This window comes from Rhizobium sp. 01N48 (assembly GCF_056399145.1).
The window spans coordinates 336,170-393,840 of record NZ_JBFTQT010000001.1 but is presented as its reverse complement, the minus strand read 5'-3'; the positions used below and the strand labels follow the sequence as shown (position 1 = coordinate 393,840).

Sequence of the window (57,671 nt, the reverse complement as noted above, 5' to 3'; positions counted from 1 at the left end):
CACCGATGCCGTTGTCCATCGCCATGGCCGCGACATGCTTGTCCGGGCAGATGGCGCCGGCGCGCACGCGGTTTTCGCCCGCGAGTTCAACCGAGCCGAAGCCCTTGGCGGAGAGACGCAGCACCACGCCGGGAATGCCGCCGTCGCGAACCAGAATGTTCGAGCCGACGCCGACCACGGTCATCGGCACGTCCTCGGGCAGGATTTTCAGGAATGCGATCAGATCTTCTTCGTCGTGTGGCTGGAACATCAGTTCCGCAAGGCCACCGGCATGGAACCAAGTGACGCGGTCCATCGGCGCATCCGGTGTAATCCTCCCGCGGATGTCCTTTACACCGTCGCCCAGCGACGCAAGAAGCTTTTGCCCATTCACCTGTTTCATGCGGATCTACCCGAAAGGCCTTCCAGTTGCTTGGGCAGCGCGGCTGCCCAATAAGTGATACTCCCAGCCCCCAACAGAACCACGAAATCGCCTGGCTTTGCAATCTCTGCGACCATTTCAGGCAACAACTCGGGAGAGGCGAGGAAGCGCGCATCGCGATGCCCGCCCGATTTGATCAGCGAAACAAGCGCTTCGGCGTTGGCGCCCTCGATCGGTTCTTCGCCCGCGGCATAGACCGGCGCCAGGAAAATGCTGTCCGCATCGTTGAAGCAGGCTGCGAACTCTTCGAACAGGCTCGCCAGGCGCGAATAGCGGTGCGGCTGGTGCACGGCGATGRCGCGGCCCTTGCACGCCTCGCGCGCGGCCTTCAGCACGGCCTTGATCTCGACCGGATGGTGACCGTAATCGTCGAAGATCTGCACGCCGTTCCATTCGCCGGTCAGCGTGAAGCGGCGCTTGACGCCACCGAAGGAGGCAAGCCCCTTGGCGATATCCTCGCTCGACATGCCCAGGCGATTGGCGACCGCGATCGCGGCGGTCGCATTCGAAACATTGTGGCGGCCGGGCATCGGCAGAACGAGATTGTCGAGCTTGATGACCTGGCCGGTGCGGCGGCGGCGGATCTCGACGTCGAAGGTCGAGCGCGCGCCGTCGATACGCACGTTCATGAAGCGCACGTCGGCCTGCGGGTTCTCGCCATAGGTCACGACCTTGCGGTCCTCGATACGGCCGACCAGCGCCTGCACTTCGGGATGGTCGAGGCACATGACGCCGAAGCCGTAGAACGGCACGTTCTCGACGAACTGGCGGAAGGCGGCGCGCACGGCGTCGAAATTGCCGTAATGGTCGAGATGCTCGGGATCGATATTGGTGACGACGGCGACGTCGGCCGGAAGCTTCAGGAAGGTGCCGTCCGATTCGTCGGCCTCCACCACCATCCACTCGCCCTCGCCCATGCGGGCATTGGTGCCGTAGGCATTGATGATGCCGCCATTGATGACGGTCGGGTCGAGCCCGCCGGCTTCGAGCAGCGTCGCGACCATCGAGGTGGTCGTCGTCTTGCCGTGCGTGCCGCCGATCGCGATCGCATTGCGGAAGCGCATCAGTTCGGCCAGCATTTCGGCGCGGCGCACCACGGGCAGCAGCTTTTCGCGCGCGGCGATGAGCTCCGGGTTGTCCTTCTTGATCGCGGTTGAAACGACGACGACCTCGGCATCGCCAAGGTTCTCGGCCTTGTGGCCGACGAAGACCTCGATGCCCTTGTCGCGCAGGCGCTGGACGTTGGCGCTATCGGCCTGGTCGGATCCCTGGACGCGATGGCCGAGATTGTGCAGCACCTCGGCGATCCCGCTCATGCCGATACCGCCGATGCCGATGAAATGGACGAGGCCGATGGCCTTCGGCATTTTCATGCGCTTTTCCCCTTGAACTCTGCAATTGTACGTCCCGCCGCAATAGCCTCTACCATGTCGGCAAGCAAGTTCGCGGCGTCAGGTTTACCCGCCTGCTTGGCGGCAGCGGCCATACGCGCCAGCTTTTCCGGGTCGTTCATCGTGTGCGTCAGGATCGAGGCGATCTTCTCGGACGAGAGTTCGGCCTGCACGATCACCTTGGCGCCGCCGGTAGCGGCCAGCGACGCGGCATTGGCCGCCTGGTCGTGGTCGAGCGCATGCGGATAAGGCACAAGGATCGCCGGACGGCCGATCACCGAGATCTCGGAAACCGTCGAGGCGCCGGAGCGGCAGATGACAAGATGCGCCTTGGCCAGCCGTTCGGCCATATCGGTAAAGAAGGGCGCGATGTCGGATGCCGCGCCCATCTGAAGCTTGGCGACGCAATCGCCGACCATGCCCATATCCTCGGGACGAACCTGCTGGGTGATCCTGAGCCGCGCGCGCAGATCGTCGTCGAGCAGGCTGATCGCCGTCGGCATCGCCTTGGAGAAATACTGCGCGCCCTGACTGCCGCCGAAGACGACGAGATTGAACGGCTCGCCGGCATACGACGGCGTATAGGGCGTCTTCGCCGCCTCGATGACGGCGGGGCGGACAGGATTGCCCGTCGTCACCGTCTTCTCGGGGAAGGCACCGCCATTCTCAGGCAGGAAGCCACCGGCGATCGCCTTGACGCGATTGGCGAGCGCCTTGTTGGCGCGACCCATCACGGCGTTCTGCTCGTGGATCATCGTCGGCACGCCAAGACGCGTGGCGGCGAGCAGCGGCGGCACCGTCGGATAGCCGCCGAAGCCGACGACCACAACAGGCTTCAACCGCCCGATCAGCCGCTTGGCCGCCCGCATGCCGCTCCACAGCGTCCACAGCGAACGCGCGACCGCAACCGGGTTCTTCGAGGCGATCGTCGCCGACGGCACGACATGGATCTCGTCGGCCGGGAATTTGCCGGCATAGCGCTCCGCCCGGCTGTCCGTCACCAGGTGCACGGAATAGCCGCGTTCCTTCAGCTTGTAGGCCAGGGCCTCCGCCGGAAACACGTGGCCGCCGGTTCCCCCGGCGGCAAGCAGAACGATGCCTTTGCTCATATAGTCTTACTCCGCCGGAATGCCGTGCGCGACGCGAAACAGGCTCCGCTCCTGCGCACGCTTTTCCGGTCTGTGGCGCGTCAGCGCGAGAATGAACCCGGCCGTGACGCAGATGGCGACCATCGACGAACCGCCGTAGGAAATCAGCGGCAGGGTCATGCCCTTCGCCGGCAGCAGCTCGAGATTGACGCCCACGTTGATGATGGATTGTATCCCGATCTGCAGCACGAGGCCAGCGACGGCGAAACGGTTGAAGTCGTTGCGCTCCTTGTAGGCATGCGACAGACCGCGCAGCACCAGCGCCGAAAACAGCAGTACCAGAGCGATGCAGAAGATGATGCCGAACTCCTCGGCCGCGACCGAGAAGATGAAGTCGGTATGCGCGTCCGGGATGATGCGCTTGACGATGCCCTCGCCCGGACCCTGGCCGAACCAGTCGCCACGGATGATCGCTTCGCGCGCCGTATCGATCTGGAACGTATCGCCCTCGCCGGTCATGAACTTGTCGATACGCAGCGCCACGTGCGGGAAGACGTAATAGGCGCTGACGAGACCGCCGACGCCACCGGCGCCGAGCACGATGATCCACAGCCACGGCATTCCGGCCATGAAGAACATGCCGCCCCACACAGCCGTCGTCAGGATGGTCTGACCAAGGTCGGGCTGCGCCACGAGAAGCGCCGCGACCATGCCGAAGAGGATGATGGCGAAGAGATTGCCCGGGATTTCCGGTTGCCGCGCATGCTCTGCAAACAGCCAGGCGCAGACGACCACGAAGGCCGGCTTCATGAATTCCGACGGCTGAATCGAGATGCCGGCAAGCGTCACCCAACGACGCGAACCCTTGACCTCGACACCGAAGAACAGCGCCAAGAGCATCATCGCGATCGCGACGATCAGGAGAAGGATTGCCGTGCGGCGCACCTGCCGCGGCGTCAGGAACGACAAGCCGATCATCACCGCCAGCGACGGGATCATGAAGGCCGCGTGGCGCTTGACGAAGTGGAACGGCTCCAGCCCGATGCGCTCGGCCACCGCCGGCGACGCGGCAAACGACAGCATGAAGCCGATGCCCATCAGGAAGATGAACATCGCCAAGAAGAACCGGTCGATGGTCCAGAACCAATCGGCCAATGCCCCGCGTTCCGCACGACTTACCATGTCACTTCTCTCCTGTTGCCGAACCGATCAGCATGGTGATTCCGTCGAGCGCTGCCACATGGCTCACAAATGCATCGCCCCTGACTTCGAAGTTCTTATATTGATCGAAGCTTGCGCAAGCCGGTGCTAACATGACCGCCAATGGCCCGCTTTCGTCCTTGCCCGCATCCTCGGCTGCATGCGCGACCGCCTGGTCCAGCGTTCCCGAGATCTCGTAGGGCACCGCCTCGCCGAGCGTGGCTGCGAATTCCGCTGCCGCCTCGCCGATCAGATAGGCCTTGGCGATGCGCGGGAAGAACGGCGCAAGCGTCGTGATCCCGCCCGCCTTCGGAAGGCCGCCGGCGATCCAGTAGATGCGGTCGTAGCTCGACAGAGCCGGTGCTGCCGCATCGGCATTGGTTGCCTTGGAATCATTGACGAACACCACATTGCCGCGCCGGCCGACCGGCTGCATGCGGTGCTTCAGGCCCGGGAAGGACGCAAGGCCCGCGCGGATATCCTCGACCGAGACACCGGCCGCAAGGCAGGCCGCAACCGCTGCCGCCGCGTTCTGGGCATTGTGACTGCCGCGCAGCGTCGGGATACCGTCGAGGTCGGCAATCGGAAGTGCCGCACCGGCCTGCGCCTGAATGAGCTTCGTACCCTCGGCGTAGATACCGTCAGCAAGCACATGGCGGCGGGAGATGCGCGTGACCTTGCCGCCTGCCCGCTCGATGCGGTCGGCGATCATTTCGCAATGACTGTCGTCGACGCCGACGATGGCGACGTCGCTGCCGGCAACCAGCCGCTCCTTGACGTCGGCATAATGCTGCATCGTGCCGTGGCGGTCGAGATGATCAGGCGTGAGGTTGAGCAGGATGCCGGCCGATGGGTTGAGCGTCGGCGCGAGATCGATCTGGTAGGACGAGCACTCGACGACGTAGAACCGCCCAGCCTTCGGCGGCTCCAACGTCAGCACCGCCGTGCCGATATTGCCGCCGAGCTGCGTGTCGCGGCCGCTCGACTTCAGGATATGGGCGATCAGCGCCGTGGTGGTCGACTTGCCGTTGGTGCCGGTGATGGCGATGAACGGCGCATCGGGCGCATGCGCCCGGCGCTCGCGCACGAAGAGCTCGACATCGCCGACGATATCGACGCCGGAGGCACGCGCCAGATCGACCGTCCAGTGCGGCTTCGGATGCGTCAAGGGAACGCCCGGCGACAGCACGAACAGCGACTGCGCGTTCCAATCGATCGTCCTCAGATCGGCGGTGTGGATGCCCTCGGCCGCGGCCTTGGTCACGCTATCGGGATTGTCATCCCACGCCGTCACCTCCGCGCCCCCAAGGATCAGGGCGCGCGCCGTGGCGAAGCCGGAACCGCCGAGCCCGAAGAGCGCGACCTTTTTTCCAGAAAGCGTGGTGACCGGGATCATGATCGTCTTACCGCAGCTTCAGCGTCGAGAGGCCGAGCATGGCAAGGCCGACGGCGATGATCCAGAAGCGGATGACCACCTGGCTTTCGGTCCAGCCCTTCTTCTCGAAATGGTGGTGGATCGGCGCCATCAGGAAGACGCGGCGTCCGGTCATCTTGAAGAAGCCGACCTGGATGATGACAGACAGCGTTTCCATGACGAACAGGCCGCCGATGATCGCCATGACGATCTCGTGCTTGGTGGCGACGGCAACCGTGCCGATCGTGCCGCCGAGCGCCAGCGAACCGGTGTCGCCCATGAAGATGGCGGCGGGCGGCGCGTTGAACCACAGGAAGCCGAGGCCGGCGCCGATGACGGCACCAAGAACGACCGACAGCTCGCCGGTGCCGGGCACGAAGTTGATCTGCAGGTAGTTCGCGAAGACGGCATTACCGGCGAGATAGGCGATGACGCCGAAGGAGGCTGCCGCGATCATGACCGGCACGATGGCGAGGCCGTCGAGACCATCGGTGAGGTTCACGGCATTGCCGGCGCCGACGATGACGAAGCCGCCGAAGACCACGAACATGATGCCGAGGTTGATCAGGAAGTCCTTGAAGAATGGGAATGCGATCGAAGAACCGAAGGTGGAACCCGCAGGACCCGACGCCAGCGACGCCCGCATCATGAAATAGACGGCGATGCCGGCGATGACGAACTCGATGCCGAGGCGCGCCTTGCCGGAGAAGCCCTTGTGGCTCTGTTTGCTCACCTTGAGATAGTCGTCATAGAAGCCGATCGCGCCGAAGCCGAGCGTGACGAGCAGCGTCGCCACGACGTAAACATTCGAGAGATCCGCCCACAGAAGCGACGAGCCAACAATGCCGGCCAAGATCATCAGGCCGCCCATGGTCGGCGTACCGGCCTTCTTGAAGTGCGTCTGCGGCCCGTCGGCGCGGATCGGCTGACCCTTGCCCTGTCGGATGCGCAGCGAGTTGATGATCATCGGCCCGAACAGGAAAACGATCAGCGCGGAGGTGAAGAGAGAGGCGCCCGTGCGGAACGTAATGTATCTGAACAGGTTCAGAAATTTCAGGTGTTCCGACAGTTCGACTAGCCAAATCAGCATTCAGGGCCCCTTGTTTACCCGCTCAAAATTCGCGTTGCGTGTCGGCAAATGGCGGGAACTTGTCAAGGAGCGCGGCAATAATCTTGCCGAAACCGATGCCCAATGACGATTTTACCATCAGCACGTCGCCTACCGCGACAGAGTTCAGTACGTGGTCGATGAGTTCGTCGGTCTGCGCGCGATGCACGACCGAAACGCTCTCGGGAAGTGATTCCTTCAGCGCCAGCATCTCGGGGCCGGCGAGCCAGACATGTTCGATGCCGGCGGCAAGCAGCGGCCCGGCGAGATCGGTGTGGACCTTCTGCGAATAGTCGCCCATCTCGAGCATGTCGCCGAGCACGGCGATCCGCCGTCCCGATCCTGTCGGCATGGAGCTCGCGAGCAGCGCGATTGCCGCGCGCATCGAGGTCGGATTGGCATTGTAGCTTTCGTCGATGACGGTGAAGCTGCCATGGCCGATCGAGAGCTTGTGGCGTCGCCCCCTGCCCTTTTCGGCCTGCAGCGTTGCCAGTGCCGAGATCGCTGCCTGCATGTCGGCGCCGACGATCCTGGCGACGCCGAGCGCTGCCAGCGCATTCTCGGCGATGTGCCTGCCGGGCGCGCCGATCGCGACCTCATGGGTTTCGCCGTCGATGGTGATCCACAAGGTCGAGCTCTGGTCGCCGCCGTTGAACTCCGCCATGCGGAAATCGGCCTTGGCGTGCTGCCCGAAGGAATGAATGTGCTGGATGCCGCAGGCCTGCGCCGTGCGGTCGAGGAAATTGAACTGGTCGTTGTCGCGGTTGAGCACGGCATGGCCGCCGGGCACGACACCCTCGAAGATCTCGGCCTTGGCGGTCGCGATTTCCTTGATGCTCTTGAAATTGCCGAGATGCGCCGGCGCGATCGTGGTGATGACCGCGACATGCGGCTCGATCATCTTGACCAGCGGACGGATTTCGTCCGGGTGGTTCATGCCGACTTCGAAGACACCGAAATAGGTGTCGAGCGGCATGCGCGCGAGGGTCAGCGGCACGCCCCAGTGATTGTTGAAGGATGCGACCGACGCATGCACCTTGCCCGATGGCGCCAGAACCCGGCGCAGCATCTCCTTGGTGGTCGTCTTGCCGACGGAGCCGGTGATGGCGATGATCTGGGCACGCGAACGAGCCCGCGCCGCAAGCCCGAGCTTGCCGAGCGCAACCAAGACGTCCTCGACGACAATCATCGGCACGGTCAGGCGCCCCATCGCCGGCAGCCGCGCTTCGCTCACAACGAGCAGCGCCGCGCCATTGGCCATCGCCATCGACGCGTAGTCGTGACCGTCTACCCGATCGCCCTTGATCGCGAAAAAGGCCTCACCCGGCTGGATCGAACGGCTGTCGATCGCGATCCCGGTAATCCCTTCAGGCAAGGTGCCGAACGGGCGCCCGGCCATGGCCGTGATCATGTCCTGCGTTGTCCAAAGCCAATTCACGATTTCAGCTCCTCCAAAGCCTTGCGCAATTCGGCGTGATCCGAAAACGGCAGCGTGACGCCACCGATCGTCTGCCCCTCTTCATGCCCCTTGCCGGCCACGATCAGCGTGTCGCCGGAGTTCAGCATGGCGACCGCCTCACGGATCGCCTGGGCGCGGTCGGGTATCTCGGTGGCGCAAGGGGCCGCGGCCATGATCTCGGCGCGGATCGATGCGGGCTCTTCCGAGCGCGGATTGTCGTCGGTGACGACAACCACATCGGCGAGCCGGCAGGCGATCTCGCCCATGATCGGCCGCTTGCCACGATCGCGATCTCCACCGCAGCCGAAGACGACGATGACGCGGCCCGTCGTGAACGGACGCACGGATTCCAGCACATTCGACAACGCATCCGGCTTATGGGCGTAATCGACATAAGCGAGCGCGCCATCCTTCGTATGGCCGACGAGCTCGAGGCGCCCCGAAGCGCCCTGCAGCTTCTCAAGCGCGGCCATCGCGACCTTGGCTGGAACGCCCGTGGACATGGCAAGGCCGGCGGCGACAAGCGCATTGGCAACCTGGAAATCGCCGGCAAGCGGAATGTCGACCTCGAAGATCTGTCCCTCGGCGTGGATTTCGGCAACCTGCTTGTGGCGGAAATGCTCGACGCGCTTCAGCGTCAGATACTCGCCCTTCCGGCCGACCGTGCGCACCACATGTCCTGAATCGATCGCCGCCTTGATCGCCTGCTCCGACCATGCGTCGTCGGAAAAGATCACGGCGGGATTGCCCTTGGGCAGCAGCGTATCGAAGAGCCGCATCTTGGCGGCCATGTAGTCCTCGATCGTCGGATGATAGTCCATGTGATCGCGGCCGAGATTGGTGAAGGCGGCTGCGGCGAGCTTCACGCCATCGAGACGCGACTGGTCGAGACCATGGCTGGACGCCTCCATCGAGGCATGCGTCACGCCTTCGTCGGTCAGTTCGGCCAGCAGCGCGTGCAGCGAGACCGGATCGGGTGTGGTCAGCGAGCCGTAATCGTTGCGGGTCGGCGAGACGACACCGGTCGTGCCGATCATCGCGGCCGGGTGACCGGCAAAGGCCCAGATCTGGCGGGTGAAGGAGGCGACCGACGTCTTGCCGGCGGTTCCTGTGACCGCGACCATGGTCTCGGGCTGCTTGCCGTAGAAATTCGCGGCTGCGAGCGACAGGAAGCGGCGCGGTTCGCTGACGACGAGAACGGGAATGGAGGCTTGCGTCGGATGCGAGGCAATCGCGACTGCGGCACCGCGCGCGGCAGCGTCGGCGATAAAGCCCGCGCCGTCAGCCTTGGTGCCGGCGACAGCCACGAAGGCCATGCCGGGCGCGATCTTGCGGCTGTCGGCGGAAAGGCCGGAAATCTCCAGCGCGCCCACCGGGCCGTTCAGTTCTTCCTTCAATTCCGGAAACGCATTTCCGGCGATGTCCCTCAGTTTCATCGAACGCACACTTTTCTCTCGAGCCGTCGAGCCCCCATGGCGAATCGGCTGCGACATTCATCCAGACTCAATAAGACACCAACATGGCCGATCCGTCGTCACCGAACTTCGGTTCCACACCGAGGATTGGCGCCGCGCGGGAGATGATGTTCTTGACCATCGGCGCGGCGGTATAAGCCGCGATGTTCTGGCCCTTTTCGCCATTGTGCGGCTCGTCGCAGAAGGTCAGCACGACATACTGCGGGTTCTCGATCGGAAATGCCGCCAGGAAGGCGTTGAAATTGAGGTTGGTGGCGTAGCGGCCGTTGACGACCTTGTCGGCCGTACCGGTCTTGCCGCCGACGTTGAAGCCGGGAACATCGGCGTTGCGGCCGGAGCCCTTCACGCCGTTGACCTTGAAGAGATAGCGCACGTCGTCGCTGGTGCTCTTCTTGACGACCACTTCGGCCACTTCATCGGCCTGGTCGCGATTGCGCGGCAGGAAGGTCGGCTCGATCAGCTTGCCGCCATTGACGAGTGCCGCACCGGCCACAGCCGTCTGCAGCGGCGTCGTCGAGACACCGTGGCCGAAGGAGATGGTCACCGAGTTGATCTTCTTCCAGACCTTCGGCTGGCTCGGCATCTTCACCTCGGGCAACTCGGTCTTCATCTTGGTGAGCAGGCCAAGCTTCGTCAGATAGTCCTTCTGCGCATCGATGCCGACGATGTCGATGATGCGGGCGGTACCGACGTTGGAGGAATACTGGAAGACTTCAGGCAGCGTCAGCCAGCGGCGCTGGCCGTGGAAGTCGTGGATGGTGAAGCCGCCGATGTGCAAGGGCTGCGTCGCGTCGAAGCTGGAGTTGAGGTTGACCTTGCCGGTGTCAAGCGCCATGGCGAGCGAGAAGGTCTTGAAGGTCGAGCCCATCTCGAACGTGCCGTTCGACATGCGGTTCAGCCAGCCTTCCTTGGCGCCTTCGAGCGGGTTGTTCGGATCGAAATCCGGTGCCGATGCCATGGCGAGCACTTCGCCGGTGTGGATGTCGAGGACGACGGCGCCCGCACCCTTGGCCTCGTAATTCTTCACCGCGTTGACGACGATATCGCGCACGATGTTCTGGACGCGGATATCGATCGACAGCTTGACCGGCTCCAGCGGCTGATCGCTGGTCATGCCGACCATGGCGAGATCGGCCAGCCCCTGGTCGTCGATATATTTCTCCATGCCGGCAACGCCGCGATTGTCGATGTTGACGTAGCCGAGGATATGCGCGGCTGTCGCACCACCGGGATAGAAGCGGCGCTTCTCCGGCCGGAAGCCGATGCCGGGAATGCCGAGCGCCAAAATCTGGCTCTGCTGCTTCGGCGACAGCTGGCGGCGCAGCCAGGCAAAGTGCGAATTGCGGTTGGCGAGCTTCTTGTAGGTGCCCTTCATGTCGAGATCGGGCAGCACGGTCGTCAGCTTCTCGACGGCCTCGTCGGCATCGACGATCTTGTTCGGCTCGGCAAACAGCGAGACGGTGCGGATGTCGGTCGCCAGCACTTCGCCGTTGCGGTCGAGAATATCGGGACGCGACGCCAGCAGGCGATCGGGCGGCAGGATGCTGGATACGACGTCGGGGTCACGCACCGCGTATTCGACGAGACGCCCGCCGATGACGCAGTAGACGCAGACGAAGGCGAAGGCCAGAAGGCCGACGCGGCTCTTGGCCTGGCCGCTGCGCTTCTTGCGCGAGCCCTGGATCGACACGTTGCCTGATGGACCACCGAACCGGCTGTAGACGCCGGAAGAAAAGTGAGCCTGGCTCTTGGCAACCATGATGCGTGAAAGAAATGACATCTCTACTCCACAGATCCGGTTGTCATTTCGTCTTCTTCCTCAACAGGCTTCGCCACGACCTTCGGCTTCGGCTTGCCGGTCTTGGCGTCGGCAATCTGCGGCACCGGCACCTGCGCCTTCAGCATCGGCAGCTCCTTGGCATGCACCAGCGAGGTCGAGACGGTCGGCTGCAGCTGCAGCTCGCTATTGTAGTTGTTGACCAGCCGCTCCAGCCGGTTCGGCTGCGATTGCAGCGCCCAGTCGGCCTTCAGAAGATCGATCGTGTCCTTCTCGAGCTTGATCTCCGCTTCGAGGCGGTGAACCTCCTCGAGCTTGAGTTCGGCCCGATGCTTGATCGTATAGGTCACGGCGGCCGCGGCCGTCATGACGCCAACAAGAACGAGGTCGAAGGTTCTCAGCATATCAGGCTCCGAGCTTTCCGAGGCTTGCGAGGTTGGGCAGTCCGAAGATCGACATGTCGGCGGCTTCAGCCGGCGCGGTGGTTCTGAGGCCCGCACGCAGCTTGGCGGAACGCGCGCGCGGATTGATCTCGGCTTCCGCGTCGCTTGCCGACACCATCGGCTTGCCGATCCGGTCGAAGGTCGCGGCACGCTCGTGAGCGATCGGCATATGGCGCGAGCCCGATGCCTTGCCGGCGCGATCGGAGAAGAAGGTCTTGACGATGCGGTCTTCCAGCGAATGGAAGGTGACGACCACGAGACGGCCGCCCGGCTTCAATGCCTGTTCGGCCGCAAACAGCGCCTGCGCGAGTTCGCCGAGCTCGTCGTTGACGAAGATGCGCAGCGCCTGGAACACCCGCGTCGCCGGATGGATCTTGTCCTTCATCTTGCGCGGCGTCACGATCTCTATCAGGCCCGCCAGATCGCGCGTCGTCTCGAAAGGCTTCTCGGCGCGGCGCTTCTCGATCGCATGCGCGATGCGCGGCGACTGGCTCTCTTCACCGAGGAAATGGAAGATGCGGATGAGTTCGGCCACCTTGGCACGATTGACGACGTCTGCGGCGGAAACGCCGGATGCCGACATGCGCATGTCGAGCGGCCCGTTCTTCTGGAACGAGAAACCGCGATCGGCCTCGTCGATCTGCATCGACGACACGCCGATATCGAGCACGACGCCATCGAGGCCACCGGCGGGCGCGTGATCGGCCAGCCGCGAGAATTGCGAGTGAATGAGCTTCAGGCGACCGCCATGCGCCTCGACCAGCGCCTGCCCGCCTGCGATCGCCGTCGGATCGCGATCGAGCGCGATCACCTCGGCACCACCAGACAGGATTGCTGACGTATAGCCGCCTGCGCCAAACGTGCCGTCGAGAATGACCTTGCCGGCAGCAGGCTCAAGCGCCGTCAGCACCTCGTTGAGAAGAACCGGAATGTGGCGAACCGGTCCGCCACCGGCATCAGTTGAACCTTCGCCAGGATTCGCCGCCATTCCGTTCCCTCGTGTTACGAGGAACGCTTGCCCGCCAGCCTGCGCTCCTCTCGTGCCCGTTGCTGCACAGCCTGAAATTCCTTCGGCTGCCAAAGCTGAAAATGATCCGCCCGACCGACGAAGGTCACTTCGTCCGAGATACCGGTGAAGTCGCGAATGAAATCCGTGACCATCAACCGCCCCTCGGCGTCGAGCTTCATGAAGACCCCGCCCCCGTGAATGAGAAGCGACATCTCGTTCGCTTCCGGCGAAAACGGATCCTCCGCAGCGATCTGCCGCTCGAACCTTTCGAGAAGGTCCGAACCGCCGACGCTGATCGCCGGAAACACAAAATCCTGGAAACAGTACAAATCCTGGATGTTGCCCTGCGCCATCACCGATCGAAACGCCGCGGGCACGGAGACCCTGCCCTTGGAATCGATCCTGTTGGTCGCATGTGAAAGGAAGCGGCCCATGACACGAAACATCCGTTCCCGAAAGAGCCCGGACAGCGATTAGGCGCCCCGAACCCCATTTCTCAGACACAGCTTCGCCAGCCGGACGGACGACATTCCATCCAGCGTCTCCGGTGAGGAGTACGCCTTTACTTTGCGATTGGTGGGCACTTGATTGCCCTTGCGCAGTGCAGGAATGGGATAACATGGGACCATATGGGCGTCAATGGGAAACGCCCGTCTCACGATGAGCGCAGTATCGAAAATTTATAAGCTGTTAAGTTTAACAAAGGGTTATGAACGCCCGAATTCTCAGGCTCCGAAGCGCCCCAAAGCGACACCGCAGCGCGTGGCGAAAAACATCCCCGGTTGCGGAAAATGAATTCGAACACGCCGCGCAGGTGAAAATCACAAAACTCAACTTTAAATGCACATCTGGCCATGAGCACCTCAAGCCACCTCCCCGTTCACCCGCATGTGTTCATCCGGCGTCTTATGCCTACTATGTCGTTAACGGAAAATAATGTATTTTAGATATCATGCATACACAAAGACAAAAACATATCCATTTGCAGAACAAACTAAGAAAGCACGGAGAAAATCCATGGCGAGTTTTAGCTTCAAGGGAATGTTGGCTGGAATGAAGTCGCCGAATACTCAGCCTCCACTGAAGAAAGTCGGCATGACTTCTGAAATTCAGTGCGTAAACTGTGGAAAACTACTCAAGAGATGGTCGGCACTTTCGCTGAGCAGCACGGTTTGCGAGGAGTGCCTTCGCCAGCCGCCAACGTCTCACTGAGCCCATAAGGGCCAGTGAAATCGTATGGACGTCGATGAAAAGACAATCGCCAGTTGGCCTGTAAGCCGGGTTCTGTATGGCTCCGGCCGAAACCGGAACGTGGCAGCCATTCCTCTGGGACAACGTTTGCACGTTGCCTCTCGCAACCCACCCGGATGACTGGCCTGGAAACCAGCCGGACGGCTTGCGCCGCCCGCGTCATCCCTATTCGGTCTTGCTCCCGGTGGGGTTTACCTTGCCATCGCCGTTGCCGGAGACGCGGTGGGCTCTTACCCCACCCTTTCACCCTTACCTGCCGAAGCAGGCGGTTTGCTTTCTGTGGCACTTTCCCTGAGGTCGCCCTCGCCGGACGTTATCCGGCACCGTGTTTCCGTGGAGCCCGGACTTTCCTCACCCTACCGTCTTTCGACATTGGTAAAGCGCGGCTGCCCGGCCAACTGGCCCGGCTCCCTTAACCGAGACTGGGAGCGAATGCCAACAAAATATCGCGTCAGGCTTCGCGGAAATACGGTTTGAAATCCGTCGCGTAGCCCTGTCCGTTGATTCGACCTTCGAGCAAGAGCAACGCGCCGAGCCGGCCGATCTCGTCGGAACTCTTGGCAGCCGTGCCGCAACCGCCCGTGAGAACGCCGACGCGGGGCGACGCGGTATAGCCGATCATCGGATGCCCGCTCGGCGTAAACGAGACGACGCAGGAGCCGCTTGACGTGGAGACCGGCCGCAGCTCCGGCACGACCCGCTCGATCAACCGCGTCAGATGCGACTGCACGCTCTCGCGCCCATCGGTCTTGAACCAGTCCCGCAGCTCCGGCTCGCGCTCCAGCCTGACATCATCGGGATCGCCGCCGATCTTCATGTAGACCTTGCCGTCGGGATAGCGGATCGGCGGCAGCATGTAGAAATCGTCAAGACCATCGACGCCGTGCGAGATCAGCGACGGCATGCCGGCAAACCGCGCGGCGGCAGCCTCGTCGACCTCGTAGAAGGCGATGGTGCGCGCATAAACCTTCAGATCAACAGGCTGCGGCAAGAGATTCTCCGCAATGGAAAAACCGCCGGCAGCGAGCAGCACCTTCTCGGCCCAATATGTCTTCCCACCAGCCGTCTCGACGGCAATCAGACCGCCCTCGTCCCGGATCGACACCGCGACCTCGCGGATGATGGAAGCCCCGGCCTTCTCGGCGGCGATCGACTGCGCCCTGACAAGATTGCGCGGGCTGATGTAGCCGGCGCCCGTCTGCTCGTGGACACCCTCGGTTCCGTCGGCAAAGGCAAAGAACGGAAACCGCTCCTTCAGGCCCGCATCGTCGAGCAGCGCCGTCTCGACGCCGAGCGACCTGGCAGCAGCCGATGTCCGCTCGACATAGCCATCCGGGCCGCCGCGCGCCGGGCCGACCACAAGGCAGCCGGCGGGCGTGTAGAAGGAAACGCCGCTCTCCCGCTCGATCTCGGCGTAGCGTCCGATCGAGCGATTGGCGAGAAGCGCCCAGTCGCGGTCGGGATCGATGGTGCGGGTGATGCGCCCCTCGTCGTAGTGGCTGGCGAAGACGCCGTCATGCCGCTTGCGATCCTGAGGCTCGTCCGGGCCGATGACGGCCACGCCATCGGTCGATTTCGCCAGATGCCGGGCGGCGGCAGCGCCCATCATGCCGCGACCGACGATGATATATTTGAAATCCACGCTCATGACCGTCCCGATCTATCGAAAAGAAGGCGTCAGCTGCCGGCCGAAATCGGCCTCGCCGAGCTCGCCTTCCGCAAGCAGCACCGCACCGAGCCGCCCGAGTTCGTCGGACGACTTCGCGGCAACGAAATTGCCGCCGGTCAGCACCGCGATGCGTGGCGAGGAGGTGAAACCGGCATAGGGATAGGCGGTCGGCGTGAAGGTCGCGACGCAGGGCGCCGACGTCACCGGGCAACCGGCAAGATCAGGCATCAACTCCAGCGCTGTCGCCACCAGCAGATCGCGCTCGGCAGGGTCGCCATCCGACCGGAACCAGGCGCCGGCATCCTGAAGCGTGTCGAAGCTGCGCGTCTCGGTATCGCCACCAAGCTTCAGATAGGTCTTGCCGTCGGGATAACGCACCGGTGGGAGAATATAGACGTGGTCCTCGTCGCTGTCGCCAAACACGATGCTCGACGGCATACCGCCGAAGATCGCCTTTTCGCGCTCGCCGAGCTCGTAGAACACAACCGTTCGCGCCGCGACGCGGGTATCCACGGGCGCGGGGAGAAGCTGGTTGAAATTGCTGAAACCGCCGGCCGCGACAAGCACGCGCTCGGCCGTATAGGTGCGGTCGCCGACGCTCACCTCGACATGCGAGCCGGCATCCTGGACACTGGTTACCGTCGCATCGATGATGGTGACGCCACCCACTTCCGCAAGCGCAGTCTGCGCGCGCACCAGGGCGCGCGGATTGACATGGCCGGCCCGGCGCTTCTCGTAATAGCCACTGAAGCTCTCCCTCAGCGTGAACTCGGGAAAACGCTGGCGCAAGGTCGCCGCATCCAGCACCTCATACTCGACGCCGAGCCCGTCGGAGACCTCGATCGCGCGTCCGAGATAGCCCTGCCCCGGTTGCGGCACCGGCCCGGCGAACAGGCATCCGGCTTCGGTGAAGAAGGAGATGCCGCTCTTCGCCTCGATCTCGGCGTAACGGTCGAGCGAACGGGCGGCGAGCGTCGCCCAGACGATATTGTCGTCGAAGGTGCGGGTAATGCGCGCCTCGTCATAGTGGCTCGCGAACACGCCGTGGTGGCTCTTGCGCTCAACAGGCTCGCTCGGGCCGATCAGCGCCACCCCTTCGATCATAGCGCTGAGATGCCGGGCCGCAGCCGCGCCCATCATGCCGCGCCCGATTATGATCGCCTTGAAATCACATGCCATGTCTCACCTCGTTTCAAGGTGAGATAGCACGATCTGCAAGTTGAATCATATTGTTAAGTCATGCCCTCAGGTGATTCAGCCACAAGCGCTTTCGCCCGTGGCTATCCACGCTGGCGATCAGTTGATCATCGCCAGCACCTTGCCGCAATAGGCCTTGGAAACCGGGTTCATGCGGGTCGCCGCGTGGCCGGCATTGTACTTGAGGATGGTATCGCAGGTCTCGCCGCCACCAAGCGTGTGCGCCGCTGCCAGATACTTCATGCCGTACTTGATGTTGGTATCCGGATCGAAGAGACCCTTGCTGGAACCAGAATAACCCATCATGCGAGCCGTCGCCGGCTTGATCTGCATGAGGCCGATTTCGCCGGCGCTGCCGCGAGCATTCGGATTGTAGTTGCTTTCGACACGAACCACGGCATGCGCGAGTTCGACCGGGACGTTGTACTCTTTGGCGTACTTGACGATGATCGCCGCGTACTTGCTACCGGGCATGTCGGGCATCGCAAAACCGGACGTACGGTCGACGGTATTCAGTGCCACGGTCTTCTGGGCCTTATCGGTCTTGGCGACCTTCTGCACCCGCTGGGTCTTGTGAACTTTCGGAGCCTTCTTCGAGGCCACTTCGGCCGTTTTGGCCTTCTCTGTCTTTTGCGTCTTGAGTGTCTGCGTCGTCTCTGTCGCTTGCGCTCTATTGCCCCATTCGCCTGCGTTTGCGCAATTGAATCCCATCAGCAGTGTGCTGGCGCACACCACAGCAGAAAAAATCTTTCTCATGTAGTCCAGATACTCCAAGCAAAAGAAAAGCTGCGTATAAATGAAATCCGAACGCAGCATAAATTCGCATCAATACTCAAAGTATCAGCGATATTTCTTTTCTGTTTCAATTGACGACGGTCGACAACACACAACAAAACAACCGGCGCCGTTTAGCGACTGCGGTTAGACCATCGCATTGAGGAGATAATAGGGAAAACATGTGGCAGCGCAGCAAACCCGTAAAATCTAGGGGTATATGCCGGCAAATCGGCCCGGTCTCAGGCGCCGTAGCGCGGCAGGGCCGATAGCAGGCGATGCAGCGTGTCGATCGTCGAGAAATCGGCGATCCCATCGACCCTCTCGGGACGGAAATGACGCTGGAAGGCTTCGATCTCGCCGGCCACCTTGTCGGAAAATTCGCCTGTGATCTCAGTGCCGTAACCGTAGAGCGACAGCATGGACTGCAGGGCTTCGACCGGCTGCCCCTGGTCGCCGCGCTGAAAGAAGCGTCCGCCGGTGATCGCGGCCGGCGCCACCCAGTGGCCGACGCCCCTGGAGTGCAACAATCCCCAGGGGAAGTTTTCGCCCGGATCAAGCTTGCGCCGAGGGGCGACATCGGAGTGTCCGAGCACCCTTTCCGGCACGATGGACCAACGTTCGCCGCAGTCGCGACACAATTCGATCACCGCATCGAGCTGCGCCTGCGGATACTCGGGGCAACCGCCCGGATGCCCTGCATTGGCGATCTCGATACCGATCGACGACGAGTTGATATCGGTCTCGCCCTGCCAGATGCTCTTGCCGGCGTGCCAGGCGCGCCGTGCCTCCGGAACGAGCTGCACGACGTCGCCATTCTCATGCACGAAGTAATGGCACGAGACCTGGCTCTCTTCGCGACAGAGCCAGTCGAGCGCTCCGTCCGCGGTCGGCATGCCGGTATAATGGAGAATGATCATATCGGGCTTTCGCCCATCGACGCGCTCACCATGGTTCGGCGACGGCCGTACGCTGGCTTTGGCGTAGTCTGCCTCAAAGGCGGTCATGCGGCGCGGCGTTCCTTCTCGATCGCCTCGTAGGCGGCATTGAGCGCCGCCATGCGTTCATTGGCAATCGCATGGAACTCTGCCGGCACGCCGCGCGAGATCAGCCGGTCCGGATGATGCTCGCTGACCAGACCATGGTAACGGCGGCGGATCGTCGGGAAATCGTCCGACGGCGAAACGCCGAGCACCTTGTAGGGATCGCCGCCGATCGACACATGCCGCGCGGCGATCTGCTCGAAGCGCTGCTCGCTCATGTGGAAGATTTCGGCCACATGAGCGAGGAAGGCGAATTCCTTCTCGTGAATGACGCCATCAGCCTTGGCGATATGGAACAGGCCGTCGAGTACTTCTTCCAGAACCGGGCAGTTGGCGGCGCAGGTCACGCAGAGCGTCGAAAGCCGCTCCGCATAGGCCTCGTAGCCGGCCACATCCTGGCGCGCCAGATTATAGAGACGCGCGACGTTGGCGGCCTGATCGTCGGGGAATTCGAAAATCTCGCGGAAGGCCTGAACCTCCTTCTCGCTGACGATCCCGTCGGCCTTCGCCATCTTCGCCGACAGCGCGATGATCGCGACCGAAAACGCCACCTTGCGCCGCGTCTCGGGGTCGCCTTCAAAGACCGTGCGAACAGCCTCGACCACGGCGGAAAGCGCATTTCCCGCAGCGTTGCCTATGGCGTTCAGCAGTTTTTCCCAGAAGGACATCAGGTCTCTCGTCTAATAAAAGGAGAAACACCTTGAACAAATAAAGGTTGCCTTTGCAAGACGGGGATTGGCCGCAAGGTTGAAAACACCTTTCACAATTCGGTAATGGTGGCGTGTAAYCGAGACATTGGCACCCTTTGCCGACCCCAAGCCAGACGGCCTCGTGACGCTTTGTCGCGCCGCATCGGGACGCCTTCGGACAGACGCGCCGACGATTTCCACAATCCCATGCAAACCGCGGTTGCTGCCTGAACCGATTAGATCAGCACCTGCGGGCGACTTGCCTGCTTAACCGCGTTGCAACACGCATTTTTCACAGAAACAACACTTTACACCATCTCTTCTCTGCCGCATCCATGCACGACCGAACCAAGCTTAGACACGGATAGCGGAGACACCCATGGCCAAGAAAAAAGTCGCAATGCTCACGGCAGGAGGCCTTGCGCCTTGCCTCTCTTCGGCCGTCGGCGGGTTGATCGAACGCTACACCGACATCGCCCCCGATCATGAACTGATCGCCTACCGCTCCGGCTACCAGGGCGTGCTTCAGGGCGACAGCATCAAGATCACGCCCGAGATGCGCGAGAAGGCCTATCTGCTGCATCGCTACGGCGGCTCGCCGATCGGCAACAGCCGCGTGAAGCTCACCAACGCCGCCGACTGCGTCAAGCGCGGGCTCGTCAAGGAAGGCGAAAACCCGCTGCGGGTCGCAGCCGAGCGCCTTGCCAATGACGGCGTCAGCATTCTCCACACGATCGGCGGCGACGACACCAACACGACCGCGGCCGACCTCGCGGCCTATCTCGCCGCCAACGGCTACGACCTGACGGTCGTCGGCCTGCCGAAGACCGTCGACAACGACGTCGTTCCGATCCGCCAGTCGCTCGGCGCCTGGACGGCGGCCGAAGTCGGCGCGCACTTCTTCGACAATGTCAGCAACGAGCAGACCGCCGCTCCCCGCACGCTCATCATCCATGAAGTCATGGGCCGCCACTGTGGTTGGCTGACGGCGGCCACCGCCCGCGCCTATCTGAAGCGCACCCGCAACAATGAATATGTCGACGGCATGATGACCAATGCTGGCATGAAGAGCATCGACGCGGTTTATCTGCCCGAAACGCTCTTCGACCTCGAGGAAGAATCGGCGCGCCTGAAGGAGATCATGGACCGCACCGGCCATGCGACGGTCTTCGTCTCGGAAGGCGCCTGCCTGGACGCTATCGTCGCCGAGCGCGAGGCAGCCGGCGAAACCGTCAAGCGCGACGCCTTCGGCCACGTGAAGATCGACACGATCAATGTCGGCGGCTGGTTCCAGAAGCAGTTCGCGAGCCTGCTGAACGCCGAGCGTTCGCTGGTTCAGAAATCCGGCTACTTCGCCCGCTCCGCGCCTGCCAATGGCGACGATCTGCGCCTGATCCAGAGCATGACCGACCTAGCCGTCGAGAGCGCGCTGAACAAGGTCTCGGGCGTGACCGGCCACGACGAAGGCCAGAACGGCAAGCTGCGCACCATCGAATTCCCGCGCATCAAGGGCGGCAAGGCTTTCGACACCTCGGTCAAGTGGTTCGGCGAACTGATGGACGAGATCGGCCAGAAATACGAAGACGCATGATTGACGCAGGCGAGATATGATGTCTTTGCTTGTCCTCTAATGAAAGAGGAGGAGATTCCATGTCGCTCGAAGCTTGGCTGGCATTTGCTGCCGCATCGGCAATCATGCTGGCTATCCCAGGGCCGACGATTCTCCTCGTCGTATCTTACGCGCTCGGCCACGGCCGCAAGACAGCCTTTGCGACCGTGAGCGGCGTGGCGCTCGGCGACTTCACCGCGATGACGGCGTCGCTCTTCGGCCTCGGCGCGCTGCTGGCGGCGTCGGCCACGCTGTTTACCGTCCTGAAGTTCATCGGCGGCGCCTATCTGATCTGGCTCGGCATCAAGCTCTGGCGGGCGCCGATCATTGACGGCCCGATGGCCGACAATGACAATCTGCCCGAGGAGAAATCGCTGAAGATTTTCCTCCACGCCTATGTGGTGACCGCGCTCAACCCGAAGAGCATCGTGTTCTTCGTCGCCTTCGTGCCGCAGTTCTTGAATCCTGCGCTTCCCTTCTTCAGTCAGATGCTGATCATGGAAGCCACCTTCCTCGTGCTCGCGACAATCAACGCCTCCACTTACGCGCTTGCCGCGCACGCCGCGCGGGGCCTGATTCGCAAGGCCGCCGTGCAGCGCGCGGTCAATCGCACGGGCGGCACATTGCTCATTGCAGCCGGTGCCGTGACCGCCGGATATCGCCGTATCGCCGCCTGAGAATCTCAGGTTACCGACCGCGAAAAGCTCAAGAAATTTTCCGTGGGTTGCCGCAAAGCAACGAATAGGTTAATTGGCAATTCAGGGCTTAAGGTTTTTGGTAACTTTTGACGCTGCCGGGGTGGCGCGTTTTCACGAGAGTGAGAGTATGGCAGCGATCGGTATTTCCGGCTTGAAACGCAATCTCATCGTATCCACGATGCTGTGCTGCGTTGCTGCTGGCTGCTCGAGCGTCGAATACACCTCCCAGGCAGATTTGATGGCCGAACAGGTCGTCGTCCCTACCCCGAAGCCCGGCGAAGACGCGATGTTCGCGGCCATTCCAGCAGGCGAAGGCACACCTGGTACTCAGATCGGCGGCGATCAGACCGCTCCATCCGTCGCAACCGCCGCCATGCCGACAGTCGATTCGGCGCAGCAGACCGCGCAGTTGCAGCCTGCCGCTTACGGCCAGATCCCGCTGACACCTGAAATGACCGCGATCCAGTCCGTGGTGCCGACACCGCGTCCGGGTGCTCCGTCGACCGAACTTGCTTTCGCCGCCAGCCCGCAGAACAATGCCATTGCCGCCCTGTCGGCGATCGACACCACGCCGCACTCGATGATGGACTACGGCTTCGACACGTCGGGCCCGATGGACCCGCCGACCGCGCCGCCGATGTTCAGCGACAATGACAGCGACGACGATGGCGCACCGACGGTCGAAAAGAGCGCGATCACCAAGATCATCGAAAAGTACTCGCAGATCTATAAGGTTCCCGCGACGCTGCTTCACCGCGTCGTTCACCGCGAAAGCCGATACAACCCGAAGGCCTACAACAAGCGCGGCTACTTCGGCCTCATGCAGATCAAGTACAACACCGCCAAGTCGATGGGTTACGACGGACAGCCTGAAGGCTTGTTCGACGCCGAAACCAACATCAAATATGCCGCCAAATACCTGCGCGGCGCATGGCTGGTGTCCGACAACAGCGAAGACAACGCCGTCAGGCTATATGCCCGCGGCTACTACTACGACGCAAAGCGCAAGGGCATGGACGACATCGCCCACGGCAACTACTAAGCCTTACAGCCTTTAACGTCTCTATTGCGCGAGATCGGCCGAGGCCGATCGGGTCGGCGGCGGCAGCTTCGCCAATATCTCCTTCAGCAGAATTTCCGGCCGGTATCTGAGCCAGCTCGGTGTCAGGCCAAGCCTGACCATGACGAGACTGGCCRAGGGCACGATCACCATGCTCTGTCCGTCATGTCCTTCCAGCCAGAAGGCGTCGTCCGGAATGCCGGTCTCCCCGCTCCTGCCGCTGCCGGGCGGGCGAAGCCAGGACTGACCATGCGAATACATGCCGCCGGAAGATGCCGTCGGCGTGCGCATCATGCTCATGAAGCTCTCGGGCAGCAGCCGCTCACCGTTCCAGACCCCATCCTGCAGCAGGAACTGCCCGAACCGCACCCAATCGCGCGCCGTCGCATAGAGATAGGAACTGCCGGCGAAAGTTCCGCGCGCATCCACTTCGAACGCCGCGCTCGACATGCCGAGCGGATCGAACAGCGCCGTCCTCGGATAGTCGATCGCCTGCTTCTCGTCGCCAAGGCGATCCATCCAGATGCGGGAGATCAACACGGATGTTCCGCTAGAGTAGTTGAACTGCGTGCCGGGGTCGTCGTCGAGAGCAAGGCTTGCCGGCAGCGCCGTCTGGTCGGCGTCGAGATAGAGCATGCGCGTGACGTCAGCCACGGTGCCATAATCCTCGTTGAACCTGAGGCCGCTCTCCATCCCAAGCAGCTGCCCAAGCGTGATCTGCGACCGCTTGTCGTCGCGCCATTGCGCAAACAGCCCGGCATCCTCGGCGCCGATCTTGCCGTCGAGCATCAGCCGGCCGACGAGCGCCGCATTGACCGTCTTGGTCATCGACCAGCCGATCAATGGCGTTTGCGGCCCGAAACCCTTGCCGTAGTTCTCCGCGACGATCTTGCCGTCATGCAAGACGACCACGGCGCGCATATGCGCGCCCGTCAAATCAGGGTCGGCGAGCAGTGCTGCAATCGCCGCGTCGTTTTCGATCGGCAGCGCGGCTGCGTCCTGTGCAGGCTTCGCGACGACAGGCTCGGGCACCGCCTTTCGCGCAGCAGCGAAATCGCCATCAGGCACGGCCGTGCAGCCGAGGCCATCGCGGTAGATCGCATAATTGGCCGCAAACAGCCCGAGGATGCGCGCCGTCACCTGCTTGCCGGCCTCATCGACCTGCACGCGAATCAATCTGAGTAAGGGATTGCCGGGCGCCTGGACGTCTTCGGCAAGCACGGCATTCGCATCGCGCCCCGCCAAGAAGACATTCGAGCAGACGATCTTCGCCGCATAGCCGTCGCCGATCCTGAGCAGCTCCGGCGGCCTGACATAAAGCCAGCCCGCACCCGCAACGACGATGACAGCAACACCCGCAGCCGCCGCCTTCAAGATGCGCAGAACGCGTCCCATGAGCACCCCTCCCCAGCCAATAGAGAAACAGGAAAATTGCCCTTTAGAAAGCGCCGTCAAGTCCCGGCCGTTCCCAATTGCGCGAGGCGCCCGCAGCCCGGCCGCCCACAGGGGACGTCATCAAACTGTAGCGCCGCCGCGTTAAACGCCCTGAACGCTAAATGTTGAGAGACTCACTTATGACGGAATTTGCCCCGGATGCCGGCTTCCGCAAGAACCGGAAACTCAAGGCAGCTCTTCTCCGCCACAAGGCCTTTTCGAAAGAGGGCCTGTCCGAACGTCTTTTCGGGTTGCTCTTTTCCGGCCTCGTCTATCCGCAGATCTGGGAAGATCCCGATCTCGACATGAAGGCAATGGAGCTCGAGCCGCATCACCGCATCGTCACCATCGGCTCCGGCGGCTGCAACATGCTCGCCTATCTCTCGCAAAGCCCGGCTTCGATCGACGTCGTCGATCTCAACCCGCACCATATCGCGCTGAACAAGCTGAAGCTTGGCGCCTTCCGCCACCTTCCCGCTCACGCCGATCTCGTTCGCTTCCTGGCAAGACCCAACCAGTCCGCCAACAGCCAGGCCTTCGATCGCTTCCTGTCGGCCAATCTGGATGAAGCCACGAGCAACTACTGGAACGGCCGCAAGTTCGGCCGCCGCCGCGTCACCGTCTTCGACCGCAACATCTACAAGACGGGCCTGCTCGGCCGCTTTATCGGCGCCGCCCACCTTCTCGCCCGCGTCCATGGCATCGACCTCACCGGCGTCGCCAAGGCGAAGACGATGGAAGAACAGCGCCAGCTCTTCGACGAGAAGATCGCGCCTCTGTTCGAAAAGCCTGTCGTGCGCTGGATCACCAGCCGCAAGAGCTCGCTCTTCGGCCTCGGCATCCCGCCGCAGCAATATGACGAGCTCGCAAGCCTCGCCGCCGACAATTCGATCGCGCCGGTTCTGCGCCACCGCCTTGAAAAGCTCACCTGTCATTTCCCGATGCAGGAGAACTACTTCGCGTGGCAGGCCTTCGCCCGCCGTTATGCCGATGAAGGCGAAGGCCCGCTGCCGACCTACTTGAAGGCCGAGCACTACGAGGCGATCCGCGCCAATGTCGATCGCGTCAGCGTTCATCATGCAAGCTTCACCGAACTGCTTGCCGGCGAACCGGCCGCCTCGCGCGACCGCTACATCCTGCTCGATGCGCAGGACTGGATGACGGACCAGCAGCTCAACGACGTCTGGTCGGAAATTTCGCGCACCGCCCGCGACGGCGCCCGCGTCATCTTCCGCACCGCCGCCGAAAAGAGCATCATCGAAGGCCGCCTGTCGCCCGCCATCCGCGACCAGTGGACCTATCTCGAGGATCGCTCGCTCGAACTGACCGCGCTCGACCGCTCGGCGATCTACGGCGGCTTCCACATCTATGTGAAGAAGCCATGAGCCAGACAGATATGAGCCCGGTGGACGCCCCCTCTGAGAAACATGCCGACCTGATGGACGGCATGTATCGCTACCAGCGCCATATCTATGATCTGACGCGCAAATACTATCTCCTTGGCCGCGACCAGACGATCCGCAATCTCGATCTTATCAAGGGCGCCACGCTGCTCGAGGTCGGCTGCGGCACCGGTCGCAACCTGGCGCTGGCCCACAGGCATTATCCTGAGGCCAAGCTCTACGGCCTCGACATCTCGCAGGAAATGCTGATCTCGGCCCGCAAAACCTTCGCGGGCCTGAACACCTCGGCCGATTTCCGCGTCGCCGACGCCACGGCCTTCAACGCCCGCGATTTCGGCGTTGATGGCTTCGACCGGGTGATGATCTCCTACGCGCTGTCGATGATCCCCGATTGGGAACGCGCGATCGACGCCTCGCTCGCGGCACTCGCGCCCGGCGGCCAGTTGCACGTCGTCGATTTCGGCCAGCAGGAAGGCCTGCCTGGCTGGTTTCGCGCCCTGCTGCGCTCGTGGCTCGACAAGTTCCACGTCACGCCGCGCGCGACGCTGCGAGACGTCCTGCAGGCCAAGGCTGACCAGGAAAATGCCCAGCTGATCTTCAAGACGATCGGCGGCGGCTATGCCTGGCGCGCGATAATAATTAAGGCCCGCTAATATTTAGCTTGAAACTAACCGATTTTTTACGTTGATATGGTGAATAGAGAGGGCATCTAAGCGCTGGACGCGTCAATTCGAAGGTCAGGCTGTGGGGCAAAAAGATCATTCGGTTCACGACGGAACATCCATGCGCCGGCTTCTGTTATGCGTATTGCCCCTTGCCCTTATGCTCGCTGGCTGCACCTCCTCGGGCTATGACTATCTCTCCACCGCCTCCATAAAGCCGAAGATGCGGTTCCAGGACACCGATCCGCAGGATTTCGGGCCTAAGCATCCGCAGCAAAACGCCATCCACGGCATCGACATCTCCAAGTGGCAGGGCGATATCGACTGGCAGACGGTGCGCAAGTCGGGCGTCGACTTCGCCTTCATCAAGGCGACCGAAGGCAAGGACCGCATCGACCCGCGCTTCAGCGAATACTGGCAGGAAGCTCGCCAGGTCGGCATTCCGCACGCCCCCTATCATTTCTACTATTTCTGCTCGTCCGCCGACGAACAGGCGGACTGGTTCATCAGCAACGTGCCGAAGGAATCCATGAAGCTGCCGCCGGTGCTCGATGTCGAGTGGAACGGTGAATCGAAGACCTGCCGCACACGTCCCGATCCCGAGACCGTGCGCTCCGAGATCAAGCGCTTCATGGACAGGCTCGAAGCCTATTACGGCAAGCGCCCGATCATCTACACCTCGGTCGACTTCCACCGCGAAAATCTCGACGGCTATTTCCAGGATTATCACTTCTGGGTCCGCTCCGTCGCGAAGCACCCTGAGGTCACCTACGCCAACCGTCGCTGGGCCTTCTGGCAGTACACCTCGACCGGCGTGATCCCTGGGATCAAGGGCCCGACTGACATTAACGTGTTCGCGGGTTCGGCGAAGAACTGGAATAACTGGGTCGCTGCCGTATCCAAGGATAGGAATTCTTAGTAACGTCCCGTTTTCTTTCTTGCTTCTGTCACAATCATTTGGGACATCGACAGCAATTCAAGCAATGACGAGGATACACTCCATGCACCGCACGCCTGCAAGCCGTTCTGCGCTCGCTCTCCTCCTTGCCGCTGGTCTGGCGACCGGCGCGGCAGCGCAAACACCGGCCCCGGCCGCACCGGCCAGTCAGGCGCCCGCGACGGCGGCAGCCCCCGCCGCGCCTGCGTTCGCATGTGACGGCGATCTCTCCACCTTCCTCGCCGGCGTTAAGGCCGAAGCGATCGCAGCCGGCGCATCGGCAGAGGCCGCCGACAAGGCGCTTGCCGGTGCCCAGATCGATCCGAAGGTGCTGAGCCGCGACCGCGCCCAGGGCGTGTTCAAGCAGACCTTCCTCGAATTCTCCCAGCGCACCGTCAGCCAGGCCCGCCTCGACATCGGCCGCCAGAAGATGAAGCAGTTCGCCGACGTCTTTGCCCGCGCCGAACAGGAATACGGCGTGCCCCCTGGTGTCATCACCGCCTTCTGGGCGATGGAAACCGATTTCGGCGCCGTGCAGGGCGATTTCAACACCCGCAACGCGCTCGTGACGCTCGCTCATGATTGCCGCCGTCCGGAACTCTTCCGCCCGCAGCTGATCGCGCTGATCGAGATGGTCCAGCACGGCGACCTCGACCCCGAGACCAACACCGGCGCCTGGGCCGGCGAAATCGGCCAGGTCCAGATGCTGCCGCGCGATATCATCGCCTACGGCATGGACGGCGACGGCGACGGCCATGTGCGCCTGAAGCAGAGCGGCCCGGACGCCATCCTGACCGCCGCCAAGTTCATCCAGCACCTCGGCTTCCAGAAGGGCCAGCCCTGGCTGCAGGAAGTCACCATCCCGCAGGACCTGCCCTTCGAGAAGTCGGGCCTCGGCGGCACGATGACGGCGGGTGAATGGTTCGCGCTCGGCGTCAAGCCGCGCAACGGCGACACCAGCTTCGGCACGCTGCGCGGCGATCTCGTTCTGCCGCAGGGCCGCCTCGGACCGGCCTTCATCGCCTATCCGAACTTCGGCATCTATCTCGAATGGAACAAGTCCTTCATCTACACGACCTCGGCCGCCTATTTCGCGACCCGCCTCTCCGGCGCCGAGCCCTATCTCAAGGGCACGCCTGAGCAGGGCCTGACCAACGACCAGATGAAGGAACTGCAGACCAAGCTCGACACGATGGGCCACGACGTCGGCGCCATCGACGGCATCCTTGGCTCCGGCACCCGCATCGCCATCCAGAAGCAGCAGCAGCGCCTCGGCATGCCGGCCGACGGCTGGGCAACGCCCGCCCTCCTCAACGCGCTCTGAGCGCCCGCGAGAAAGCTGAAAACGACGACAAGAGCCGGGCCAAGCGCCCGGCTTTTTCGTTTTCCGATTTCGTGAGCGTTTTCAGCGGCCTGTACCACGCCTGCAATCCGCCACAGGCGTAAACGGTGGGTCGCCCTTTTTTACGCTCCGTTAAAATGTGTGAATATTTTTCCGACCGATTTTGTCGTGAAGATTCAGCGAAGTAGCTTTTGTCACCAGTGGGAGATGTGACATTTTCGCCGCATCGCAGCAAAAAAAGCGCTTTCCAACTGCCACAGTCCCGACATATTATCAGCTCGTTAACGCGAGGAGACAGACATGGGACTGACACGATCCTTGAATGTCCTTTTGATCGGTGCGGCGTTTCTTTTCGTGCTGTCGATGCTTTTCATCTGACACAGGATGCCGCTTCAAACGGACTATGCCGACACTCCTAGGGCGAAGAGTTCATGAAACAGAAAAAGCGCATGCCATCGCGGCATGCGCTTTTTCAGTTCTATAGACTGTAAACTTCGCCTTGATCAGGCGGCAGCACCGGCGCTCTTGGCCGCATTGCGCTTGAAGCCGAGGTTGGTCAGAACCGCCGAGACCAGCGGCGAGCGGTTCATCGTATAGAGATGGAAATCCGAGACACCGCGACGCGCCAGATCCTCGATCTGCTCGGCGGCGACATCGGCCGCGACCTTGGCGCGCTCTTCCGGCTTGTCGTCATAGCCCTCGAAGCGCTCATCGAGAAACGCCGGGATGACGGTGCCGCAGGCGCCGGCGAAACGCTTCAGCTGCGTCAGGTTCATGATCGGCATGATGCCGGGAACGACGGGAATGGTGATCCCGGCGGCGCGCACCTTTTCCAGGTAGCGCTCGAAATTGTCGTTGTCGAAGAAGAATTGCGTCAGCGCCCGGTTGGCGCCGTTGTCGGCCTTGCGCTTCAGCATGTCGATATCGGCGGCGACATCGCGGCTTTCAGGATGTTTTTCCGGATAGGCCGAAACCGAGATTTCGAAATCGCCGAGCTCGCGCAGTCCCGCGACCAGCTCCGAGGCGTTGGCGTATCCACCCGGATGCGGCGTGTAGGGCGCGCCGACGCCATCGGGCGTATCGCCGCGCAGCGCCACGAAGTGCTTCACGCCGGCCTTGCGGAAGCTCTCGACGACGCTGTGCGTCTCTTCCTTGGTGGCGCCCACGCAGGTGAGGTGCGAGGCCGTGGCAAGCGGCGTGGAGCTGATGAAGCGCGACACGGTCGCCAGCGTCGGCGCCTTGGTCGTGCCGCCGGCCCCGTAGGTCACCGACACGAAGTCGGGGTTCCAGTCCTGCAACTCGCTGACGGTCTTCCAGAGCTGGCCCTCGGCCTCTTCCGACTTCGGCGGAAAGAACTCGAACGAGATGCCGATCCTGTTGCGCGCGTCCTGGTTCAAAGCCATGTCAGTCTCTCCCGGCAAATGTGGGTGCGGCGTGATCGCTCTCGGCGGAGGCCATCAGGCGCCTGGGGTCGCGCGCGAGCCAGATGGTGACTGTAAGCCCCTGCCCGCTCTCGTGCCCCGGATGAAGATCGACGACCTGCTCGATATCGAGCCCCGCCTTGCGCAGCCAGTCGGTCATCGACTGGTGCGAGAAGCCGAGACGCACATGCGCGTGGTCGTCACGAAGATATTCCAGCGTGTGAGGCGCCAGATCGATGATGACGAGCCGTCCGCCCGGGCGCAGCATGCGCGCCGCTTCCCCGATGGCGATTTCCGGCTGGTCGAAGAAGTGCAGGACCTGATGGATCGTCACCAGGTCGAAATCCTGCGCCTCGAAAGGCAGATTCAGGATATCGGCATGGCGCACCGAGGCCTTGGTGATGCCCGTCCGGTCGAGATTGGCCCGGGCGACGCTCAGCATGTCACGGCTGGCATCGACGCCGATCGCGCGGCGGTAGAGCCCCGACAGAAGCTCGAGGATGCGGCCGGTGCCGGTTCCGAGATCGAGCAGCGAATCGATCGGCTGGCTGCCGAGCAGCCGGATCACGGCGGCATCGACCTCCTCGTCGGCCGCATGCAGGCGGCGAAGCTCGTCCCACTCGGCGGCATTGCGGCTGAAATAGGCCTGCGCCCGCTCGGAACGCTGGCGCTTGACGGCATCGAGCCGCTCGCCGTCGCGCAGGATGACAGGATCGTTGTCGGAGGCATGCGCCAGAAGATTGCGCACGAAGTTCGCCGCCTTCCCCTCCTGCCGCAGCCGGAAATAGGCCCAGGCGCCCTCCTGATAGCGATCGATGAGATCGGCTTCGCCAAGCAGCTTGAGATGGCGCGAGATACGCGGTTGGGATTGGCCGAGAATTTCGGTAAGATCAGTCACGGTCACGTCGCCGGCGGCCAGCAGCGCCAGAAGACGTAAGCGCGTCGGCTCACCCGCCGCCCGCAGCACGTCCACCAACGCATCCAAACCTAGCCTGACGGGTTCACCCATATCCGATCCAATCAACATATAAAGATATCTTTATGTGAAATGATTTGGTCGTGCAAGCGGCATTTCGATCGGTTCACGAAATTCCCTGCGCAAATCGCGACATGGGCTCTCACAAAAAAAGCCCCGGCGAACCGGGGCTTTTTTTCCAGTTGCTCTTCCGAGCGAAGGCTTATCGCGTCAGGCGCTTGTAGGCCTGGCTGCCAGGGTTCAGCGCGTCGGGGCCGAGGCGGCGAACCTTGTCTTCTTCGTAGTCCTCGAAGTTGCCTTCGAACCATTCGACATGGCCGTCGCCTTCGAAAGCGAGGATGTGCGTCGCCAGGCGGTCGAGGAACATGCGATCGTGGCTGATGATGATGGCGCAGCCGGCGAAGGCTTCGAGCGCGCTTTCCAGCGCACCGAGCGTTTCCGTATCGAGGTCGTTGGTCGGTTCGTCGAGGAGCAGAACGTTGCCGCCGGCCTTCAGCATCTTGGCGAGGTGAACGCGGTTGCGCTGACCACCCGAGAGGTTGCCGACCTTCTGCTGCTGGTCACCGCCCTTGAAGTTGAATGCGCCGCAATAGGCGCGCGAGTTCATGTCGAACTTGCCGAGCTTGATGACTTCGGCACCGCCCGAGATTTCTTCCCAGACGGTCTTGTTGCCGTCGAGCGCATCGCGGCTCTGGTCGACATAGCCGAGATGCACGGTTTCGCCGATGCGGATCGAGCCGGCATCCGGCTTTTCCTGGCCGGTGATCATCTTGAACAGCGTCGACTTGCCGGCGCCGTTCGGGCCGATGATGCCGACGATACCGCCCGGCGGCAGCTTGATCGTGAGATCGTTGATCAGCGTGCGGCCTTCGAAGCCCTTGTTGATGCCTTCGAGCTCGATGACCACCTGGCCGAGACGCTCGGAGACCGGGATGATGATCTGCGCATCGCCGGGGCGGATGTTTTCGGCGGCGTCGACCAGCTGTTCGTAGGCCTTGATACGAGCCTTCGACTTCGCCTGACGGGCCTTCGGGCTGGAGGCGATCCACTCCTGTTCACGCGACAGCGCCTTCTGACGGCCGGCTTCTTCGCGGCTTTCCTGCTGCATGCGCTTGGCCTTCGCCTGCAGGTAAGCCGAGTAGTTGCCTTCGTAAGGAATGCCGCGGCCGCGGTCGAGCTCGAGAATCCAGCCCGTGACGTTGTCGAGGAAGTAGCGATCGTGGGTAATCATCATCACGGCGCCAGGATAGTCGCGCAGGTGCTTTTCAAGCCAGGCGATCGTCTCGGCGTCGAGGTGGTTGGTCGGTTCGTCGAGGAGCAGCAGATCCGGCTGCGACAGAAGCAGGCGGCAGAGCGCGATACGGCGACGTTCACCACCCGAAAGCAGCGTGACGTCGGCGTCCTTCGGCGGGCAGCGCAGCGCTTCCATCGCCATCTCGACCTGCTGTTCGAGGTCCCAGAGGTTCTGGCTGTCGATGATGTCCTGGAGCTTCGCGCCTTCATCGGCGGTCTCGTCGGAATAGTTCATCATCAGTTCGTTGTAGCGGTCGAGCACAGCCTGCTTGTCGGCCACGCCTTCCATGACGTTTTCGAAGGCGTTCTTGGCCGGATCGAGATGCGGTTCCTGCTCGAGATAGCCGACGGTCGCACCTTCGGCGAGCCAGGCTTCCCCTGTGAATTCCTTGTCCTGGCCGGCGATGATGCGCAGCACGGTCGACTTACCGGCACCGTTCGGGCCGAGGATACCGATCTTGGCATCCGGGTAGAACGACAGGTTGACGTTTTCGAGGATCTTCTTGGCGCCGTAGGACTTGTTCAGTCCCGACATGTGGTAGATGAACTGACGTGCCATCGGTAATTCTGCTCCGGGGGAAATTGGTTTGCCGCTATGTAGGCGAATTGGCGCCCGGGGGCAACGCGCCAGCGGCAGAATCCACCCGCTTTGTCGCGGATCACCCGCAGTTTGAGGCGGAAAATCAGCCCGCTCTACCGCAATGCGGCGTGGTCGATCCGGAAAAGCTGGAAATCACTGCGCGTGGGCGGATTGACCCGCTCCAGCCCCGGCCAACCATCCCCACGCGCCAACGCGGCATAAAGCGGCGCCTGCTTCGGATCGGCTTCGAGGGGGAAGCGGCACACGGCGACATAGTCGAAAGGCGCCAGCGCTGCCCGGCGCAGTTGCGTATCCGAGGTCATGAACGCCTCGAACATCCGCTTCATGCCGGGCGATGCGCGATGAAACGGCATGGCGCCGACCGAGAATCCCGTCGGCGCCGCCATGATGAGCGGCAGCGCGATCCCCTGCGGCACGGCCACGCGTCCGGGTGGGACGGCGTCAAGCACGGAGAAGTCCTGCCCCGCGCATTCGCTCGCCGTCATGTAGTCGACCTCGTCGAATGTGTGCACGGACGACCGGAGCAGTACGAGGGACAAGCAAAGCGCTGCGGCAATAGCGGCAGCGGCGACCCCGGAAAGCCGGTAAGCCCTGTCGAAAGCCGGTAATTTCATCGTCATCGTCGCGATGACAGCAGGCAGGAAGACCGGCATCAGCGCGATGGGAAAGCGAATGTTGCGCGTCACGAAGACGGTCAGGATCAGCGCGCCCAGCGCCATGAGATAGGCAATGGCCGGTCCGAACGACCGCTCCTGCATTCTGAAGCGGACAACCGGCGCGACAAAGGCGGCAATGGCGGCCGTCAATGCAAGGAGCACCAACAGATCACGTCGGTCGTTTTCATAGAAATAGAGGATGCTCTTCTCTTGCCAGATCCGGTCGAACCACAGCTCGCGCGAGAGCGGATCGATGATGCCGTATGGTCCTGACATGCAGGATGGAAAGAAGACGGCGGCGGCGATCAGCAGAGCGCCAGCCGGAATTGCCAGCGCCAGCAGCCGCTGAAGCGGACCGGAGCGATCACGCTGGATCGCTGCGCATGCACCAAGAATGGCGGCAAATCCACATAGCAGAAAGATATAGGGAGCCGAGAAGGCATCGCATTGCGTCGAAACCGCACCAGCGGGGCCGATGAACGCCATGGCGGAGGCAAGCGTCACGCTCGCCATCGAAACGGATGAAGCAACGAGGACGGTGCGAACCCCGGCGACGTTGCAAATGTAGCAGAGAACGAGCCCGCCATAGGCGATGACGACGAACGGCAAGCATTCCAGGCCGATCACCGTCGAGATCGCCGCACCCGCACCGATCATCAGCCCGCCTGCCCGGTCCCATCGCACAAGCCCCGCGACGATCATCAGGAGGGCAACGATCTGCACGTTATGGTGATCGATGCGACCGGGCGAAAACTCGGCCACGCCTATGCTCATCAGCACAGTTGCGATCATGAGCGACAGCGTGAGCGCTGTCTCACTCAGCACGAACCCCGCAAGCAGGCGGCGTGCGGTCGCCGCAACCAGCAGACAGCAGATCGACAGCATCATTGGCGGCCAGACCTGAAAGGCAACGGAAAGCCCCTGCGCGGTCGACATGAAGGGCTGTAGCAACCAGGCAATTGCCACGTAAGGAAGATCGACCAGCCGCGACCATGGCGAGACATAGGTTGCCGGCATCGAGATGAAGGGCAGCGAAAGATCGAACCAATGCCCCTGCGGGGACATCAGGTGACGGATCTGAAGCTCACGCAACTGATCGTCGATATCGCCAACAAACAATATGCCATCGGCGACATCGAACAACACCATCGCCAAGGCGGTCGCATAGACGACCAGAAACATTCGCCACAGTCGCATCTCACTTGCGGCGGCCTGATCGCTTTCAGATGCAACTATGTCGGACATCGGTCGTCACTCGAGCTGTTGGTCACCGCCAACCCGAGACGATAGACGTCAAAAATTGAGATTATCCTACGACCTCAAAATCCCGCCGCGTCGACAATCCCCTCGTTGCAGCCGAACGAGGTCCGGCCCGCTCCCTGGATGAGATCGCCGAGATCCTTGCCCTTCCCGTCCGTCGCATTGCCGGAGAGACCGATCGTCAATTCGCTGATGACGCGGCTGTTGCCGGCGCGGCGGCAGCTCATCTTTACCCGGTCGCCGGCGCCGGGGCCGAAGCTCTTGTCGAAAGCCGCCTTGATCGCGTCTCCAGTCAGTGACTTGCCGATATTGGCGGCGAACAGTTCCTGGACGGCGGATCCGTTCAGGTCTTCGATCAGCCGCACGGCATCGGCGAAGTAGGCGTCGGCGCTCATGCCGGTGCAGGTGCCGTGCTTGATCCATTCATGCCGCTCGAGTGCCGATTGCGTGCCGGGCATCACCTTGTCGAGCGATGCCTTCGTCTCGGCCGAGAGTTTTACCTCCGGCAGATCCCTCCAGTCGCCACCCTTGTCGGCGGAGCGATCAGCGTCGGAAACACCGCAATAATCCTTGCGCATCGGCCAGAGTCCGTGCAGCGAGAAGTTCTTGGCGTCGTAGCGGTCGCTGCCTTGGCTGGCGCATTCAGCCTTTCGCTGGTTGGTCTGGCAGAAGGCCGGCTGCCAGCAGGCCGCGAGAATGAAGCGCGTGCGCCCGCCGCCCTCTTGCGCCGAAGCCGGGACTGCCATGATCGACAACAGGAACAACACGATGACGCGAAAACCGAGATTGCCCATACCCATCCCCACGAAAGAACAATTCATGAACATCAAAGCACGCGGCGCATCAGCAGGCAAGCGGCAAAACGAGGCAAGCGAAAATCTCCGGCACAACCTATCCCGCCTGTTGCATTTGGCGGATGTTCTGGTCTTCTCCCGCCACGGAGGAAATCATGTTTGCAGATACCCGGCGCCTCGACCATGCGGGCGCGTCCCTCGCCTATCACTATCAGCAGCCCGAAGGCACTGAGCGCGGCATTCTCTTGATCAGCCATGGACTGGCCGAGCACTCGAAACGCTACCAGCGCTTCGCGGAGATGATGGCCGCGCGCGGCTACCATGTCTACGCCCACGACCATCGCGGCCATGGTGAGACCACTGCGCCGAACGCCCCGATCGGTCGCTTCGCAAGGCGCGATGGCGCGATCCTTGTCATCGACGATATCGAGGCGATGCGCGACGAGGCGGCGACCGAGCATCCAGGCCTGCCGATCATCCTCTTCGGCCACTCCATGGGCGGGCTGATCGCCCTCAACGCGGCCGTCACCTACCCGCGAAAATTCGACGCCGTCGCCGTCTGGAACTCGAACTTCAATCCGGGCTTGGCCGGCCGCGCGGCGCAGGCGATCCTTTTGATCGAGCGCGCGCTGAAAGGCTCCGACGTCCCGAGCGACCTGCTGCCGAAGCTCACCTTCGGCACCTGGGCGAAATCGGTCGCCAACCGCCGCACGGATTTCGACTGGTTGTCGCGCGACCCCGCTGAAGTCGACAAGTATGTGGCCGATCCGCTCTGCGGCTTCGGCGCTTCCGTCTCGCTCTGGCTCGACCTCTTCGAGCTCACCTTCCGCGCGCCGCAGAAAGAACATCTCGCCCGCCTACCGACCGAAACGCCGATCCATCTGGTCGGCGGCGGCCAGGATCCGGCGACGGAGAATGGAAAAGCCATCCTCTGGCTGTCAAACCATTTGAAAACGCATGGCTTCTCCCGTATTAGCACTGAGATATATCAGGACATGCGCCACGAGACCTTGAACGAGATCGGCGCCGACGCCGCCATATCGGCATTCGCCGATTGGTGCGATCAGGCAACCGCGCGTCCCGTCAACGGCTGATCCCGCTCCCCTACCCCAAAATCAGAGAATTCCGTCATGAGCAGCAACGCGGCACCCGGCACCAGCAACACCCCATCGGAAGTGATGATGGGGCTGATCCTGATGTTCATCTCGGTGCTGCTGTCGCCCATCATCGACATCTTCTCCAAGCTTGCTATCAGCACGGTCCCCTCAGCCCAGATCACCGCGGCGCGCTTCGGCGTGCAGGCGCTCTGCATGCTGCCCATCGTGCTCTGGCGTCACAACCTCACCGAGATCACCTGGAAGCAGAGCTTCTTCCACGCCATCCGCGGTGCCATCATCACCGTCTCGATGATCTCCTTCGTAACCACGCTGAAATACATGGCGGTTGCCGATGCCATCGCCATCTTCTTCGTCGAGCCGATCATCCTGACGATCCTGAGCAGCATCTTCCTCAAGGAAAAGATCGGCTGGCGCCGCTATACGGCCTGCGGCGTCGGCTTCTTCGGAGCAATCCTCATCATTCAGCCGAGCTTCCAGGAAGTCGGCTATGTCGCACTTCTGCCGGTCGTCAGCGCGGTCTGCATCGCCATCTCCGCGATGATGAACCGGGCGCTGGCGCAGCGCGAGGATCCCTGGGCCATGCAGTTCCACATGGGCCTCTGGGGCCTGCTCATCTGCGCCATCCTGCTCTATCTCGGCCAGGGCAGCGGCTCCGACTTGCTCGATCCCGTGATCCCCGACACGCGCGCCTGGCTCTATCTGCTGGGCGTCGGCGTCTCCGCCGCGATCGCCGGCATCTTCGGCGTCTATGCCTACCGCTCGGCGCCCGCCTCGACGCTCGCCCCGCTGCAATATTTCGAGATCGTCTCCGCCACGGCCTTCGCTTGGCTGGTCTTCGGCGATTTCCCGGATGCGCTGAAATGGCTCGGCATATTCATCATCATGGGCTCCGGCTTCTACATCATCTGGCGCGAGCGGCGCTTTGCATCCAAGCCCGTATCCGATACATCTGAGGAGACGCGGGCACCCTGATCTGATCGTGGGAGGAACATGACGCAGACCCAGCCAAACAAAGCGCCGCTCACAGGCGTTCGTGTCATCGAGCTCGCGCGGGTGCTCGCCGGCCCCTGGGCCGGCCAGATGCTGGCCGATCTCGGCGCCGACGTGATCAAGGTCGAAAACCCCGATGGCGGCGACGATACGAGGCACTGGGGTCCCCCCTTCGTCGAAGGTGCCGATGGCGAGAACCTCTCGGCCGCCTATTACCACGCCGCCAACCGCGGCAAGCGCTCGATAACGGCCGATCTGCGTAGCGAAGAGGGCCAGGTGCTGGTTCGCCGGCTCGTCGCCACGGCCGATGTCGTCATCGAAAACTTCAAGCTCGGCGGCCTCGTCAAATACGGGTTGGATTACGAAAGCCTGCGCCAGATCAATCCCAAGCTCGTCTATTGCTCGATCACCGGCTTCGGCCAGACGGGCCCCTATGCAGGCCTCGCCGGCTACGATTACATCGTCCAGGGCATGTCGGGCTTCATGTCGATCACGGGCGAGCCTGATGGACAGCCGATGAAGGCGGGCGTTGCCATCGCCGATATCTTCACCGGCATCTACGCGGTCTCGGCGATCGAGGCAGCCCTCATCCACGCGCTGAAGACGGGCGAAGGCCAGCTGGTCGACATGGCGCTGCTCGATGTCCAGTCGGCGGTGCTGGCCAACCAGAACATGAACTACCTCATATCCGGCCGCCCGCCGACACGCCTCGGCAACGCCCATCCCAACATCTCGCCCTACGAGGTCGTCCCCACATCAGATGGCTACCTCATCCTCGCCATCGGCAATGACGGCCAGTTCCGCCGCCTATGCACCATCCTCGGCCTCGAAGGAGTGGCCGACGACGAACGCTTCGCCACCAACAAGGCCCGCGTCGCCAATCGCGACGAGGTGAGACGGCTGGTCTCGACCGAAACGCTGAAGTGGGCAAAGGCCGATCTTCTTGCTGCCTGCGAGGCGAACGCGGTCCCCTCGGGCGCGATCAACACCATCGAGGACATGTTCAACGATCCGCAGATCGTCGCGCGCGGCCTGCGCGTTGATCTCGAGGATAGGGCCGGCACCGTCATTCCCGGTGTCAGGACGCCGGTCGTCCTGTCGCGGACGCCGCTCAACTATGAAAGGCCCAGTCCGAGACTGGGAGAGCACCAGGAGGAGGTGCTCGCGGAACTCATCCAATGGGAGGGGAACAAATGAAACGGACAGGCGGAGAGCTGATCGTCGAGGCATTGAAGGCAAATGGGGTGAAACGCCTCTCCTGCGTTCCCGGCGAGAGTTTCCTCGCCGTGCTCGACGCGCTTTACGACAGCGACATCGAGGTCATCGTCTGCCGCCAGGAGGGCGGCGCCGCGATGATGGCCGACACCTGGGGCCGCCTCACCGGCGAGCCCGGCATCTGCATGGTCACCCGCGGCCCCGGCGCCACCAACGCCACGGCGGGACTTCACATCGCCAAACAGGATTCGATCCCGATGATCCTCTTCATCGGCCAGGTCCAGCGCGATGCCCGCGAGCGTGAGGCCTTCCAGGAGGTCGAGTTCCGCCGCGCGCTCACCGAATACGCCAAGTGGGTGGGCGAGATCGACGACGCAGCCCGCATCCCCGAATTCGTCACCCGCGCCTTCGCGCTCGCCACCTCCGGCCGCCCCGGGCCTGTCGTGTTGTCACTGCCCGAGGACATGTTGCGCGATATGGTCGAGGCGCCGCGCGCCAGGCGCTATTCCCGCGTCGAAGCCCATCCCGGCCGCAGCCAGGTCGACGACTTCTATCTGCGCCTGTTGAAAGCCGAGCGCCCCATGGTCATCCTCGGCGGCTCGCGCTGGGATGCCGATGCGGTAGCCGACTTCAAGACCTTCGCCGAACGCTTCAAGCTGCCGGTCGGCTGCTCCTTTCGCCGCCAGATGCTGTTCGATCATCTGCATCCCGGCTATGCCGGCGATATCGGCGTCGGCATCAACCCGGAACTGGCGCGGGAGATCAAGGAGAGCGATCTGCTGATCCTGCTCGGATGCCGCATGTCGGAAATGCCGTCCTCGGGCTATACGCTGATCGATATCCCCTACCCGCAGCAGCAGCTCGTCCACATCCATCCTGACCCGTCCGAGCTCGGCCGTATCTATCGCCCGGATCTCGCCATATCAGCCAGCCCACAGGATTTCGTCGCAGCGCTCGCCGATCTCGAAGCACCCACGCAAGCGCGATGGGCAGAGCGCACGGAGCGCATGCATCAAGTCTATCTCGCCTGGTCGACACCGCCGCAGACAGGACCGGGCGAAGTCCACATGGGCCCGATCATGGCGTGGATCGAAGAGAATACGCGGCCGGACGCCATCTTCACCAACGGCGCCGGCAATTATGCGACTTGGCAGCACCGCTACCACCGCTTCCGGCAGTTCAACACGCAGGCGGCCCCGACATCCGGCTCCATGGGCTACAGCGTCCCCTCAGCCGTCGCTGCCAAGGCGCTGTTTCCGGATCGCGAAGTGATCTGCTTTGCCGGCGACGGCTGCTTCCTCATGCATGGCCAGGAATTCGCCACCGCCATCCGCTACAAGCTGCCGTTCATCACGCTTGTCATCAACAACGGCATGTACGGCACGATCCGCATGCATCAGGAGCGCGAATATCCCGGCCGCGTCAGCGGCACCGGCCTCACCAATCCCGATTTCGCGGCGCTTGCCCGCGCCTATGGCGGCCACGGCGAGACGGTGGAAAAGACCGAGGACTTCGCCCCCGCCTTCGAACGTGCCCGCGAAAGCGGCCTGCCCGCGATCATCGATATAAAGCTCGACCCCGAGGCGATCACCCCGACGCGCACGCTCTCGGAAATCGCGCAAACAAAAAGCCGGTGAGACCGTGAGCTGTCCCCGGCGCTGGAGATATCCAGCGTCCGGGCCAGCTCACATCCTCACCGGCTCTCAAACCGCAATGGAAACGATCTTAGATCGCGGCCGTGACGATGAACTCGACCTTGTACTTCGGCGCAGCCAGCTTGGCTTCGCTGGTGGCGCGAGCCGGCGTGTTGGCCGGGTCGACCCAAGCTTCCCAGGCAGCGTTCATTTCAGCGAAGTCCGAGATGTCGGAGAGGTAGATCAGCGTCTGCAGGATCTTCGACTTGTCGGAGCCGGCAGCGGCCAGCAGGCGATCGACTTCGGCAAGCGCGTCCTTGCACTGGTCGGTCACGGTTGCGCCTTCGCCAACCTGGCCGGCGAGGTAAACGGTGTTGCCGTGGATGACCGCGCCGCTCATGCGGGCGCCGGCGTCGATACGCTTGATGCTCATGGTATTCTCCTTGTCATGATATGAAAGAGGCGCTGCACGCAAGCGCAGCGCCGGACTTTACAGCCCGCGCCTTGGATCAGGTGCGGATGTGATGGGTCTTCTGGTAGATCGCCGTCGAGCGGGCGCCGGAGCGGCAGTAGCCGAGCATCGGGCGCGGGAATTCGTCGAGCGCGTCGACCATGCCGGCGACCGCCTCTTCCGTCACGCCCATGGGGCCGACGGGAACATGGGCGATCTCGAGACCAAGTTCCTTGGCCCGCGCCGCGATATCGGCGAACGGCGTCTGGTCCATGCTTTCCTGGTCCGGACGATGGCAGACGATGGACTTGAAGCCCATGGCCTTGATCTCGTCGAGCTCATCGACCGTGATCTGGCCGGAAACCGAATATTCGTCGTCGATCTGGCGGATGTCCATCGCAAATACTCCTGAAATCGTGGGCTGAATGACTACGCCGCCCGATCAATGCCGTCAACCGCACAGCACGGTTGAATCGGCTTGTTGAATTGCCTGTCAAACGAAAGCAAAGCTGAGCCCGTACTCGCGGCTTTCGCCGGGCTTTAGCATGACGAATTCGCCGGCTTCCTGAAGCTCCGCGCGCGGCACCCAACGGTGCGAGACGGGCTCGATGCCGAGCACATCGGCCGGCGCCGTCTGGTTGCGCCAGACCTGCAGATGCGGCAGCGTATCGGCCTTCACGCGCACACGCAGCGTCCTGCCTGATATTGAAGCCATCGGCCCCAGACGCACTTCCGCCAGGCCATCCCGCGTTGCCGGCGCTTCCACGCAGAAGATATCGCCGCCATCCTTGCCGAAACGCCAGGGAAAGCCGCCATTCTCAAGCATCGCACCTTCAAGCCGCGTGCCCTCATCGAACCATTTGCCGCCGATGTTCATATGGTACATCAGGAACGTCGGCACGGTCTGGTCGCTGGTGTTGATCACCTTGTCCTTCAGACGCGCCTCGCCGGACTTGCCGTCGATAAACCAGTGGCGCTCGATCCGGGCCGGCAGCCCCTCGACGGTGACGATATCGATGTCGGCGCGGCATTCCGCATTGCCGTTTTCGAATTTCGTCCAGAGCACCTTGGCGGCATGGCCGGCGGCCGAGCCGTGCAGCGGAAAGACGGTACCGTCAGACCGGCCGGGGATCGGTTCGCGATGGCGGATGTGGTCTGGCCCGCAGGTAAACAGGAACCCCTGAACCGAATGCGAGATGCGCGCATCTCCGTCATCGGGAACGGCTTCCTTCGGCGCGATATCGATGCCTTCAATCACGCAGCCGCCGATATCCATCAGCGACGTCTCGTCCAGCATCAGCTTCGGCCCTGTCGCGGCTGCGAATTCCATCATGATCCCGTCTCCCCCTCAAAATGAACTTCCGTAGGGTTAGGCGGCACCCGCTGTTTCGTCAATCCAAGGTGTCGCCACCGCCAACGAGATTTTGATTGGAACCAGCTGGCCCTCTCAAATGTTTATGAGTAAAGGGAAATTTATTGGTTTTTTCATTTTTTGTTCAGCACGATTTCATAAATTCCACACTAGCGTCAAAATTCGCGGGTGTGTGTCGCAAAGTCACTGAAGGATACGAAGACGTGAATCGCTTTCTGAAATCGGCATTATCTGGGACCGTTATCGTGCTGGCCTTGTCGGCAGCGGTTCAAGACGCGTCCGCGCAACAATACCGCCGCCAGGGCAGCGTCGTCTTCGTCACGCCGAACGGCGAGATCCTCGATTACATGCCTCAAGGCAGCGGCTACACGCGCGATCGCAGCGGCAACCGCGTGCTGGTCGACGGCTACGGCAACATTATCGCCACAGAGGCGCGTTCGCGCGGCTACTATCCGCCGCCGCCCTCGCGCCAGGTCTATGGCCGCGATGCCTACAACAACGATCCCTATTACAGCGAAGACCAGTACGGCGACACGCGCTATTCCGAGCGCGGTGCCGTCACGGGCGCCATCCCGCGCGAGGCGTCGATCGATCGCCAGCAGCTGGACCAGCCCTATCCGCAGAACGACGGCGACTACGCATCAATCGATCCTGACCAGCAGCAGCCGCAGGCCACGCAGCCAACCCGTCCGGCCGATCCCGTCATCACGCTGAAGAACAAATCGAAATCCGAGATCGTCGCCCTGCAGGTCTTCCTCGACCGCGCTGGCGTTTCGCCTGGCGCCATCGACGGCCACATGGGCGCCAACGTGACCAAGGCGGTCTACGCCTATGAGCAGATGACCGGCGAGACGCTCGATCCGAACAATACCGACGCGATCCTCGAGCAGCTGCGCATGTCCGGCGGCCTGCCTGTCGTCAGCTACACCATCACGCCCGCGGACGCGGCCGGCCCCTATGTCGCCGAAATCCCCGAGGACTACGCGCACAAGTCGCAGATGACCTCGCTCGCCTTCACCTCGGTCACCGAGGCACTGGCCGAACGCTTCCACATGGACGAAGGGTTCCTGAAGGAGCTGAACGCAGGCGCCGACTTCACCGTGCCCGGCACCATCATCAAGGTGGTCAACCCCGGCGAAGTGAAGACCGGTAGCGTCGCGCGCATCATCGCCGACAAGGGCAAGAAGCAGGTCTTCGCCTATGACGCCTCCGGCAACCTGATCTCCGCCTACCCGGCCTCGATCGGCTCCACCGACACGCCCTCGCCTTCCGGCACGGTCACGGTCGAGCGCGTCGCCTTCAATCCGGGCTATACCTACAATCCGAAGATCAACTTCCAGCAGGGCGCCAACGACAAGATCCTCAACATCCCGCCTGGCCCGAACGGCCCTGTCGGCACCGTGTGGATGGCGCTGTCGAAGCCGACCTATGGCATTCATGGAACACCCGAACCGTCGAAGATCGGCCGCACCCAGAGCCACGGCTGTATCCGCCTGACCAACTGGGACGCCACCGAGCTCGCCAAGATGGTCAAGCCCGGCGTCACCGTCGAGTTCGTCGACTGATAAACGCTAGTTGTTGCGGCGCGCCTGTTCGTTGAAATAGACGAGCCGCAGCAATTCCGACTGCGAATTGACGCCTGTCTTCGCAAACACCGACTTCAGCTGGCTGCGGATGGTCTCGCGCGACCGGTTGCTCTCGATGGCGATATCGGTGATCGACGATCCGTGCAGCAGCCCCTGCATGATCTTGATCTCCGCCCTGGTCAGCCCGAACTTACCCCCGAGCCCCGGCACATCCATCGCCACGGGCTTGGCCGATGGCTCGATGATGATCGCGATGCTCGGCGCATCGAAGAATTGAATGCGCGCACTCTTCTGCAGACGGACGAGGGTAAGCTTGACGCCGTTCACATCAAGCACCTGCTGCCGCTCGCCGTCACGCCATTGCGATAGCAATCGACCGAGACACGCATTGGCGTCGGCATCGGCAAGCCAGACCTTTCCCTGCAGATCGAGCCGAACGGACCGCCCTTCGCTCAGTGCCTGCTCACCGACCGCGCTGGCCGACAGCAGCTTGCCGCCATCCCCAACCAGCAGGACACCGACGCCGATCGCGTCGAACAGCCGACCACCGAGCTCATCCGCGCTCTTCTCACCCTTTCCAGCCTCGAAATAACGCACCGCCCGGTGCAGGTGCGGCGCAAGCCGGGTGAACGTATCGGCGTAAACCCTGTTGTCCTCAGGTCCGCCGTTTGCGATCGAACTGGAGATGTTGAACATCCGGCCGTCTCGCTTGACCAGCGCCATGCCGATGGCGGTCTCGCCGCATTGCTTCCAGAAGTCGTTGTAGAACTCTGTCTTCACGAACGCTTCGCGCGGCAGCAGCTCCTCGGACAGGAAGCCGCGCCACATCGGCATCACGCTCATGGCCGGCGCCCAGGGATTTATGCTCGCGAAATGATCGGAGTAACTTTCGACCCATTCGTCGCTGAAACCCTTGTCTATATGAGACGCGCCCTCCGCCCGCGTCGGGTCGTGGTAGAACAGCGTGGTCTTGCCGCCGGGAACGATCTCGTTCCACCGGCCAAGAAACATGTCCCAGGTGGCCTCGCCGAAAATTACACCGTAGATGGTGTCGACGAGACTGTCATAGGTATCTTCAGCGACGATCATTGTTCCCCCGGCAAGCGCCCGCATCGCAGGCGAGGATACCAGTGTAAAGCTTCTGGAAACAACGAAAATTACCCTTTTCGGGTGATACCCACCCGAGGGAAAAGCAGGCAGTGATGCAGAGATACATGGTCGCGTCGAAACGAGGAGACCGACCTTGCATCAATGAAAATGCGCCCCAGCGGACCGGGGCGCATTTTCAATCACAAAATGAATGATCAGGCAGCCGAACGGATCAGCGGACCGGTCATCCGCGCCGCGGCCGGCAGTCTCACCGGCAGCTTGCGCATGATCTCCTCGGCGAAACAAAGGGCGTTTTCGCGCGCCTTGTCGAGGTTGCTGGCACGCGCCGGATCGAGCGTATGCAGCGTGCCGCCACAGTCGAATATATCGCGGAAGGCCGAACGCTCGATGATCGCGGTGTCGAGCACCGGCACCTGCCGCTGGTTGAGCAGCGTCTTCACGATCGAGAGCGCCCGTGTCGTCACCATCGAGTTGACGCGCGTCAGCACCACGGAGTGACCGATACGGATACCCGCCTTCTCGTCGAGATACTGCAGCAACTCAAGCACCTGTGCCCCGCCACGCGCATCCATGGCGCAGCCCTGGATCGGGATCAGCACGTGGTCCGAGAGACCGATCGCCGTGGCCAGCATTGGGTTGCGGGCGCCCGGCAGGTCGATGATGAAATAGTCGGTGTTGTGCTTGTTCTCGGAGATATGCTGCGGCAGCGATGCCGAGGTCACGAAATCGATCACCGAGACGTTGGGCACATGGCCGGAGATTTCGTGCCAGCGCGAAATCCAGTGCTGCGGATCGGCATCGAGGATTGTCACCCGGTAGCCCTTGCGGGCAAGCTCGGTGGCCAGCAACAGAACAGCGGTGGTCTTCCCGGCGCCGCCCTTGGTGTTTGCAAATGTGATGACTGCCATGTTCGTTCCTCGGGGGAAATGTCGCGAGCCGGGATCGCTCTGTTGCGCACATCGGATGCATCGTGCGGTTACTGCATCCTTTCCAAACATGGTTAACAATATCTAAACAATGCATCCGAAATCCCGGCCCGCATTTCTTGCAGCAGCCATCGCCACTTGAGCTGAACGCCCTGTCTCACAACGAAAAAGACCCGGAAAGCGCAGGGCTCTCCGGGCCAAATCTCAGGTCCGCATTTTGTATCAGAAGCAGTCCTTGAACAGCGCCTTGGTGTTCTCGAGCGTCATCGCGACAGGGTTTCCGCCGGCGCTCGGGTCTTCGATCGCCATCGCCGAGAGTTCATCGATTCGATCCGGCTTGATTCCCATCGCCGAAAGGCTCTCGGGCACGCCGAGTTCGGAGCGCAGCTTCAGCACGTAATCGTAAAACCCATCGAAGCCGCCTGAAATGCCGAGGTAGGCGGCCGCACGCGCGATCTTGTCTTCGATGACGGCGCGGTTGAAGCGCAGCACCGCCGGCATCACGACGGCATTGGTCATACCGTGGTGGGTGTTGTAGACGGCGCCGATCGGGTGCGACAGCGCATGGATGGCGCCGAGCCCCTTCTGGAACGCGACGGCGCCCATGGCGGCGGCCGACATCATGTTGGCGCGGGCTTCGAGATCCGTGCCTTCCTTGTAAGCGCGCGGCAGGAACTCCTTGACCAGCCGCATGCCCTCCAGCGCGATGCCGGCAGACATCGGGTGGTAGAACGGCGAGGAATAGGCTTCCAGGCAATGCGCGAAGGCATCCATGCCGGTGCCTGCGGTGATGATCTTCGGCATGCCCACAGTCAGTTCCGGATCGGCGATGACGACGCCGGGCAGGAACTTCGGATGGAAGATGATCTTCTTCACATGCGTCTCGGAATTGGTGATGACGCTGGCGCGCCCGACTTCCGAGCCGGTGCCCGCCGTCGTCGGCACGGCCACGATCGGCGCGATGCCTTCGACCGAAGCACGCGTCCACCAGTCGCCGATATCCTCGAAGTCCCATACGGGACGCGTCTGGCCGGCCATGAAGGCCACGCACTTGCCGAGATCGAGGCCCGATCCGCCGCCAAAGGCGATGACGCCGTCATGGCCGCCATCCTTGAACGCCTTGACGCCGGCCGCAAGGTTCTTCTCGTTCGGGTTCGGATCGACATCGGCGAAGATCGCCCGGCCAAGCCCGGCTGCTTCGAGAATGTCGAGCGCGTTTGATGTGATCGCCATCGACGCCAGGCCGCGATCGGTGATCAGGAGCGGCTTCTTCATGCCGAGGCTCTTGGCGGCGTCCGCCAGTTCCTTGATCCGGCCGCGGCCGAGCTTGAATGAAGTCGGGTAGCTCCAGTTGGCTGTGATATGCGCGCTCATGCTGTCACTTTCTTCAGATGGTAGGATTTCGGACGCGTCAGGTTCTGGAAGCCGATGATCGACAGCGAGCCGCCACGACCGGTTTCCTTGACGCCGGTCCAGCAAAGCGCCGGATCGAGATAGTCGGCGCGGTTCATGAACACGGTGCCGGTTTCGATCTCGCGGCCAAGCCGCCCTGCCCGCTCGGCATCCTTGGTCCAGAGCGAGGCCGTCAGCCCGTACTGGCTGTCGTTCATCAACGCCAGCGCCTCGTCGTCGCTCTTCACCTTCATGATACCGACGGCGGGACCGAAGTTCTCCTCGCGCATGAAGGCCATCGAGTGATCGACATTGACGAGGATCTGCGGCGCGAGATAGGCGCCGCCGTCATCGGCTGGGAAGAGCTTGGGATCGACCAGAGCCTTGGCACCCTTCGAGACGGCATCCGCGATCTGCTCGCGCACCACCTTGGCGAAACGCTTGTTCGCCATCGGGCCGAGCGACGTCTCGGGATCAAGGGGATTGCCGAGCTTGTAGTTCGACACCCAGGCGACCGACTTCTCGACGAAGCTGTCGTAGAGCGACTCATGCACATAGATGCGCTCGATACCGCAGCAGCACTGCCCGGAGTTATAGGTCGCGCCATCCATCAGCGTATCGACCGCCGCATCGAGATCGGCGTCTTCCATGACGTAGCCAGGATCCTTGCCGCCGAGCTCAAGGCCGAGGCCGGTGAAGGTGCCCGCCGCCGCGCGTTCCATCGAGCGCCCGCCTTCGACTGAACCGGTGAAGTTCACGAAATTGAAGCTGCCGGCCGCGATCAGCGCCGATGTCGTCTCATGGTCGAGAACGATATTCTGGAACACGTCCTCCGGAACGCCAGCTTCGACAAAGGCCTGCACCAGCCGCTCGCCGACGAGAAGCGTCTGCGAGGCGTGCTTCAAGACAACCGTATTGCCCGCCATCAGCGCCGGCGCGATCGTGTTGATCGCGGTCATGTAGGGATAGTTCCACGGCGCCACGACGAAGACGACGCCATGCGCCTCGCGCTCGATACGACGCTCGAACTTGTCGCTTTCTTCCACGACCAGCGGCGCCAGCGCATCGGCGGCGATCGAAGCGACGTAGTTGGAGCGCTCGTTGAAGCCCTTGTACTCGCCGCCATAGCGGATCGGACGCCCCATCTGCCAGGCAAGCTCGGGAACGACGACGTCGGACATCTCGTTCAGCCGCGCAGCGCCCTTCAGCACCAGTTGGACACGCTCTTCCAGCGGCCGCCGCGCCCAGGCCTTCTGCGCCTTGCGCGCCCGCGCCACGACCTCTTTGGCCGCCTCCAGCGGCAGCGCCGGACGCTCGGCGTAAACCGATCCGTCGATCGGCGATATGCATTGAATTACAGTCATTTCCAAACTCCAGTCATTAACAGGCCAGCGTGCGGACATGCCCCGCGACGCCATAGGAAAGGATCGCGCGGTCGCGCGTGATGATGGTCAGGTCGTTCTCCCGCGCCGTGGCGATCAGGATGCGGTCGATAGGGTCTTTGTGAGCGAGTTGCGGCAAGGAACAGGACGCCATGAAGATGTTCGCGGTCACCGGTTGTTCGTCGATGTCAGCTTCGAGTCTGAAGTCGTTATACCACCTCTGCGCGGTCTTCGTTTCGCTAATGCGCCCTCGTGCCAAAAGCATCGCCATCTCCCAAGCCGTCACAGCCGAAACGAAAACCGGCCTCCCGGCAGCTTTTGCACCCGCGAGCGCGGTCAACGCTCCTTCCGCCAAGGGCTCTCTCTTCGCCATCCAGATCGCGGCGCAGGTATCGAGCAGAAAAGCACTATTCATTGTACAGCTTCTCGCCCCACTCCTCGTCCCAATCCATTGGCGCGGTCAGATCGACCCCCGGCATGATGGTCAGCGTCCCCTTCATGCATCCCCAGGCGGGGTGCACCTCGATCAGCGTTCCATCCTCCAGCTCCATCCAGCGCTTGCCATCCTTGTAGATGACATCGTCCTCCGTAAACATCTTGACGGGCGGTTCCTCCGGCAAAACCGGTGCGGTGCCGCCGCTTTCATAACCCGCCTGCTTCTTCTCGGCGAAGCCGGTAGCGTCGCCACGGCGATGCGCTGCCACCTCCGCCAATGGAACGCCGAGATAATCCGCGATCTGGTCCTGTTCGTCGGCACTCATCTTCCGCTCGCCGCTCAGCATGCGCGACACGGCACTCGGATCAAGCCCCATGAAACGAGCCATGTCTCGAAGCGAAGCGTCGCGCTGTGAAAGCTTTTCGTAGAACCATGCGCTGTCGATCACACCCATGTCGATCTCCTCTGGAAACGCCGGAGCACATTAGCACAATGCGACCAACGCAACAATCAGAGCGAGTGTTGCGATTATCTCATGCCCGCTCGAATCCGCGCGCCACCTCCCAGTCCGTAATCCGCCGATCATACTCCTCCTGCTCCCATTCCGCCGCGCGTGTGTAGTGATCGATGACGTCGTCACCGAAAGCATTGCGCAGCATCTTGGACTTTGTCATGGCCGTGGTCGCGGCCCTGAGCGTACGCGGGATTTCGCGCACCTTGCGCGCGCCATAGGCGTCGCCGACGAAGGGCGCTTCCAGCTCCATCTTGTTATCGATCCCGTCGATCCCTGCCGCCAGCAATGCGGCGAAGGCGAGATAGGGGTTGAGGTCGGAGCCGCCGACGCGGCATTCGATGCGGATCGCCTTGGTGCCGTCACCGCAGAGGCGATAGCCGGCCGTGCGGTTGTCCTTGCTCCAGATCGCCTTGGTCGGCGCGAATGTCCCCGCCATGAAGCGCTTGTAGGAGTTGATGTAGGGCGCCAGGAAATAGGTGATCTCGCTGGCATGCGCGAGCAGGCCGGCGATGTAGTTTTCCATCAGGCTGGACATCCCGTACTTGCCCTTGTCGTCGGCAAAGAGCGGCGTCTTGCCATCGGCACTCCACAGCGACTGGTGGATATGCGACGAACTGCCGGCGGCATTGTAGTGCCACTTGGCGAGGAAGGTGATCGCCTTGCCCTTGGCCCAGGCGATTTCCTTGCAGCCGTTCTTGATGATCGAGTGACGGTCGGCCATCGCCAGCGCATCGGCGTAGCGCACGTTGATCTCCTCCTGGCCGGCGGAAGCCTCGCCCTTGGAGTTCTCGACGGGAATGCCGGCGCCCTGCAGCCCGGTGCGGATCGCCCGCATCACCTCTTCCTCCTTGGTGGTCTGGAAGATGTGGTAGTCCTCGTTATAGGCGCTGGCGAGCTTGAGGTTGCGATAGCCGGACGCCTGCGCGGACTCATAGGTCTGGTCGAACAGGAAGAACTCGAGCTCCGAGGCCATGAAGGCCTTCATGCCCATGTCTTCGAGCCGCTTGACCTGCTTCTTCAGGATCGCGCGCGGCGAATGCGGCACCTCCTCGTGGGTGTGATGGTCGAGCAGGTCGCAGAGCACAAGCGCTGTCCCCTCGAGCCAGGGAATGCGCCGGAGCGTCGAGAGATCCGGCTTCATCGTGTAGTCGCCGTAACCCTTTTCCCAGCTGGTCGCCTTGTAGCCGGAGACGGTCTCCATCTCCATGTCGGTGGCGACGAGATAGTTGCAGCTGTGTGTTTCCTTCCAAGCGCTTTCGACGAAGTACTCGGCCTGGAAACGCTTGCCCATAAGCCGCCCCTGCATGTCGACCTGGCATGCCAGCACGGTATCGATGCGTCCGTCGGCAACGTCCTGCTTCAGATCGTCGAGAGTATAGATGCTCATATGGACCTCCCCATAAATTTAAACTGAAATCGGGCCAACGAAACGGCATGCTCCGTGCGGCAATGCCGCGCCGGACTGCGCAGTCTAATGTCGGTCAACCGCAATGCAGGGCCGCCGGACGCGGCCCCGCTTTCTTGGAAGAGTATGTCAGCCTTCGCCGACAGCCTTTTCGGCAGCCGCGATCTCGGCCTGGCGACGAGCGACTTCCTCGCCGATCGGCGGACCCTTGAAGCGGCGGCTCTCGAAGCCGAACCACACGATCGCGGTCAGCACAAGGAAGCCGACGGTCACATAGAGCGCCGGGCCGTTCGGCGGCTGCACGCCGAGAACGAAGATCAGGATCATCGCCAGGATGGTGAGCACCGAGAACAGCTTGTACATGCCCTCGCCGATGTTCCACGGACCCATCTTGTCCCACTTCGACGTACCCCAGGCGAAGAGGCCGAGCGTGATCGGGATCGCGAAGGAGAAGAACAGGAAGATGACCGTGCAGGAGACGACGATCGTGTAAACCGGCGTGTCACCGATCGAAACGAGCGACGAGCCCCAGACGAAGAGCACCGAGAGGATCGAGCCGGTCCAGATGGCCGAAACCGGCGTGCGGTACTTCGGGCTGACCTTGGCGAGCGCCTTGGATGCCGGCAGGCCACCGTCGCGCGAGAAGGCGAAGATCATGCGCGAAACGGAGGTGACGGTCGCAAGGCCGCACAGCCACTGGCACACGAGGATCGCGAAGTAGAGGATATCCTTGACGGTCGAATTGACCTGCGTGTCCATCGCCCAGAAGAACACGTTCCAGCCCTGCTTGGCGGCGTCGTCCATGTTCGGCAGCATCAGCACGAACGAGCAAAGCATGATGTAGCCGAACAGCGCCGACCACAGCACGGAAGAGACCATGCCGCGCGGAACGGAATGGGCGGCCTTGACCGTTTCTTCCGACGTATGCGCGGAAGCATCATAGCCGGTGATCGTGTAGATCGGCAGAAGCAGACCGAGCAGGAACACCCAGGTGCCCGACGTTGCCGGCCAGACATTGCCACCCGCTTCGCCGGAGTAGTTGGCGAAGGTGAACAGGCGGCCGATCTCGTAGGACGGCGCGAAGTAAAGGCACACGGCCGACAGCGCGATCGCCGATGCGAAGATAAGGTAGCCGGAGAAATCGGTGAGCTTGGCGGTCAGGCCGATACCCATGTGGTTCACGAGCGCCTGCGCGCCGGTGATGATCACAAGGAACAGGATGCGGACCGTCGTCGTATCGGTCAGGCCGAAATAGGTCGTGCCGAAGGAGCCCATGAAGAAATAATAGGTACCGACGTTGATGGCGCCGAGAACCGTAACGAGGCCGAGCAGGTTGAACCAGGCCGTCAGCCAGCCGGTGAAGCGGTTACCGAGGATCGAACCCCAGTGATAGAGACCACCAGCCGTCGGATAGGCCGAGCTGATCTGCGCCATGGCAACGGCGAACACCAGCGAAACGAAGCAACCGATCGGCCAGCCGATGCCGATCGCGGCACCGCCCGCGCCGGCGGTTGCCTGCGCCAGCGAATTGATACCACCGGAAAGAATGCAGATGATCGAGAATGAAACGGCAAAATTCGAAAACGAGCTCATGCGCCGTTCGAGTTCCTGGGCATAGCCCATGGAATGCAGGATGTGCACATCCTGCTTCTTGTCGAGTTCCGAATAATCGGACATGACGTCCCCCTGTTTAGCCATCAACCGCGGAATTGCGGCTGATTATCCAGTGCCAAAGTGCCCGCGACGTTTTCGCCTGCGGGCGGATCGCAGTTAGACTGCTCCCTGGGGTCTTATCTTTCGTCGTCAGGCGTCCAGGCTCTGCTGGAGCAGCCTTGTCAGATAGCTGGCCATGACCCCTTGGCCAGCCGGGTCTGCGATGAGGTCGTTGCGGACCTCGATCATTACATTGCGCAATCCGTTCGACAGCCCGTGCAGGATCAGCGTATGCGTCACGCCGTCCAGGGGGCCGTAAGGCTCGTTGCGCTCAACTCTATAGTGCGTCGCCTGACTGGCGGCGGCAAGCATCGCATCCGCCAGACGGGTATCGTCATCGTGCAGCACGCCAACCTCGACCGCACGCGTCTTTCCGTGAAAGACAGGCGTAAAGCTGTGGACGGTGACGATGACCGTCTCCTGCCCCCGCGCCTTGCGATCACGAATGAGCGCACGGATGGTGCCATGAAACGGGATGTAGAGGGCCTCGGTGCGCGCCGTCTTTTCCGCAGCACTCAGGCCCGCATTTCCCGGGATGTCGTAGACCTCGCTTTTCTCAGGCATGGCGCCAGCCGATTCCGGCGGCCTGTTGCAATCGTAGATCAGGCGTGAAAAACGCTGGTGAACCAACGTGGCATCGAGCGCCTCGGACATGCCCCTGGCGACAGCAAGAGCGCCGGGATCCCAGGCAATGTGACTGTTGAGCGCCTCTTCGGAAAGGCCAAGCGTCCCGAAGCTGGCAGGCAGAACCCGCGATGCATGTTCGCAGACGATAAGCACCGGGCTGGTGCCGTCTGGCCTTTCGACCCCGACGCACTCCCCTTCCCCTTTGCCGAGCACTTCTAACTGAGCAAGCACCACAGTCGCTCCACCACAACTGTTAATAAAATACTTATAAGAAAAGAATTCTTCAGCTTTCCACAAGTGTCAAGCGCACACTGAAAAAATCTTTTCATGACAGTGGTTGACATGGATTGTGACAGCGTTGTTAACTTTGAGTGGGAAAGTGGCACAAGACCAATCCCGGGGAGCAAGATCGCGTGACCGTTGCGTCGAAGACAGTTTCAGACGTAATCCACTCGCATTTTGGCGTGCTCACGCGCGCCGAAAAGCAGCTGGCTGAAAGTCTGTTGGACAACTACCCTGTGTCAGGACTGGGGAGCATCACGACGATTGCCGAAAACGCCGGCGTATCGACCCCGACTGTTGTCCGCATGGTCCAGAAGCTCGGCTACAAGGGCTACCCCGATTTCCAGGCGCATCTGCATCAGGAGGTCGAGGCGACGATCTCCAATCCGATCGCCAAGCATGACCGCTGGGCCTCGAACGCGCCGGGAACCCATATTCTCAACCGCTTTGCCGATGCCATAATCGACAATCTGCGCCAGACGCTGACCGGTCTCGATACCGCGACCTTCGATAGCGTCGCGACCCTTCTGTCGGACCGCAAGCGCAACCTTTATTTCGTCGGCGGTCGTATCACCGGCGCGCTCGCCGAATATTTCTTCACGCATATGCAGGTGATCCGCCCGAATACGGCACTTTTGTCGGCCAATTCGAGCAGCTGGCCGCAATATGTCCTGAACATGAACCCCGGCGACCTGCTGATCATCTTCGATATCAGGCGCTACGAGCAGGAGCTCGTCAGCCTCGCCACCGCCGCCAAAAACAGCGGCGCCGAGATCATCATCTTCACCGACCAGTGGGCCTCGCCCGCGACCAAGCTGGCGCGCCACACGTTTCGCGTCCAGATCGAGGCGCCCTCGGCATGGGACAGCTCTGTCGTCACCCTTTTCATCGTCGAGGCGCTTATAGAGGCGGTTCAGAACTCGACATGGGACGAAACGAAGGAGCGCATGAAAACACTGGAAGGCCTTTTCGAACAGACGCGGCTCTTCCGCAAACTTGGTTAGGAGGGACATTTACGACAGCGAAGATGTAACGGGCAGAAAACAAGGACGTGTCGCAATCGAAACATCCTCGCCAAACGCCCGCGATACAAAGAAAAAATAGCGTCATCCAACTGTCACACAAGCTTCACGTAACGTCAGTAACAGCATCGTCGGACACTGAAACCCGAAGGAGAACAACAGTGATCTCTAATCTTTCTCGACTGCTCTCGCTCTCTACAGCAATTGTTGTGGCTTCAACCGCAATTGCTGCCGCAGAGCCAAGCGCTGAACTCATCGCTGCCGCCAAGAAGGAAGGCACGCTGACCACGATCGCTCTCCCGCACGACTGGTGCGGCTACGGCGACCTCATTGCCGGCTTCAAGGCGAAGTATGGTCTGGAAGTGAACGAACTGAACCCGGACGCTGGTTCGGGCGACGAAATCGAAGCCATCAAAGCCAACAAGGGCAACACCGGCCCGCAGGCTCCTGACGTCATCGACGTCGGCCTCTCCTTCGGCCCGACCGCAAAGGCTGACGGCCTGATCCAAGCTTACAAGGTTTCGACCTGGGATTCGATCCCTGACAGCGCCAAGGATGCAGACGGCTTCTGGTACGGCGATTACTACGGCGTTCTCTCCTTCGTCGTGAACACCGACATCGTCAAGGAAGTGCCGAAGGACTGGGCCGACCTGAAGAAGTCGGACTACGCCAACTCGATCGCTCTCGCCGGTGACCCGCGCGCTTCCAACCAGGCTGTTCAGGCTGTTTACGCTGCCGGCATCGCCGCTGGTGAAAAGGACGCGACCAAGGCTGGTGAAGCCGGTCTCGCCTTCTTCGGCGAACTCAACAAGGCAGGCAACCTCGTTCCTGTCATCGGCAAGTCCGCTTCGCTGGCACAGGGCTCGACCCCGATCGTCATCGCATGGGACTACAACGGCCTGTCCTGGCGCGATACGCTCAAGGGCAACCCGCCGGTTGAAGTCGTCGTTCCGGCTTCGGGCGTCAACGCCGGCGTTTACGTCCAGGCGATCTCCGCATTCGCTCCGCACCCGAACGCTGCCAAGCTCTGGATGGAATACCTCTATTCGGACGAAGGTCAGCTTGGCTGGCTGAAGGGCTATTGCCACCCGATCCGCTTCAACGATCTGGCCAAGAACAAGAAGATCCCGCAGGAACTTCTCGACAAGCTGCCGCCGGCTGCTGCCTATGAAAAGGCTGTCTTCCCGACGCTCGAAGAGCAGGAAGCCGGCAAGACCGCTATCACCAGCAAGTGGGATAGCGTCGTCGGCGCCAACGTCCAGTAATACAGCATGAAACCGGCCTCCCCGTCTTATCGCGGGGAGGCTTTTGCCCCTCCGACGCCGCAAGAAGAGCTTTTTCAATGAGCACTGTTTCGACGACGCCCGTGGTGAGCACGGCCCCGCTGATCACCAAGGACCGCGTGATCGACTGGCTGGGTATTACTCCCTTCATTATTTTCGCCCTGCTTTTTCTCATTATTCCCACGCTCTACCTTGTGATCGGCGCCTTTTTGACGCCCGAGGGTAATTTCACGCTGAAGAACATCGGGGATCTCTTCACCCCTTCGATCCTCAGCGCCTATTGGATCAGTATCCGCGTCTCGGTCGCCTCGGCACTCGGCGGCGCGCTGATCGGCGTCTTTCTCGCGTGGGCCGTCGTGCTCGGCGGCCTGCCGACATCCGTGCGCTCGACGCTTCTGACCTTCTCCGGCGTCGCCYCGAATTTCGCTGGCATCCCGCTCGCCTTCTCGTTCCTGGCAACCCTTGGCCGCACCGGCCTCGTGACGGTTTTCCTGAGGGACTGGTTCGGCTTCAACCTCTACGGCACCGGCTTCAACCTGCTCTCCTTCTTCGGCCTCACCATCACCTACATGTACTTCCAGATCCCGCTGATGGTGCTGATCCTGACGCCGGCGCTGGATGGCATGAAGAAGGAATGGCGCGAAGCGGCTGAAATCCTCGGCGCCAGTAACCTGCAATATTGGACCAAGGTCGCCCTGCCGATCCTCTGGCCGAGCCTTCTCGGCACCACGCTGCTGCTCTTCGCAAACGCCTTCGGCGCCATCGCGACGGCCTACGCGCTGACGGGTTCCTCGCTCAACATCGTCCCGATTCTGCTCTACGCGCAGATCCGCGGCGACGTCCTTCACAATGCGAACCTCGGCTATGCGATCGCCCTCGGCATGATCGTCATCACCGGCGTGTCCAACATCCTCTATCTCATGCTGCGCATGCGCGCTGAACGGTGGCAGAAATGAAGGCTCAAAAACTCGGCGCCTGGATCGCCATCGCCATCGGCGCGACCTATTTCATCGTGCCTCTGCTCGGAACCATCGAGTTCTCGCTGCGCATGCGCCGCGACGCCTACAGTTTCGACGCTTACCTCTCGGTCTTCTCCGACGAGCGCTTCCGCGCCACCTTCGGCTATTCGATGATGATGGCGCTTTTGACCATCGTCTTCGGCATGCTGCTGATCGTGCCGACGGCTTACTGGGTGCGCCTGCGCATGCCGCAGATGCGTCAGGTCGTGGAGTTCATCACCCTGCTGCCGCTGGTCATCCCGGCCATCGTCATCGTCTTCGGTTATCTGAGGATGTACAATTCCTCGTCCATCCTGCCGATGACTGCATCCACGACGGGCACCAACATCCTGCTCGTCTTCTCCTACATCACGTTGTCGCTGCCCTACATGTACCGCTCCGTCGACACAGCCATGCGCGCCATCGACGTCAGAACGCTGACGGAGGCCGCCCAGAGCCTCGGCGCCAGCTGGTGGACGATCATGTTCAAGTGCATCTTCCCGAACGTGATGAGCGGCATCCTCTCCGGCGCCTTCATCACGCTGGCGATCGTCATGGGCGAATTCACCTTCGCGGCACTTCTGAGCCGTCCGGCCTTCGGCCCCTACCTGCAGCTGGTCGGCGCCAACAGGGCCTACGAGCCCTCGGCGCTCGCCGTGAT

Annotated in this window: 51 protein-coding genes and 1 other RNA gene (2 of these 52 running past the window's edge); 16 read left to right on the top strand and 36 right to left on the bottom strand. The window is 62.1% G+C overall.

The features are described 5' to 3' along the window. The 18 genes from murB to AC1DOG_RS01830 form a co-directional block, all read right to left on the bottom strand. On the bottom strand, positions 1-382 hold the 5' end (the start) of the coding sequence (murB, locus tag AC1DOG_RS01915; protein WP_111562107.1) for a UDP-N-acetylmuramate dehydrogenase. 593 nt of this gene lie to the left of the window's left edge; only the first 382 of its 975 coding nucleotides appear in the window; it begins with the start codon at positions 380-382; its stop codon lies beyond the left edge, outside the window. Further along, complete coding sequence (gene murC, locus AC1DOG_RS01910; RefSeq protein ID WP_477926603.1) at positions 379-1,794, bottom strand: UDP-N-acetylmuramate--L-alanine ligase; 1,416 nt, start codon at positions 1,792-1,794, stop codon at positions 379-381. Before murC ends, murB begins: the two co-directional genes overlap by 4 nt. Further along, positions 1,791-2,921 carry an undecaprenyldiphospho-muramoylpentapeptide beta-N-acetylglucosaminyltransferase gene (gene murG, locus AC1DOG_RS01905; RefSeq protein ID WP_289726794.1) on the bottom strand — a complete coding sequence of 377 codons (1,131 nt, stop codon included), beginning with the start codon at positions 2,919-2,921 and terminating at the stop codon, positions 1,791-1,793. Before murG ends, murC begins: the two co-directional genes overlap by 4 nt. Before the next feature lie 6 nt (positions 2,922-2,927). Next, positions 2,928-4,082, bottom strand: coding sequence for a putative lipid II flippase FtsW (ftsW, locus tag AC1DOG_RS01900; protein WP_026282825.1), 1,155 nt, complete (start codon positions 4,080-4,082; stop codon positions 2,928-2,930). Position 4,083: 1 nt separating this feature from the next. Then, the gene (murD, locus tag AC1DOG_RS01895; protein ID WP_477926602.1) at positions 4,084-5,496 is read right to left on the bottom strand and encodes a UDP-N-acetylmuramoyl-L-alanine--D-glutamate ligase; all 1,413 of its coding nucleotides are present in this window, start codon (positions 5,494-5,496) and stop codon (positions 4,084-4,086) included. 7 nt (positions 5,497-5,503) lie between these two features. After that, positions 5,504-6,604: a phospho-N-acetylmuramoyl-pentapeptide-transferase gene (gene mraY, locus AC1DOG_RS01890; RefSeq protein ID WP_047505803.1), complete on the bottom strand. Its 1,101-nt coding sequence runs from the start codon at positions 6,602-6,604 to the stop codon at positions 5,504-5,506. Positions 6,605-6,626: 22 nt separating this feature from the next. Then, complete coding sequence (locus tag AC1DOG_RS01885) at positions 6,627-8,060, bottom strand: UDP-N-acetylmuramoylalanyl-D-glutamyl-2,6-diaminopimelate--D-alanyl-D-alanine ligase (protein WP_477926601.1); 1,434 nt, start codon at positions 8,058-8,060, stop codon at positions 6,627-6,629. Beyond that, entirely contained in the window at positions 8,057-9,517 is a 1,461-nt protein-coding gene (locus tag AC1DOG_RS01880) for a UDP-N-acetylmuramoyl-L-alanyl-D-glutamate--2,6-diaminopimelate ligase (RefSeq protein ID WP_477926600.1), read from the bottom strand. The genes AC1DOG_RS01885 and AC1DOG_RS01880 overlap by 4 nt, the downstream gene beginning before the upstream one ends. A gap of 67 nt (positions 9,518-9,584) precedes the next feature. Beyond that, positions 9,585-11,336: a peptidoglycan D,D-transpeptidase FtsI family protein gene (locus AC1DOG_RS01875; RefSeq protein WP_113198351.1), complete on the bottom strand. Its 1,752-nt coding sequence runs from the start codon at positions 11,334-11,336 to the stop codon at positions 9,585-9,587. A gap of 2 nt (positions 11,337-11,338) precedes the next feature. Then, positions 11,339-11,737, bottom strand: a complete 399-nt coding sequence (ftsL, locus tag AC1DOG_RS01870) for a cell division protein FtsL (protein WP_112980912.1) — start codon at positions 11,735-11,737, stop codon at positions 11,339-11,341. 1 nt (position 11,738) lies between these two features. Next, on the bottom strand, positions 11,739-12,764 hold the full coding sequence (gene rsmH / locus AC1DOG_RS01865) for a 16S rRNA (cytosine(1402)-N(4))-methyltransferase RsmH (RefSeq protein WP_289726798.1): 1,026 nt from the start codon (positions 12,762-12,764) through the stop codon (positions 11,739-11,741). Between the two features lie 14 nt (positions 12,765-12,778). After that, positions 12,779-13,219: a division/cell wall cluster transcriptional repressor MraZ gene (gene mraZ / locus AC1DOG_RS01860; protein ID WP_018897559.1), complete on the bottom strand. Its 441-nt coding sequence runs from the start codon at positions 13,217-13,219 to the stop codon at positions 12,779-12,781. Between the two features lie 823 nt (positions 13,220-14,042). Then, positions 14,043-14,438: RNase P RNA component class A (gene rnpB, locus AC1DOG_RS01855), an RNA gene on the bottom strand. A 49-nt stretch (positions 14,439-14,487) separates the two neighbouring features. Further along, positions 14,488-15,684 (bottom strand): NAD(P)/FAD-dependent oxidoreductase, encoded by a 1,197-nt coding sequence (locus tag AC1DOG_RS01850; RefSeq protein WP_477926599.1) that lies wholly within the window; start codon positions 15,682-15,684, stop codon positions 14,488-14,490. Positions 15,685-15,696: 12 nt separating this feature from the next. Next, positions 15,697-16,884, bottom strand: a complete 1,188-nt coding sequence (locus AC1DOG_RS01845) for an FAD-dependent oxidoreductase (protein WP_477926598.1) — start codon at positions 16,882-16,884, stop codon at positions 15,697-15,699. A gap of 117 nt (positions 16,885-17,001) precedes the next feature. Next, positions 17,002-17,658, bottom strand: a complete 657-nt coding sequence (locus AC1DOG_RS01840) for a lytic transglycosylase domain-containing protein (protein WP_477926882.1) — start codon at positions 17,656-17,658, stop codon at positions 17,002-17,004. Between the two features lie 260 nt (positions 17,659-17,918). After that, on the bottom strand, positions 17,919-18,683 hold the full coding sequence (locus tag AC1DOG_RS01835; RefSeq protein ID WP_477926597.1) for an N-acetylmuramoyl-L-alanine amidase: 765 nt from the start codon (positions 18,681-18,683) through the stop codon (positions 17,919-17,921). After that, positions 18,680-19,387, bottom strand: coding sequence for a J domain-containing protein (locus AC1DOG_RS01830; protein ID WP_111562117.1), 708 nt, complete (start codon positions 19,385-19,387; stop codon positions 18,680-18,682). Before AC1DOG_RS01830 ends, AC1DOG_RS01835 begins: the two co-directional genes overlap by 4 nt. Before the next feature lie 400 nt (positions 19,388-19,787). Here AC1DOG_RS01830 and AC1DOG_RS01825 point away from each other — a divergent pair, with 400 nt between their 5' ends. The 3 genes from AC1DOG_RS01825 (at position 19,788) to AC1DOG_RS01815 (ending at position 22,757) form a co-directional block, all read left to right on the top strand. After that, positions 19,788-20,999, top strand: coding sequence for a pyrophosphate--fructose-6-phosphate 1-phosphotransferase (locus AC1DOG_RS01825; RefSeq protein ID WP_018897553.1), 1,212 nt, complete (start codon positions 19,788-19,790; stop codon positions 20,997-20,999). Positions 21,000-21,058: 59 nt separating this feature from the next. Continuing rightward, the gene (locus AC1DOG_RS01820) at positions 21,059-21,694 is read left to right on the top strand and encodes a LysE family translocator (protein ID WP_477926596.1); all 636 of its coding nucleotides are present in this window, start codon (positions 21,059-21,061) and stop codon (positions 21,692-21,694) included. 148 nt (positions 21,695-21,842) lie between these two features. After that, entirely contained in the window at positions 21,843-22,757 is a 915-nt protein-coding gene (locus AC1DOG_RS01815) for a transglycosylase SLT domain-containing protein (protein ID WP_477926595.1), read from the top strand. Positions 22,758-22,778: 21 nt separating this feature from the next. Here AC1DOG_RS01815 and AC1DOG_RS01810 read toward each other — a convergent pair whose 3' ends face one another. Further along, complete coding sequence (locus AC1DOG_RS01810; RefSeq protein WP_477926594.1) at positions 22,779-24,170, bottom strand: serine hydrolase domain-containing protein; 1,392 nt, start codon at positions 24,168-24,170, stop codon at positions 22,779-22,781. Positions 24,171-24,349: 179 nt separating this feature from the next. Between AC1DOG_RS01810 and AC1DOG_RS01805 the strand changes: the two genes are divergently transcribed. The 4 genes from AC1DOG_RS01805 to AC1DOG_RS01790 all read left to right on the top strand — a co-directional run bounded on the left by AC1DOG_RS01805 (position 24,350) and on the right by AC1DOG_RS01790 (position 28,535). Next, complete coding sequence (locus AC1DOG_RS01805; protein ID WP_112944311.1) at positions 24,350-25,594, top strand: BtaA family protein; 1,245 nt, start codon at positions 24,350-24,352, stop codon at positions 25,592-25,594. Further along, positions 25,591-26,265, top strand: coding sequence for a class I SAM-dependent methyltransferase (locus AC1DOG_RS01800; RefSeq protein ID WP_477926593.1), 675 nt, complete (start codon positions 25,591-25,593; stop codon positions 26,263-26,265). The genes AC1DOG_RS01805 and AC1DOG_RS01800 overlap by 4 nt, the downstream gene beginning before the upstream one ends. Positions 26,266-26,395: 130 nt before the next feature. Then, positions 26,396-27,193 (top strand): glycoside hydrolase family 25 protein, encoded by a 798-nt coding sequence (locus AC1DOG_RS01795; RefSeq protein WP_026282822.1) that lies wholly within the window; start codon positions 26,396-26,398, stop codon positions 27,191-27,193. Between the two features lie 82 nt (positions 27,194-27,275). Next, complete coding sequence (locus tag AC1DOG_RS01790; protein ID WP_477926592.1) at positions 27,276-28,535, top strand: lytic murein transglycosylase; 1,260 nt, start codon at positions 27,276-27,278, stop codon at positions 28,533-28,535. Between the two features lie 521 nt (positions 28,536-29,056). On the opposite strand, the gene metF is transcribed toward AC1DOG_RS01790, so the two are convergent. The 5 genes from metF to AC1DOG_RS01765 form a co-directional block, all read right to left on the bottom strand. Continuing rightward, complete coding sequence (metF, locus tag AC1DOG_RS01785) at positions 29,057-29,956, bottom strand: methylenetetrahydrofolate reductase [NAD(P)H] (protein ID WP_477926591.1); 900 nt, start codon at positions 29,954-29,956, stop codon at positions 29,057-29,059. A gap of 1 nt (position 29,957) precedes the next feature. Further along, entirely contained in the window at positions 29,958-30,983 is a 1,026-nt protein-coding gene (locus AC1DOG_RS01780; RefSeq protein WP_477926881.1) for an ArsR/SmtB family transcription factor, read from the bottom strand. 169 nt (positions 30,984-31,152) lie between these two features. Then, positions 31,153-32,802, bottom strand: a complete 1,650-nt coding sequence (gene ettA / locus AC1DOG_RS01775; protein WP_113198340.1) for an energy-dependent translational throttle protein EttA — start codon at positions 32,800-32,802, stop codon at positions 31,153-31,155. Between the two features lie 134 nt (positions 32,803-32,936). Continuing rightward, a complete protein-coding gene (locus AC1DOG_RS01770) occupies positions 32,937-34,745 on the bottom strand; it encodes a hypothetical protein (RefSeq protein ID WP_477926590.1) in 1,809 nt (602 codons plus the stop codon). A gap of 74 nt (positions 34,746-34,819) precedes the next feature. Then, entirely contained in the window at positions 34,820-35,554 is a 735-nt protein-coding gene (locus AC1DOG_RS01765; RefSeq protein ID WP_477926589.1) for a ribonuclease T2 family protein, read from the bottom strand. Between the two features lie 155 nt (positions 35,555-35,709). Here AC1DOG_RS01765 and AC1DOG_RS01760 point away from each other — a divergent pair, with 155 nt between their 5' ends. From AC1DOG_RS01760 to AC1DOG_RS01745, 4 genes are read left to right on the top strand one after another with little or no spacing between them, the layout of a single operon-like run. Continuing rightward, on the top strand, positions 35,710-36,648 hold the full coding sequence (locus tag AC1DOG_RS01760; RefSeq protein ID WP_477926588.1) for a lysophospholipase: 939 nt from the start codon (positions 35,710-35,712) through the stop codon (positions 36,646-36,648). Positions 36,649-36,684: 36 nt separating this feature from the next. Continuing rightward, a complete protein-coding gene (locus AC1DOG_RS01755; RefSeq protein WP_477926587.1) occupies positions 36,685-37,644 on the top strand; it encodes a DMT family transporter in 960 nt (319 codons plus the stop codon). Between the two features lie 18 nt (positions 37,645-37,662). Further along, positions 37,663-38,859 (top strand): succinate--glutarate CoA-transferase, encoded by a 1,197-nt coding sequence (caiB, locus tag AC1DOG_RS01750; RefSeq protein ID WP_477926586.1) that lies wholly within the window; start codon positions 37,663-37,665, stop codon positions 38,857-38,859. Next, positions 38,856-40,514 carry a thiamine pyrophosphate-binding protein gene (locus AC1DOG_RS01745; protein WP_477926585.1) on the top strand — a complete coding sequence of 553 codons (1,659 nt, stop codon included), beginning with the start codon at positions 38,856-38,858 and terminating at the stop codon, positions 40,512-40,514. Before caiB ends, AC1DOG_RS01745 begins: the two co-directional genes overlap by 4 nt. Positions 40,515-40,602: 88 nt before the next feature. On the opposite strand, the gene AC1DOG_RS01740 is transcribed toward AC1DOG_RS01745, so the two are convergent. The 3 genes from AC1DOG_RS01740 to AC1DOG_RS01730 form a co-directional block, all read right to left on the bottom strand. Further along, the gene (locus AC1DOG_RS01740) at positions 40,603-40,944 is read right to left on the bottom strand and encodes a RidA family protein (protein ID WP_047505852.1); all 342 of its coding nucleotides are present in this window, start codon (positions 40,942-40,944) and stop codon (positions 40,603-40,605) included. 76 nt (positions 40,945-41,020) lie between these two features. Beyond that, positions 41,021-41,359: a protein tyrosine phosphatase family protein gene (locus AC1DOG_RS01735; RefSeq protein ID WP_018897535.1), complete on the bottom strand. Its 339-nt coding sequence runs from the start codon at positions 41,357-41,359 to the stop codon at positions 41,021-41,023. Positions 41,360-41,455: 96 nt separating this feature from the next. Further along, positions 41,456-42,295 carry a DUF4432 family protein gene (locus AC1DOG_RS01730; RefSeq protein WP_477926584.1) on the bottom strand — a complete coding sequence of 280 codons (840 nt, stop codon included), beginning with the start codon at positions 42,293-42,295 and terminating at the stop codon, positions 41,456-41,458. A gap of 242 nt (positions 42,296-42,537) precedes the next feature. On the opposite strand from AC1DOG_RS01730, the gene AC1DOG_RS01725 reads away from it, so the two are divergent. Further along, complete coding sequence (locus AC1DOG_RS01725; RefSeq protein ID WP_477926583.1) at positions 42,538-43,899, top strand: L,D-transpeptidase family protein; 1,362 nt, start codon at positions 42,538-42,540, stop codon at positions 43,897-43,899. Between the two features lie 6 nt (positions 43,900-43,905). Here the strand turns inward: AC1DOG_RS01725 and AC1DOG_RS01720 are convergent, their stop codons facing one another. From AC1DOG_RS01720 to AC1DOG_RS01680, 9 genes are all read right to left on the bottom strand, one after another. Beyond that, the gene (locus AC1DOG_RS01720) at positions 43,906-45,009 is read right to left on the bottom strand and encodes a helix-turn-helix transcriptional regulator (RefSeq protein ID WP_477926582.1); all 1,104 of its coding nucleotides are present in this window, start codon (positions 45,007-45,009) and stop codon (positions 43,906-43,908) included. Positions 45,010-45,224: 215 nt separating this feature from the next. Further along, entirely contained in the window at positions 45,225-45,938 is a 714-nt protein-coding gene (locus tag AC1DOG_RS01715) for a ParA family protein (RefSeq protein ID WP_113010376.1), read from the bottom strand. Positions 45,939-46,178: 240 nt separating this feature from the next. Then, positions 46,179-47,330: an iron-containing alcohol dehydrogenase gene (locus tag AC1DOG_RS01710; RefSeq protein WP_112980895.1), complete on the bottom strand. Its 1,152-nt coding sequence runs from the start codon at positions 47,328-47,330 to the stop codon at positions 46,179-46,181. Further along, complete coding sequence (locus tag AC1DOG_RS01705; RefSeq protein WP_477926581.1) at positions 47,327-48,712, bottom strand: aldehyde dehydrogenase family protein; 1,386 nt, start codon at positions 48,710-48,712, stop codon at positions 47,327-47,329. Before AC1DOG_RS01705 ends, AC1DOG_RS01710 begins: the two co-directional genes overlap by 4 nt. A 16-nt stretch (positions 48,713-48,728) precedes the next feature. Further along, positions 48,729-49,145, bottom strand: coding sequence for a type II toxin-antitoxin system VapC family toxin (locus AC1DOG_RS01700; protein ID WP_477926580.1), 417 nt, complete (start codon positions 49,143-49,145; stop codon positions 48,729-48,731). Beyond that, positions 49,138-49,620 carry a helix-turn-helix domain-containing protein gene (locus AC1DOG_RS01695; protein ID WP_477926579.1) on the bottom strand — a complete coding sequence of 161 codons (483 nt, stop codon included), beginning with the start codon at positions 49,618-49,620 and terminating at the stop codon, positions 49,138-49,140. Before AC1DOG_RS01695 ends, AC1DOG_RS01700 begins: the two co-directional genes overlap by 8 nt. A gap of 79 nt (positions 49,621-49,699) precedes the next feature. After that, positions 49,700-51,067, bottom strand: a complete 1,368-nt coding sequence (locus tag AC1DOG_RS01690) for a glutamine synthetase family protein (RefSeq protein ID WP_477926578.1) — start codon at positions 51,065-51,067, stop codon at positions 49,700-49,702. 147 nt (positions 51,068-51,214) lie between these two features. Continuing rightward, positions 51,215-52,762: an amino acid permease gene (locus tag AC1DOG_RS01685; protein WP_018897525.1), complete on the bottom strand. Its 1,548-nt coding sequence runs from the start codon at positions 52,760-52,762 to the stop codon at positions 51,215-51,217. A 126-nt stretch (positions 52,763-52,888) separates the two neighbouring features. Then, on the bottom strand, positions 52,889-53,659 hold the full coding sequence (locus tag AC1DOG_RS01680) for an N-formylglutamate amidohydrolase (protein ID WP_477926880.1): 771 nt from the start codon (positions 53,657-53,659) through the stop codon (positions 52,889-52,891). A gap of 179 nt (positions 53,660-53,838) precedes the next feature. On the opposite strand from AC1DOG_RS01680, the gene AC1DOG_RS01675 reads away from it, so the two are divergent. From AC1DOG_RS01675 to AC1DOG_RS01660, 4 genes are all read left to right on the top strand, one after another. Next, positions 53,839-54,711 carry a MurR/RpiR family transcriptional regulator gene (locus tag AC1DOG_RS01675; RefSeq protein WP_018897523.1) on the top strand — a complete coding sequence of 291 codons (873 nt, stop codon included), beginning with the start codon at positions 53,839-53,841 and terminating at the stop codon, positions 54,709-54,711. 179 nt (positions 54,712-54,890) lie between these two features. Then, entirely contained in the window at positions 54,891-55,994 is a 1,104-nt protein-coding gene (locus AC1DOG_RS01670; protein ID WP_477926577.1) for an ABC transporter substrate-binding protein, read from the top strand. A gap of 77 nt (positions 55,995-56,071) precedes the next feature. Continuing rightward, positions 56,072-56,968 carry an ABC transporter permease gene (locus AC1DOG_RS01665; RefSeq protein ID WP_477926576.1) on the top strand — a complete coding sequence of 299 codons (897 nt, stop codon included), beginning with the start codon at positions 56,072-56,074 and terminating at the stop codon, positions 56,966-56,968. After that, positions 56,965-57,671: the 5' portion of an ABC transporter permease gene (locus AC1DOG_RS01660; RefSeq protein ID WP_113010383.1), read on the top strand. 82 nt of this gene lie beyond the right edge of the window; the window shows 707 of its 789 coding nt (coding positions 1-707); it begins with the start codon at positions 56,965-56,967; its stop codon lies beyond the right edge, outside the window. Before AC1DOG_RS01665 ends, AC1DOG_RS01660 begins: the two co-directional genes overlap by 4 nt.

What these genes read in the sequence shown, in the direction of transcription:
- AC1DOG_RS01735 (WP_018897535.1), bottom strand. Translation starts at nt 41,359, where the DNA reads ATGGACATCCGCCAGATCGACGACGAATATTCGGTTTCCGGCCAGATC.
- AC1DOG_RS01840 (WP_477926882.1), bottom strand. Translation starts at nt 17,658, where the DNA reads ATGAGAAAGATTTTTTCTGCTGTGGTGTGCGCCAGCACACTGCTGATG.
- AC1DOG_RS01835 (WP_477926597.1), bottom strand. Translation starts at nt 18,683, where the DNA reads ATGACCGCCTTTGAGGCAGACTACGCCAAAGCCAGCGTACGGCCGTCG.
- ftsW (WP_026282825.1), bottom strand. Translation starts at nt 4,082, where the DNA reads ATGGTAAGTCGTGCGGAACGCGGGGCATTGGCCGATTGGTTCTGGACC.
- murD (WP_477926602.1), bottom strand. Translation starts at nt 5,496, where the DNA reads ATGATCCCGGTCACCACGCTTTCTGGAAAAAAGGTCGCGCTCTTCGGG.
- AC1DOG_RS01705 (WP_477926581.1), bottom strand. Translation starts at nt 48,712, where the DNA reads ATGACTGTAATTCAATGCATATCGCCGATCGACGGATCGGTTTACGCC.
- ettA (WP_113198340.1), bottom strand. Translation starts at nt 32,802, where the DNA reads ATGGCACGTCAGTTCATCTACCACATGTCGGGACTGAACAAGTCCTAC.
- AC1DOG_RS01815 (WP_477926595.1), top strand. Translation starts at nt 21,843, where the DNA reads ATGGCAGCGATCGGTATTTCCGGCTTGAAACGCAATCTCATCGTATCC.
- mraZ (WP_018897559.1), bottom strand. Translation starts at nt 13,219, where the DNA reads ATGGGCCGCTTCCTTTCACATGCGACCAACAGGATCGATTCCAAGGGC.
- AC1DOG_RS01685 (WP_018897525.1), bottom strand. Translation starts at nt 52,762, where the DNA reads ATGTCCGATTATTCGGAACTCGACAAGAAGCAGGATGTGCACATCCTG.
- AC1DOG_RS01880 (WP_477926600.1), bottom strand. Translation starts at nt 9,517, where the DNA reads ATGAAACTGAGGGACATCGCCGGAAATGCGTTTCCGGAATTGAAGGAA.
- AC1DOG_RS01730 (WP_477926584.1), bottom strand. Translation starts at nt 42,295, where the DNA reads ATGATGGAATTCGCAGCCGCGACAGGGCCGAAGCTGATGCTGGACGAG.
- AC1DOG_RS01780 (WP_477926881.1), bottom strand. Translation starts at nt 30,983, where the DNA reads ATGGGTGAACCCGTCAGGCTAGGTTTGGATGCGTTGGTGGACGTGCTG.
- AC1DOG_RS01740 (WP_047505852.1), bottom strand. Translation starts at nt 40,944, where the DNA reads ATGAGCATCAAGCGTATCGACGCCGGCGCCCGCATGAGCGGCGCGGTC.
- AC1DOG_RS01800 (WP_477926593.1), top strand. Translation starts at nt 25,591, where the DNA reads ATGAGCCAGACAGATATGAGCCCGGTGGACGCCCCCTCTGAGAAACAT.
- AC1DOG_RS01755 (WP_477926587.1), top strand. Translation starts at nt 36,685, where the DNA reads ATGAGCAGCAACGCGGCACCCGGCACCAGCAACACCCCATCGGAAGTG.
- AC1DOG_RS01700 (WP_477926580.1), bottom strand. Translation starts at nt 49,145, where the DNA reads ATGAATAGTGCTTTTCTGCTCGATACCTGCGCCGCGATCTGGATGGCG.
- AC1DOG_RS01765 (WP_477926589.1), bottom strand. Translation starts at nt 35,554, where the DNA reads ATGGGCAATCTCGGTTTTCGCGTCATCGTGTTGTTCCTGTTGTCGATC.
- AC1DOG_RS01795 (WP_026282822.1), top strand. Translation starts at nt 26,396, where the DNA reads ATGCGCCGGCTTCTGTTATGCGTATTGCCCCTTGCCCTTATGCTCGCT.
- AC1DOG_RS01825 (WP_018897553.1), top strand. Translation starts at nt 19,788, where the DNA reads ATGGCCAAGAAAAAAGTCGCAATGCTCACGGCAGGAGGCCTTGCGCCT.
- AC1DOG_RS01695 (WP_477926579.1), bottom strand. Translation starts at nt 49,620, where the DNA reads ATGGGTGTGATCGACAGCGCATGGTTCTACGAAAAGCTTTCACAGCGC.
- rsmH (WP_289726798.1), bottom strand. Translation starts at nt 12,764, where the DNA reads ATGGCGGCGAATCCTGGCGAAGGTTCAACTGATGCCGGTGGCGGACCG.
- AC1DOG_RS01745 (WP_477926585.1), top strand. Translation starts at nt 38,856, where the DNA reads ATGAAACGGACAGGCGGAGAGCTGATCGTCGAGGCATTGAAGGCAAAT.
- mraY (WP_047505803.1), bottom strand. Translation starts at nt 6,604, where the DNA reads ATGCTGATTTGGCTAGTCGAACTGTCGGAACACCTGAAATTTCTGAAC.
- AC1DOG_RS01790 (WP_477926592.1), top strand. Translation starts at nt 27,276, where the DNA reads ATGCACCGCACGCCTGCAAGCCGTTCTGCGCTCGCTCTCCTCCTTGCC.
- AC1DOG_RS01715 (WP_113010376.1), bottom strand. Translation starts at nt 45,938, where the DNA reads ATGGCAGTCATCACATTTGCAAACACCAAGGGCGGCGCCGGGAAGACC.
- AC1DOG_RS01820 (WP_477926596.1), top strand. Translation starts at nt 21,059, where the DNA reads ATGTCGCTCGAAGCTTGGCTGGCATTTGCTGCCGCATCGGCAATCATG.
- AC1DOG_RS01690 (WP_477926578.1), bottom strand. Translation starts at nt 51,067, where the DNA reads ATGAGCATCTATACTCTCGACGATCTGAAGCAGGACGTTGCCGACGGA.
- AC1DOG_RS01845 (WP_477926598.1), bottom strand. Translation starts at nt 16,884, where the DNA reads ATGGCATGTGATTTCAAGGCGATCATAATCGGGCGCGGCATGATGGGC.
- AC1DOG_RS01830 (WP_111562117.1), bottom strand. Translation starts at nt 19,387, where the DNA reads ATGTCCTTCTGGGAAAAACTGCTGAACGCCATAGGCAACGCTGCGGGA.
- AC1DOG_RS01770 (WP_477926590.1), bottom strand. Translation starts at nt 34,745, where the DNA reads ATGTCCGACATAGTTGCATCTGAAAGCGATCAGGCCGCCGCAAGTGAG.
- AC1DOG_RS01875 (WP_113198351.1), bottom strand. Translation starts at nt 11,336, where the DNA reads ATGTCATTTCTTTCACGCATCATGGTTGCCAAGAGCCAGGCTCACTTT.
- AC1DOG_RS01805 (WP_112944311.1), top strand. Translation starts at nt 24,350, where the DNA reads ATGACGGAATTTGCCCCGGATGCCGGCTTCCGCAAGAACCGGAAACTC.
- metF (WP_477926591.1), bottom strand. Translation starts at nt 29,956, where the DNA reads ATGGCTTTGAACCAGGACGCGCGCAACAGGATCGGCATCTCGTTCGAG.
- AC1DOG_RS01850 (WP_477926599.1), bottom strand. Translation starts at nt 15,684, where the DNA reads ATGAGCGTGGATTTCAAATATATCATCGTCGGTCGCGGCATGATGGGC.
- caiB (WP_477926586.1), top strand. Translation starts at nt 37,663, where the DNA reads ATGACGCAGACCCAGCCAAACAAAGCGCCGCTCACAGGCGTTCGTGTC.
- murG (WP_289726794.1), bottom strand. Translation starts at nt 2,921, where the DNA reads ATGAGCAAAGGCATCGTTCTGCTTGCCGCCGGGGGAACCGGCGGCCAC.
- AC1DOG_RS01710 (WP_112980895.1), bottom strand. Translation starts at nt 47,330, where the DNA reads ATGAGCGCGCATATCACAGCCAACTGGAGCTACCCGACTTCATTCAAG.
- ftsL (WP_112980912.1), bottom strand. Translation starts at nt 11,737, where the DNA reads ATGCTGAGAACCTTCGACCTCGTTCTTGTTGGCGTCATGACGGCCGCG.
- AC1DOG_RS01720 (WP_477926582.1), bottom strand. Translation starts at nt 45,009, where the DNA reads ATGATCGTCGCTGAAGATACCTATGACAGTCTCGTCGACACCATCTAC.
- AC1DOG_RS01760 (WP_477926588.1), top strand. Translation starts at nt 35,710, where the DNA reads ATGTTTGCAGATACCCGGCGCCTCGACCATGCGGGCGCGTCCCTCGCC.